General features: G+C 63.0%; 62 protein-coding genes, 4 pseudogenes and 1 riboswitch (2 of these 67 only partly in view). Of the genes and pseudogenes, 36 read left to right on the top strand and 30 right to left on the bottom strand.

What is annotated here, in order from left to right; translation table 11 throughout:
* Window positions 1-515, bottom strand: the 5' portion of a protein-coding gene (locus NP503_RS07670) for an NIPSNAP family protein (RefSeq protein WP_127269331.1). The gene continues 265 nt to the left of window position 1, outside the view; 515 of the gene's 780 nt are visible here — the first part of the coding sequence; the start codon lies at window positions 513-515; its stop codon lies beyond the left edge, outside the window.
* Between the two features lie 96 nt (window positions 516-611).
* On the opposite strand from NP503_RS07670, the gene NP503_RS07675 reads away from it, so the two are divergent.
* Window positions 612-1292 carry a TetR/AcrR family transcriptional regulator gene (locus tag NP503_RS07675; RefSeq protein ID WP_127269335.1) on the top strand — a complete coding sequence of 227 codons (681 nt, stop codon included), beginning with the start codon at window positions 612-614 and terminating at the stop codon, window positions 1290-1292.
* Between the two features lie 64 nt (window positions 1293-1356).
* On the opposite strand, the gene NP503_RS07680 is transcribed toward NP503_RS07675, so the two are convergent.
* On the bottom strand, window positions 1357-1950 hold the full coding sequence (locus NP503_RS07680) for a hypothetical protein (RefSeq protein WP_127272746.1): 594 nt from the start codon (window positions 1948-1950) through the stop codon (window positions 1357-1359).
* Between the two features lie 109 nt (window positions 1951-2059).
* Here NP503_RS07680 and NP503_RS07685 point away from each other — a divergent pair, with 109 nt between their 5' ends.
* A complete protein-coding gene (locus tag NP503_RS07685) occupies window positions 2060-3190 on the top strand; it encodes a metallophosphoesterase (RefSeq protein WP_164752202.1) in 1131 nt (376 codons plus the stop codon).
* Window positions 3191-3247: 57 nt separating this feature from the next.
* Here NP503_RS07685 and NP503_RS07690 read toward each other — a convergent pair whose 3' ends face one another.
* Window positions 3248-3427, bottom strand: a complete 180-nt coding sequence (locus tag NP503_RS07690; protein WP_027037831.1) for a CsbD family protein — start codon at window positions 3425-3427, stop codon at window positions 3248-3250.
* Window positions 3428-3626: 199 nt separating this feature from the next.
* On the opposite strand from NP503_RS07690, the gene NP503_RS07695 reads away from it, so the two are divergent.
* The 7 genes from NP503_RS07695 to NP503_RS07725 all read left to right on the top strand — a co-directional run bounded on the left by NP503_RS07695 (window position 3627) and on the right by NP503_RS07725 (window position 7148).
* On the top strand, window positions 3627-4280 hold the full coding sequence (locus NP503_RS07695; protein ID WP_164749554.1) for a glutathione S-transferase family protein: 654 nt from the start codon (window positions 3627-3629) through the stop codon (window positions 4278-4280).
* A gap of 425 nt (window positions 4281-4705) precedes the next feature.
* Window positions 4706-4915, top strand: coding sequence for a cold-shock protein (locus tag NP503_RS07700; protein WP_010915421.1), 210 nt, complete (start codon window positions 4706-4708; stop codon window positions 4913-4915).
* A gap of 363 nt (window positions 4916-5278) precedes the next feature.
* Window positions 5279-5506: a hypothetical protein gene (locus NP503_RS07705; RefSeq protein WP_013532399.1), complete on the top strand. Its 228-nt coding sequence runs from the start codon at window positions 5279-5281 to the stop codon at window positions 5504-5506.
* Entirely contained in the window at window positions 5506-5913 is a 408-nt protein-coding gene (locus tag NP503_RS07710) for a hypothetical protein (RefSeq protein ID WP_013532398.1), read from the top strand. The genes NP503_RS07705 and NP503_RS07710 overlap by 1 nt, the downstream gene beginning before the upstream one ends.
* Before the next feature lies 1 nt (window position 5914).
* Window positions 5915-6079: a hypothetical protein gene (locus NP503_RS07715; protein ID WP_127272632.1), complete on the top strand. Its 165-nt coding sequence runs from the start codon at window positions 5915-5917 to the stop codon at window positions 6077-6079.
* A 52-nt stretch (window positions 6080-6131) separates the two neighbouring features.
* Window positions 6132-6455, top strand: coding sequence for a YkgJ family cysteine cluster protein (locus NP503_RS07720; protein ID WP_164749099.1), 324 nt, complete (start codon window positions 6132-6134; stop codon window positions 6453-6455).
* An 81-nt stretch (window positions 6456-6536) separates the two neighbouring features.
* Window positions 6537-7148, top strand: coding sequence for a LysE family translocator (locus NP503_RS07725; RefSeq protein ID WP_127270585.1), 612 nt, complete (start codon window positions 6537-6539; stop codon window positions 7146-7148).
* 87 nt (window positions 7149-7235) lie between these two features.
* Here NP503_RS07725 and NP503_RS07730 read toward each other — a convergent pair whose 3' ends face one another.
* From NP503_RS07730 to NP503_RS07745, 5 genes are read right to left on the bottom strand one after another with little or no spacing between them, the layout of a single operon-like run.
* Entirely contained in the window at window positions 7236-7622 is a 387-nt protein-coding gene (locus NP503_RS07730) for a nuclear transport factor 2 family protein (RefSeq protein WP_127270583.1), read from the bottom strand.
* 16 nt (window positions 7623-7638) lie between these two features.
* Window positions 7639-8085 carry an OsmC family protein gene (locus NP503_RS07735; protein WP_127270581.1) on the bottom strand — a complete coding sequence of 149 codons (447 nt, stop codon included), beginning with the start codon at window positions 8083-8085 and terminating at the stop codon, window positions 7639-7641.
* 33 nt (window positions 8086-8118) lie between these two features.
* Entirely contained in the window at window positions 8119-8793 is a 675-nt protein-coding gene (locus tag NP503_RS07740; RefSeq protein ID WP_236383101.1) for an NAD(P)-dependent alcohol dehydrogenase, read from the bottom strand.
* Window positions 8787-8945 (bottom strand): alcohol dehydrogenase catalytic domain-containing protein, encoded by a 159-nt coding sequence (locus NP503_RS33375; RefSeq protein WP_372958881.1) that lies wholly within the window; start codon window positions 8943-8945, stop codon window positions 8787-8789. The genes NP503_RS07740 and NP503_RS33375 overlap by 7 nt, the downstream gene beginning before the upstream one ends.
* Window positions 8942-9121 (bottom strand): hypothetical protein, encoded by a 180-nt coding sequence (locus NP503_RS07745; protein ID WP_236383100.1) that lies wholly within the window; start codon window positions 9119-9121, stop codon window positions 8942-8944. Before NP503_RS07745 ends, NP503_RS33375 begins: the two co-directional genes overlap by 4 nt.
* A 101-nt stretch (window positions 9122-9222) precedes the next feature.
* Here NP503_RS07745 and NP503_RS07750 point away from each other — a divergent pair, with 101 nt between their 5' ends.
* Window positions 9223-9861 (top strand): TetR/AcrR family transcriptional regulator, encoded by a 639-nt coding sequence (locus NP503_RS07750; RefSeq protein ID WP_127272631.1) that lies wholly within the window; start codon window positions 9223-9225, stop codon window positions 9859-9861.
* 176 nt (window positions 9862-10037) lie between these two features.
* Here NP503_RS07750 and groL read toward each other — a convergent pair whose 3' ends face one another.
* The 3 genes from groL to NP503_RS07765 form a co-directional block, all read right to left on the bottom strand.
* Window positions 10038-11693 carry a chaperonin GroEL gene (gene groL, locus NP503_RS07755; protein ID WP_127379092.1) on the bottom strand — a complete coding sequence of 552 codons (1656 nt, stop codon included), beginning with the start codon at window positions 11691-11693 and terminating at the stop codon, window positions 10038-10040.
* A gap of 64 nt (window positions 11694-11757) precedes the next feature.
* A complete protein-coding gene (gene groES / locus NP503_RS07760; RefSeq protein WP_006203049.1) occupies window positions 11758-12054 on the bottom strand; it encodes a co-chaperone GroES in 297 nt (98 codons plus the stop codon).
* A 165-nt stretch (window positions 12055-12219) separates the two neighbouring features.
* On the bottom strand, window positions 12220-13017 hold the full coding sequence (locus tag NP503_RS07765; RefSeq protein ID WP_127269301.1) for a class I SAM-dependent methyltransferase: 798 nt from the start codon (window positions 13015-13017) through the stop codon (window positions 12220-12222).
* Between the two features lie 112 nt (window positions 13018-13129).
* Here NP503_RS07765 and NP503_RS07770 point away from each other — a divergent pair, with 112 nt between their 5' ends.
* On the top strand, window positions 13130-13981 hold the full coding sequence (locus NP503_RS07770) for a hypothetical protein (RefSeq protein ID WP_127269302.1): 852 nt from the start codon (window positions 13130-13132) through the stop codon (window positions 13979-13981).
* A gap of 26 nt (window positions 13982-14007) precedes the next feature.
* Here the strand turns inward: NP503_RS07770 and NP503_RS07775 are convergent, their stop codons facing one another.
* Window positions 14008-14634, bottom strand: a complete 627-nt coding sequence (locus tag NP503_RS07775; RefSeq protein ID WP_164749009.1) for a TetR/AcrR family transcriptional regulator — start codon at window positions 14632-14634, stop codon at window positions 14008-14010.
* Between the two features lie 125 nt (window positions 14635-14759).
* Between NP503_RS07775 and NP503_RS07780 the strand changes: the two genes are divergently transcribed.
* The 3 genes from NP503_RS07780 to NP503_RS07790 are packed head-to-tail and all read left to right on the top strand — an operon-like array spanning window position 14760 to window position 18377.
* Entirely contained in the window at window positions 14760-15947 is a 1188-nt protein-coding gene (locus tag NP503_RS07780; RefSeq protein ID WP_127269303.1) for an MFS transporter, read from the top strand.
* A gap of 13 nt (window positions 15948-15960) precedes the next feature.
* Window positions 15961-17238: a D-arabinono-1,4-lactone oxidase gene (locus tag NP503_RS07785; protein WP_127272478.1), complete on the top strand. Its 1278-nt coding sequence runs from the start codon at window positions 15961-15963 to the stop codon at window positions 17236-17238.
* Window positions 17238-18377, top strand: a complete 1140-nt coding sequence (locus NP503_RS07790; RefSeq protein ID WP_164749008.1) for a DSD1 family PLP-dependent enzyme — start codon at window positions 17238-17240, stop codon at window positions 18375-18377. Before NP503_RS07785 ends, NP503_RS07790 begins: the two co-directional genes overlap by 1 nt.
* A 4-nt stretch (window positions 18378-18381) precedes the next feature.
* On the opposite strand, the gene NP503_RS07795 is transcribed toward NP503_RS07790, so the two are convergent.
* Entirely contained in the window at window positions 18382-19215 is an 834-nt protein-coding gene (locus NP503_RS07795) for an AraC family transcriptional regulator (protein ID WP_127272480.1), read from the bottom strand.
* Window positions 19216-19470: 255 nt separating this feature from the next.
* Window positions 19471-19678, top strand: a riboswitch (cobalamin riboswitch).
* A gap of 161 nt (window positions 19679-19839) precedes the next feature.
* On the opposite strand from NP503_RS07795, the gene NP503_RS07800 reads away from it, so the two are divergent.
* From NP503_RS07800 to NP503_RS07810, 3 genes are all read left to right on the top strand, one after another.
* Window positions 19840-20628, top strand: a complete 789-nt coding sequence (locus NP503_RS07800) for an ABC transporter ATP-binding protein (RefSeq protein ID WP_127267057.1) — start codon at window positions 19840-19842, stop codon at window positions 20626-20628.
* A 49-nt stretch (window positions 20629-20677) separates the two neighbouring features.
* Window positions 20678-21625, top strand: coding sequence for an ABC transporter substrate-binding protein (locus tag NP503_RS07805; protein WP_127267056.1), 948 nt, complete (start codon window positions 20678-20680; stop codon window positions 21623-21625).
* A 135-nt stretch (window positions 21626-21760) separates the two neighbouring features.
* On the top strand, window positions 21761-22747 hold the full coding sequence (locus NP503_RS07810; RefSeq protein ID WP_127267061.1) for an iron ABC transporter permease: 987 nt from the start codon (window positions 21761-21763) through the stop codon (window positions 22745-22747).
* A gap of 24 nt (window positions 22748-22771) precedes the next feature.
* On the opposite strand, the gene NP503_RS07815 is transcribed toward NP503_RS07810, so the two are convergent.
* The 4 genes from NP503_RS07815 to NP503_RS07830 form a co-directional block, all read right to left on the bottom strand.
* Entirely contained in the window at window positions 22772-23620 is an 849-nt protein-coding gene (locus tag NP503_RS07815) for a metal ABC transporter permease (protein WP_372958875.1), read from the bottom strand.
* Complete coding sequence (locus NP503_RS07820) at window positions 23620-24480, bottom strand: metal ABC transporter permease (protein ID WP_127267054.1); 861 nt, start codon at window positions 24478-24480, stop codon at window positions 23620-23622. Before NP503_RS07820 ends, NP503_RS07815 begins: the two co-directional genes overlap by 1 nt.
* Window positions 24477-25337, bottom strand: coding sequence for a manganese/iron ABC transporter ATP-binding protein (locus NP503_RS07825; protein WP_206517197.1), 861 nt, complete (start codon window positions 25335-25337; stop codon window positions 24477-24479). The genes NP503_RS07820 and NP503_RS07825 overlap by 4 nt, the downstream gene beginning before the upstream one ends.
* A gap of 86 nt (window positions 25338-25423) precedes the next feature.
* Window positions 25424-26371 carry a metal ABC transporter substrate-binding protein gene (locus NP503_RS07830; protein ID WP_372958876.1) on the bottom strand — a complete coding sequence of 316 codons (948 nt, stop codon included), beginning with the start codon at window positions 26369-26371 and terminating at the stop codon, window positions 25424-25426.
* 144 nt (window positions 26372-26515) lie between these two features.
* Here NP503_RS07830 and NP503_RS07835 point away from each other — a divergent pair, with 144 nt between their 5' ends.
* On the top strand, window positions 26516-26944 hold the full coding sequence (locus NP503_RS07835) for a Fur family transcriptional regulator (RefSeq protein ID WP_023813521.1): 429 nt from the start codon (window positions 26516-26518) through the stop codon (window positions 26942-26944).
* Between the two features lie 63 nt (window positions 26945-27007).
* On the opposite strand, the pseudogene NP503_RS07840 reads toward NP503_RS07835, so the two are convergent.
* Window positions 27008-27305: pseudogene (locus NP503_RS07840) on the bottom strand (phosphatidate cytidylyltransferase); the annotation flags it as partial.
* Between the two features lie 275 nt (window positions 27306-27580).
* Here NP503_RS07840 and NP503_RS07845 point away from each other — a divergent pair.
* The 8 genes and pseudogenes from NP503_RS07845 to NP503_RS07880 form a co-directional block, all read left to right on the top strand.
* Window positions 27581-27765, top strand: a pseudogene (locus NP503_RS07845) (2-aminobenzoate-CoA ligase); the annotation flags it as partial.
* A gap of 1 nt (window position 27766) precedes the next feature.
* Window positions 27767-27912: pseudogene (locus NP503_RS07850) on the top strand (tryptophan 2,3-dioxygenase family protein); the annotation flags it as partial.
* A 42-nt stretch (window positions 27913-27954) separates the two neighbouring features.
* Window positions 27955-29091, top strand: coding sequence for an ABC transporter substrate-binding protein (locus NP503_RS07855; protein WP_127270513.1), 1137 nt, complete (start codon window positions 27955-27957; stop codon window positions 29089-29091).
* A gap of 137 nt (window positions 29092-29228) precedes the next feature.
* Window positions 29229-30149, top strand: coding sequence for a branched-chain amino acid ABC transporter permease (locus NP503_RS07860; protein ID WP_127270515.1), 921 nt, complete (start codon window positions 29229-29231; stop codon window positions 30147-30149).
* A gap of 8 nt (window positions 30150-30157) precedes the next feature.
* A complete protein-coding gene (locus tag NP503_RS07865; protein ID WP_127271623.1) occupies window positions 30158-31129 on the top strand; it encodes a branched-chain amino acid ABC transporter permease in 972 nt (323 codons plus the stop codon).
* On the top strand, window positions 31122-31871 hold the full coding sequence (locus NP503_RS07870) for an ABC transporter ATP-binding protein (RefSeq protein WP_127271621.1): 750 nt from the start codon (window positions 31122-31124) through the stop codon (window positions 31869-31871). The genes NP503_RS07865 and NP503_RS07870 overlap by 8 nt, the downstream gene beginning before the upstream one ends.
* On the top strand, window positions 31868-32554 hold the full coding sequence (locus tag NP503_RS07875; protein ID WP_127271619.1) for an ABC transporter ATP-binding protein: 687 nt from the start codon (window positions 31868-31870) through the stop codon (window positions 32552-32554). Before NP503_RS07870 ends, NP503_RS07875 begins: the two co-directional genes overlap by 4 nt.
* A gap of 32 nt (window positions 32555-32586) precedes the next feature.
* Window positions 32587-32721, top strand: a pseudogene (locus tag NP503_RS07880) (iron chelate uptake ABC transporter family permease subunit); the annotation flags it as partial.
* A gap of 37 nt (window positions 32722-32758) precedes the next feature.
* Here the strand turns inward: NP503_RS07880 and NP503_RS07885 are convergent.
* The 6 genes from NP503_RS07885 to NP503_RS07910 are packed head-to-tail and all read right to left on the bottom strand — an operon-like array spanning window position 32759 to window position 38556.
* The gene (locus NP503_RS07885) at window positions 32759-33694 is read right to left on the bottom strand and encodes a phosphatidate cytidylyltransferase (RefSeq protein WP_127267053.1); all 936 of its coding nucleotides are present in this window, start codon (window positions 33692-33694) and stop codon (window positions 32759-32761) included.
* The gene (locus NP503_RS07890; RefSeq protein WP_127267052.1) at window positions 33694-34356 is read right to left on the bottom strand and encodes a 1-acyl-sn-glycerol-3-phosphate acyltransferase; all 663 of its coding nucleotides are present in this window, start codon (window positions 34354-34356) and stop codon (window positions 33694-33696) included. Before NP503_RS07890 ends, NP503_RS07885 begins: the two co-directional genes overlap by 1 nt.
* Window positions 34353-34796, bottom strand: coding sequence for a hypothetical protein (locus NP503_RS07895; protein WP_127267051.1), 444 nt, complete (start codon window positions 34794-34796; stop codon window positions 34353-34355). The genes NP503_RS07890 and NP503_RS07895 overlap by 4 nt, the downstream gene beginning before the upstream one ends.
* Complete coding sequence (locus NP503_RS07900) at window positions 34793-36118, bottom strand: phosphatase PAP2/dual specificity phosphatase family protein (RefSeq protein ID WP_127267058.1); 1326 nt, start codon at window positions 36116-36118, stop codon at window positions 34793-34795. Before NP503_RS07900 ends, NP503_RS07895 begins: the two co-directional genes overlap by 4 nt.
* A 5-nt stretch (window positions 36119-36123) precedes the next feature.
* Window positions 36124-37908 carry a bifunctional alpha/beta hydrolase/class I SAM-dependent methyltransferase gene (locus NP503_RS07905; RefSeq protein WP_164748934.1) on the bottom strand — a complete coding sequence of 595 codons (1785 nt, stop codon included), beginning with the start codon at window positions 37906-37908 and terminating at the stop codon, window positions 36124-36126.
* A 39-nt stretch (window positions 37909-37947) separates the two neighbouring features.
* Entirely contained in the window at window positions 37948-38556 is a 609-nt protein-coding gene (locus NP503_RS07910) for a CDP-alcohol phosphatidyltransferase family protein (protein ID WP_127267050.1), read from the bottom strand.
* Between the two features lie 194 nt (window positions 38557-38750).
* Between NP503_RS07910 and NP503_RS07915 the strand changes: the two genes are divergently transcribed.
* From NP503_RS07915 to NP503_RS07925, 3 genes are all read left to right on the top strand, one after another.
* Complete coding sequence (locus tag NP503_RS07915; RefSeq protein ID WP_127267049.1) at window positions 38751-39230, top strand: MarR family winged helix-turn-helix transcriptional regulator; 480 nt, start codon at window positions 38751-38753, stop codon at window positions 39228-39230.
* A complete protein-coding gene (locus tag NP503_RS07920) occupies window positions 39227-40408 on the top strand; it encodes an HlyD family secretion protein (protein WP_127271614.1) in 1182 nt (393 codons plus the stop codon). Before NP503_RS07915 ends, NP503_RS07920 begins: the two co-directional genes overlap by 4 nt.
* Window positions 40409-40714: 306 nt before the next feature.
* Complete coding sequence (locus NP503_RS07925; protein ID WP_127269394.1) at window positions 40715-42247, top strand: DHA2 family efflux MFS transporter permease subunit; 1533 nt, start codon at window positions 40715-40717, stop codon at window positions 42245-42247.
* Window positions 42248-42249: 2 nt separating this feature from the next.
* Here NP503_RS07925 and NP503_RS07930 read toward each other — a convergent pair whose 3' ends face one another.
* The gene (locus tag NP503_RS07930; protein WP_206518931.1) at window positions 42250-42723 is read right to left on the bottom strand and encodes a CAP domain-containing protein; all 474 of its coding nucleotides are present in this window, start codon (window positions 42721-42723) and stop codon (window positions 42250-42252) included.
* Between the two features lie 206 nt (window positions 42724-42929).
* Here NP503_RS07930 and NP503_RS07935 point away from each other — a divergent pair, with 206 nt between their 5' ends.
* On the top strand, window positions 42930-43502 hold the full coding sequence (locus tag NP503_RS07935; protein WP_127269392.1) for a GNAT family N-acetyltransferase: 573 nt from the start codon (window positions 42930-42932) through the stop codon (window positions 43500-43502).
* Here the strand turns inward: NP503_RS07935 and NP503_RS07940 are convergent.
* Window positions 43499-43861 carry a helix-turn-helix domain-containing protein gene (locus NP503_RS07940; protein ID WP_127269391.1) on the bottom strand — a complete coding sequence of 121 codons (363 nt, stop codon included), beginning with the start codon at window positions 43859-43861 and terminating at the stop codon, window positions 43499-43501. The genes NP503_RS07935 and NP503_RS07940 overlap by 4 nt on opposite strands.
* A 106-nt stretch (window positions 43862-43967) precedes the next feature.
* On the opposite strand from NP503_RS07940, the gene NP503_RS07945 reads away from it, so the two are divergent.
* Window positions 43968-44684 carry a glutathione S-transferase family protein gene (locus NP503_RS07945; RefSeq protein ID WP_127271609.1) on the top strand — a complete coding sequence of 239 codons (717 nt, stop codon included), beginning with the start codon at window positions 43968-43970 and terminating at the stop codon, window positions 44682-44684.
* Between the two features lie 136 nt (window positions 44685-44820).
* On the opposite strand, the gene NP503_RS07950 is transcribed toward NP503_RS07945, so the two are convergent.
* The gene (locus NP503_RS07950) at window positions 44821-46044 is read right to left on the bottom strand and encodes a TadE/TadG family type IV pilus assembly protein (RefSeq protein ID WP_127269025.1); all 1224 of its coding nucleotides are present in this window, start codon (window positions 46042-46044) and stop codon (window positions 44821-44823) included.
* A gap of 300 nt (window positions 46045-46344) precedes the next feature.
* On the opposite strand from NP503_RS07950, the gene NP503_RS07955 reads away from it, so the two are divergent.
* Window positions 46345-47169 carry a DUF2189 domain-containing protein gene (locus tag NP503_RS07955; protein ID WP_127269027.1) on the top strand — a complete coding sequence of 275 codons (825 nt, stop codon included), beginning with the start codon at window positions 46345-46347 and terminating at the stop codon, window positions 47167-47169.
* 10 nt (window positions 47170-47179) lie between these two features.
* On the opposite strand, the gene NP503_RS07960 is transcribed toward NP503_RS07955, so the two are convergent.
* The gene (locus NP503_RS07960; RefSeq protein WP_023813536.1) at window positions 47180-47812 is read right to left on the bottom strand and encodes a LysE family translocator; all 633 of its coding nucleotides are present in this window, start codon (window positions 47810-47812) and stop codon (window positions 47180-47182) included.
* 131 nt (window positions 47813-47943) lie between these two features.
* A complete protein-coding gene (locus tag NP503_RS07965; protein WP_206517186.1) occupies window positions 47944-49929 on the bottom strand; it encodes a TadE/TadG family type IV pilus assembly protein in 1986 nt (661 codons plus the stop codon).
* Window positions 49930-50158: 229 nt separating this feature from the next.
* Here NP503_RS07965 and NP503_RS07970 point away from each other — a divergent pair, with 229 nt between their 5' ends.
* Both NP503_RS07970 and NP503_RS07975 read left to right on the top strand, forming a co-directional pair.
* Window positions 50159-51019 carry a TIGR01459 family HAD-type hydrolase gene (locus tag NP503_RS07970; RefSeq protein WP_127271605.1) on the top strand — a complete coding sequence of 287 codons (861 nt, stop codon included), beginning with the start codon at window positions 50159-50161 and terminating at the stop codon, window positions 51017-51019.
* 6 nt (window positions 51020-51025) lie between these two features.
* On the top strand, window positions 51026-52006 hold the full coding sequence (locus NP503_RS07975) for a bifunctional riboflavin kinase/FAD synthetase (protein WP_127271602.1): 981 nt from the start codon (window positions 51026-51028) through the stop codon (window positions 52004-52006).
* 17 nt (window positions 52007-52023) lie between these two features.
* Here NP503_RS07975 and NP503_RS07980 read toward each other — a convergent pair whose 3' ends face one another.
* The gene (locus NP503_RS07980) at window positions 52024-52578 is read right to left on the bottom strand and encodes an HdeD family acid-resistance protein (RefSeq protein WP_127271600.1); all 555 of its coding nucleotides are present in this window, start codon (window positions 52576-52578) and stop codon (window positions 52024-52026) included.
* Window positions 52579-52773: 195 nt separating this feature from the next.
* Here NP503_RS07980 and NP503_RS07985 point away from each other — a divergent pair, with 195 nt between their 5' ends.
* A complete protein-coding gene (locus tag NP503_RS07985; RefSeq protein WP_127271597.1) occupies window positions 52774-53580 on the top strand; it encodes a MipA/OmpV family protein in 807 nt (268 codons plus the stop codon).
* Window positions 53581-53813: 233 nt separating this feature from the next.
* Window positions 53814-53921 carry the beginning of an isoleucine--tRNA ligase gene (ileS, locus tag NP503_RS07990; protein ID WP_127271507.1) on the top strand. 2853 nt of this gene lie beyond the right edge of the window, so only the first 108 of its 2961 coding nucleotides appear in the window; the start codon lies at window positions 53814-53816; its stop codon lies beyond the right edge, outside the window.

A 53921-nucleotide genomic window follows, 5' to 3' on the forward strand; every position in this document is an offset into this window, starting at 1 on the left:
AGGCACGCCGTCTCAGTCTCGAAGCGAGTGGCGAAATCAGCCTCTGTGCCGGGCTGCAAATGATGAATCTCGATGACAACGATGCCGGTCAGCGGTTTGTTTTGAATGGGCTTTTCGTCATCGGCCAGGCTTGGCCGCTGCTTGCCCGCGAGGTCGAAGCCGGCGGCGGGCCACGCCGGCTTCAGCAGCAGCACATCGTCGGAATCGATCATCGTTGCGTTGGCCGCATCGCTGTGCGCCGCCCAGACCGGCCCGCCATAAAAAGCGGCGAGAGCATTTTTCCGCGCATCCATGCCGTCGAAGCCGCGCATCCAGACGAACATGTCAGGCCGATCGAGGTCCCGGAACTGGCCGATGATGGTCATGCCGGCGTCCTCCTGGCCCTCGATCAGCCTGCCGTCGAAGATGCCGATGAGCGTGTCGCGCCGGCCAGGCTTCAGCGTGTATTGCCGAAGCTCGACGACAGGCGAAGCGAGCGCTGAGGGTTTCGTCGCGACGTTCTGGGGCAGGTTCATCCGACATTCTCCAAAACAGGGTGATCGTCCTGTTTTGTAAAACAGACCGGTTGTCCTGTTTTGTCAACATGCTAAAGTTCGGCAATGTCAGCAGAGATGACCGTCCAGCCAAAACCGCGCCCGGGAAAACGCACCAACGACCCTGAAGGCATGCGCAAGAAAGTGCTCGATGTCGCCGAGGATGCGTTCCAGGCGCGCGGCTATCACGCCTCCAGCATCGGCGACCTGATGGCGGCGGCTGATGTCAGCGGCGGCGCGCTGCATCACCACTTCCCGACCAAGAAGGCGCTGGCGCTGGCTGTGATCGACGAGCGTGTGGCGGCAGCGGTCGAAGAGACATGGATCGCGCCGGTGCTGGCGGCGGCATCGGCGCGCGAGGGCGTGCGCGCCGTGTTCGAGGCCGTGGCGGCGGAACTGGAGCAGCAGGGTTTCGTGCGCGGCTGCCCGCTCAACAATCTGGCGCACGAACTGTCGCTTGCCGATCCCGATTTCCGCCTTGCCCTTGCCGGTATCTTTGCCGGGTGGCGGCGCGCGATTGCCGACAAGCTGCGTGCCGACCAGCAGGCGGGCAAGGACGAGGGCACGGACCCCGAACGCTTCGCCGCGCTGACGGTCGCCGCCTATTCCGGGGCCATGTCGATGGCCAAGACGGCGCAGGATGCCGGTGTGCTGCGGGATTGCCTGGCGGGGCTGGAGCGCAGCGCGCCGTCGCCATCGCAGGGCGGATTGGCAGCCAGGCGACGCAACAGGATACTGCCACGGCCGAGAACCTCTTGACTTTGCGGCGCTGCGTTCTTCATCCGATGCCGGGCGAGGTGGGGAACGCCGGGCTCTGGTTCAGCTACTCGGCCAGCGGCTTGATCGTCTCGTAGCCGTTGACGGATTCCGAACCGGTGCCTTCATCGTAGCGCCGCGCGAGCGCGGCTTGCAGATCGGGCGCATAAAGGGCGGTGAATGAATCCAGCGTCTCGCCGTCGCCGTTCTTGAAGGTCTCCTTGACCGCCAGGACATTGTATTTGCAGTCGCCCAGACGGAATGTCTCCTTGCCCTTGACGACAAGGCTCAGCGTCTTTGTGCCCTTCGGCGGCTTGTTCGGCGACAACTCGACGAACTCTATCGTGGCCTTTGCCCCCGCCTTCAGCGGGAACAGCTTTCGCAGATCGGAAAACGGGATCATCGCCTGCCGGCCGGTGTCGCTGTCGCGAAACACCTCGATCAGGCCGGCGAACAGATATTGGGTTTGGGGCGATTGCGATTCGTAGGTGTTGGCAACCGACATCATCCCGCCGGCCACGGGCCGAAATTCGCTCTGGATGCCGGGTCTCGCCAGAACGAAACCCTTCCTGGCGGACTTGGCATCGACGCAACCGGCGGCATGCGCGGTGCTCGCGCACAACATCGCGGCCAGGATCATGCAGATAGCTGCGGCTTTCATTTTCGTCCTCCTCCGCTCGCGCAAGCGAGACATGCCAGACCCATGGCGTCATGTCGATGATGGCGCAGAGGCGCTGGACGACCGGCTGCTGTCCATGCTGAATCAGCAGATGATGAATCGCCTTTCGACTGGATCGTTTTCCCGACGCAACTTCCTGGTACAGGCTGCGGGATTTGCCGCGGCCGGCGCCTTGCCGCGGCCGGCCTTCGGCCAGACCGGGCAACGCGTCCAGGCGATCGACGCCACCTTCCTGTTCATCGCCGATGTCCATGCCTGCCGGATGGCGAGCGGCTTGAGTCCCAACTGCCTGCAGGAAGGCAAGACCGACGCCGCGCTGCTGCGCAACGTGGCGGTGCTGAATGCGCTTGGCGACAAGGACTGGCCGGCCGAGATCAATGGCGTCGCCACCGGCCTGCGTTCCGCCGGCAAGATAGGCACGCCGCTCGGCCTCGTCGTCGGCGGCGACGTCACCGACGATGGCGGCGGCCAGATCACGCAGCCGAGCGAGGGCACCCAACTGCTCCAGTTCAGCCAGCGCTACATCCAGGGCGTCGGCCCGGATCGCGTGCACATGCCGGTCTATGTCGGGCTCGGCAACCATGATCTCGACCAGAACGGGCCGCCGCACCATGTCGACTGGTACCGGCGCGAACTGCGCGACTATGTCGAGGTCAACCATCGCGCCGGCGTGTTCTTCAAGCCGCCGGTGCCGGCCACCGACTATGATGTCGACACCGACTGCTACTCCTGGGACTGGGGCGGCCTGCATCTGATCCAGACGCATCGTTTCGCCGGCGATACCGGCCACGGCGCCGAGAGCAGCCTGCCATGGCTGAAGCAGGACCTGGCGACCTATGCGGCGGACGGCCGTCCGGTCGTCCTGTTCCAGCATTATGGCTGGGACACTTTTTCGGTGGAACGCTGGGATGCCGCCAAGAGCGACTTCGATGATGACGGCACCGGTGCGCCGCATTGGTGGAGCGAGGCCGACCGGCAGGCGTTGCTGGCGGCGCTGAAGGGCTACAATGTCGTCGGCATTTTCCACGGCCACCAGCACGAAACGCCGCTGATCTATCGCAGGGACGGGATCGACCTGTTCAAGCCGAAGGCTGCCTATATGGGCGGCTTCGCGCTGGCCAGGGTGACCAGCGACGGCATGGACGTGGTGCTGGGCGAGGCGACCGGCGATCATGGCGAGGTTGCCTTCACCAATGCTTTCAGCAAGGGCTGGAGCACATGAAAAAGGCGGCCTTCGCGGCCGCCTTTCCCTCGATAAAGCGCGTTTCTCGATGTCGGATCAGAGCGCCTTCTTGACCTTGTCCTTGACGTCGCCATAGGCCTTCTGCACCTTGCCGGCGATCCGGTCGCCCGTGCCTTCGGCCTGGGTCTGCCTGTTGCCGGTCGCCTTGCCCGCGGCTTCCTTGACCGAGCCTTTGACCTGCTTGGCCACGCCCGCAACCTGATCCTTGTTCACCATTTTTGCGCATCTCCTGGGATTTTTGAATTCAGGGGAATTCATTTGCGGGTAGCTAACGAGCCGGCGTCGGTTAGGTTCCAGGCGTCGCCCGGACGGCAGATCAGGTCGCGCGGCCGCCGCCTTGGGGCAAGGCTGGTGGGCTAGGCTGTGAACACACGTCGACCATGGATATTGGATGGCCGAGCGTGCGGGGAGAAAAATGGCAGAATTTACGCTCTATATCGGCAACAAGTGTTTCTCCTCATGGTCGCTGCGGCCATGGCTGGCGATGAGGCATCTGGAGATCCCGTTCGAGGAAGGTTTCGTGCGGCTGCGCACGCCTGAAACCTTTGCCAATCTGGCGAAAGTGTCGCCGACAGGTCAGGTGCCGGTGCTGAATCACAGTGGCAAGATCGTCTGGGAAACCCTTGCCATCCTTGAATATCTCGCCGACCTGTTTCCCGAAAAAAAGCCCTGGCCGGCCGATATCGACGCCCGTGCGCTGGCGCGTTCGGCTGCGACCGAGATGCATTCCGGCTTTCGCGAGGTTCGCTATGGCTGGCCGATGAATTTGCGTCGGCCCAAGGCCCACAAGCCGCTCGACGCCGAGGGCGAGGCGCAACGCGCCCGCATCGAGGCGCTGTGGCGCCAGTGCCGGGAAAAATACGGCAAGGGCGGCCCGTTCCTGTTCGGCCACTTCACCGCGGCCGATGCCATGTATGCGCCTGTCGTCACCCGTTTCGACACCTATGGCGGCACGCTGGCGCCGGATACGCGCGCCTATGTCGACGCCGTGCTGGCAACGCCGGCGATGCGCCACTGGTATGCCGAGGCGGCCAGGGAGACGTGGCCGGAACCCGGTCCGGACGAATAGGATCCAAACGAAAACGCCCCTCGCACCTTTTATCGTGCGGGGGGCGTCTTTGCCATCAACTGTTATTCGATTGCTCTCATGAACTGCTGATGACACCGAATAAATGCGCGTCTGCGCAGATGGTTCCTGGATGCCGGAAAACTTTTCTCAAGTTGGCGCAAGCGCGCTGTTTGGCGTCCGATTTGCCGTCATGCAAGGTTTTTGGCCAGGTGGTTTGGGAGAATTCCGCAGCTGTGGCTTTATGCAAATTTGACAGCGCGCCAAAAGAAGCCTATAAGCAAATCGTCGATATTTGTTTGACTGACTTTTGTTATCCGCGCTTTCGAGCGCGCCTTTGACGAACTTCCCACATCAAAAATCGGGACAAACGAACGTTGTGCATCCGCATGGCGTCGAATGAATATTTGCCATGGAAAGGGTTCGTCATGAGCACCGGCACAGTTAAATGGTTCAACGCCACCAAAGGTTTTGGTTTTATTCAGCCTGACGACGGCTCGGCCGACGTTTTTGTCCACATCTCGGCCGTAGAGCGCGCCGGCATGCGCGACATCGTCGAGGGCCAGAAGCTCGGCTACGAGATGGTCCGCGACAACAAGTCGGGCAAGATGTCCGCCGACCAGTTGAAGGCGGCCTGAAAAAAGAATTCAGCTCTCCCGGTGACCACGGATGTACTGGCACCGGTGAGTGGCGAATTCGGGCGCATGGCCGCGGAGACCTGAGTTTCCACGGCATATCATGCGCATGAGAAGGGCGTTCGTGCATCCCCGGGTGCATCCTTTTTGGATGTCATCTGGTTGCGCGGCGCTCCATGAAGGTCAGGCGGTGCCTGGCCTTTTTCATTTTGCGCGCCTTGCCGCCGAAAGTGCGCTGCGCGCCGGCCTGGACGTGCTAAGGGACGCTCCAGCAATTTGAATTCGCCGCGCGTATTGCTTTGTGCGTGATCCTGACCGAAGACCCGGTCTCGCTCCATCGGCACAGGCTCCTGACAGGAGAAAGATTTGACCACCAGTTCAAAGACAACCGTCGATCAGGCCGTGTCCCTGTTCAGCAAGACGCAAACCCAGTCGATGTCGCTCAACCGCATCAATTCCGAGCGCGACGCCGTCAGCGAGGCACGTGAAGCCAAGACCGCGCGTCTGCGCGAATTGCGGCTGGAGAAGGAGGCCGACGAGATGGCCGCCGCCGCCGCGCTAGCCGCTTTGCCGAAGCGGGCCGGAAGACGCTGATGGCTACCAAACGCGTACCGCCAACACCGATCGCCGCCGACGCAACCATTGCCGATATGGTCGAAGGCCTCGACAAGCCGGTCGAATTCGTCCGGCGTGTGCTGGAAAAGCTCGAACGCTGCAAGCGTGCCCACGGTGATGCCCAGGTGCGCGTCGGCGTGCGTGGCCGCGCCGAATGCCCGAACTACCTGATCGAATATGTCCGCGAAGACGCCAAGACCCATGAGCGGGTGACTTATCAGGACGCCGCCTACAGCGGCAGCACGCATCGCGAGCTGGCGGCCCATCACATCGAGGCGGTGAAAAACTGGTCGCCCGAGGAAATGAACATCACGGCCGTTTCGGCGCTGATCGGCCGCCTGCGCAATCCGCGCGCCCCATCATCGCGCTTCGCCGACGAGGACTGACATGGCCATAAAATTCTCCTCCAAGGATCAGACGGCAGCCTCGGGTGCTGCGGCAAAACCGGCCAAGCCGGTTGCCGCGCCGAAAGCCGGCGACGCCACCGAGGCCGCGACCGATCTGTTCAAGTCGCCGGCGGATTCGAAGGGCGAGACGGCTAAGAAGAAATAGCGCCTTGCCGCAAGACGCCGATCAAAACCCCGCCGCGCCGGGGCTGTCCGCCCTGGGGGCCGCCGCGAGCGTTTTGTCGTCGCAACACGGCACCTTCGATTGCCAAAGCTGCGGTGCCTGCTGTTCCTATTCGGCCGAGTGGCCGCGCTTTTCCACCGAGGATGACGCACAGCTCGACCGTATCCCGGAAAAATATGTCGCATCTGACCTGTCAGGCATGCGCTGCGAGGGCGTGCGCTGCTCGGCGCTGTCCGGCGAGATCGGCAAGTCGACCGCTTGCGGCATCTACGACGTCCGGCCGGATGTCTGTCGCGCCTGCATGCCCGGCGACGAGGAGTGCCTGATGGCACGCCAGGCGCTCGGGTTACCGGTGTAGCCAATCTCCAATCGCCTCCGCTTGTGCGCCGACCCGCAGCCCGATACCTTCCTGGTTGGGTAGGGTGCCGGAGGAACCATCGTGAGCATCGAATTTCTGTTGACGTCCCTGATTGTCGTGGCTTCGCCCGGCACCGGCGTTCTCTACACGCTGAGCGCCGGCCTCTCGCGCGGTGCGCGAGCCAGCGTCATCGCCGCCTTCGGCTGCACGCTCGGCATCATCCCGCACATGGCCGCTGCCATCACTGGCCTGGCGGCGCTGCTGCACACCAGTGCGCTCGCCTTCGAGACGCTGAAATATCTCGGCGTCGCCTACCTGCTCTACATGGCCTGGAACACACTCAAGGAAAATGGTGGCCTCAGCGTCGACCAGGATGTGACGCCGCGTTCGGCCGGCAAGGTGATTGCCACCGGCATCCTCGTCAACGTGCTCAATCCGAAACTTTCGATCTTCTTCTTCGCCTTCCTGCCGCAATTCGTCAGCACCACGGAGCCCAACGCGCTGTCGAAGATGCTGGAGCTGAGTTCCGTCTTCATGCTTTTGACCTTCGTGGTTTTCGTCGGCTACGGCATCTTCGCCGCCTCGATCCGCAGCCACGTCGTCTCGCGGCCAATGGTGTTGACCTGGATGCGCCGGACTTTCGCCGGCGCCTTCGTCATGCTTGGCGCGAAGCTGGCGCTGGCGGATCGGTAGAGCCACGGGGAGCGGCTCAGTCTTGCTGATCCGCTCGCCTTGTTGCGCTGTTCCGGGCGATGCCCTTTGGGAAATTGCTCGGGCGCGCTACCCCTTCACATAGCCCATCGCTTCGACGATCCGCCCGTCGGTCACGCGCATGAGGTTGACGCCGCGCAGCGAATTGCCGTCGGCCATGAAATAGCGCCAGCGGATCGTTGCCCGGTCGCCGGCAACGAAGGTTTCCTCGACATCGAAGCGCGTGCCGGCCTGAGTCGCGATCGCCGTCCAAAGCCCGACGCACGCCGCTTGTCCGGCAAAACGAGCGCCGTCCGGCGCCGGCGCGGTGTTCTCGATCACGCAATCCTCAGCCACCAGTTCGGCGAGTGCCGAGGGATCATGGCGTTGGAATACGTCGTTGTAGCGCCGCATGATCTCGGCCGTCTGCTGGGACAGATCGTACGCGGTTGCGTCCATGACAAGCTCCTGTGTCATCTTCTTCCTCCTGGCTTCATTGGCCTTTGGTGGCTTCAACGAGCGTTGCCTTGAGGGTGATCTGAGACACGCCGGCAAGGGCCCGCGAGACGAGGCAGCCCGCCTTGGCGGACTGTGCAAGGCGCTCGAATTCATCTGCGGCGAGTCCTGCGGCCTCCACCTCGGTTTCGAGTTCGATACGGGTGATCGTCGGCCCGGCCGCGGTCGCGCCGAGATGCACCTTGGCGATCGTGTGGATATTGCGGGCAACATGGCCGGCGCCGCCCAGTATGGCGCTCAGCGCCATCGAGAAGCAGCCTGCATGCGCTGCGGCGATCAGCTCTTCCGGGTTGGTGCCCGGACCGTTCTCGAAGCGCGACGGGAAGGAATAGGCGCCTTCGAAGACGCCGCTGCCGAGCCGCAGCCGGCCCGCCCCTTCCTTCAGCGTGCCTTGCCATTTGGCCGAGGCTTCACGAATTGTCATTGTCGTTCTCCCTTGGTTTGAGGACTTGATGGGTCAGGCGCCGTCGATGATCACCTTCCCGAAGACGTCGCCCTGCTGGAAATAGCGGTAGGCATCGCCGGCCTCGGTGAAGGCGAAGACCTTGTCGATGACGGGCCGCAGGCGATGCTGCGAGACGGCGCGCAGCATGGCTTCGAGATTGGTCCGGTTGCCGACGAACAGGCGGCTGATGGTGGCGAGGCTGCGCTGGTAGAGTGCCGCCGGCAACTGGATCGATCCGCCTTTCGCATCCTGCAGCGTCAAGAGCACGATGTGCCCGTAAAGCGTGCTGGCGATCAGCGACTGGGCGAAGGTCGCCGGGCCACCGGTCTCGATGACGAGATCGATGCCGCCGGTCTGGTCGCGGACGGTCGCGCCCCATTGCGGCATATCCGATGTCGAAATCACCAGGTCGGCGCCCAGCGCCCGCAGCCTGTCGGCTTTCTCACCGCGCGAGGTGACGGCGGCGACATGGCAGCCGAGCAGCTTGGCGAACTGCAGTGCAAAGAGCGAGACGCCGCCCGAGCCGACGACCAGAACCCATTGGCCGGGCTTCGGAATTCCGGCGCCCGTCACGGCATTCCAGCCGGTCAGGCCGGCACAGGTCAGCGTTGCCGCCTCATGCCAGTCGAGATGATCGGGCAAGCGCACCGCCCATTGTTCGTCGAGAACGGCGTATTCGGTCAGCATGCCATCCAGCGTGCAGCCGAGTTGGTCGACGAGGCCGGCATGGATGCGGCCGTCGATCCATCGGGGGAATAGCTGCCGGTCACGCGGTCGCCTACGGCAAAGCGGGTGACGGTATCGCCGATGGCGACAATGTCACCGGCCCCGTCGCTCAGCGGACGCCTTGGCGCGGCGGCAGCGGATAGGTGCCGTTGAGGATCATCGTATCGCGCCGGTTGAGCGAGGTGGCGCGAACGCGCGCCACGATCTCATGCGGCCTCGGCTCCGGCTGCGCCGTGTCGCGCAGCATCAGGGGTTCGGTCCCAGACCCTTCGAGACGGTAGCTCCGCATGTCGTTCTCCCGAGAAATATATAGACTGGTCTACATATTATGTAGACCGATTGTCATATTTTGCGCAAGGCCTATAATGATTCCTGCTGACAGAGGTTGACATGGCCAACGACACCCGCACCCGCATACTCGAGACGACTGGGCTGCTGCTCAGGCAGCGCGGCTATCACGGCACCTCGCTCAACGACATATTGAGCGCCAGCGGCGCACCGCGGGGCTCGCTCTATTTTCATTTTCCCGGCGGCAAGGACCAACTGGTCATCGAGGTGACGCGGGCCAGCGTTGCCGACGTGACGGAGAGGCTGGGCGAAGCGCTGGCTGCCGAAAAGTATCCGGCGGTGGCTGTCCATCATATCTACCAGTCGGTGGGACGCATGCTGGAAGACAACCAGTTTTCGCTCGGCTGTCCGATCGCGCCTGTCGTGCTGGACTCGCCCACCGACGTGCCGGAACTGGCGGAGTTGTGCCGCTCGGCCTTCGAACAGTGGATAGGCCTGCTGCGGGACGCCTTCGTCAGGGCAGGGGTGCCCGAGCGCCGCGCGCATGCATTGGCACTGCTGGTCGAATCGTCGCTGGAGGGGCTGATGGTGATCGCCCGCGCCACCCACGACCGCGCCCCGGTGCAGGCTGTGGCCGATGAGGTCGCAGCGCTGATCGAGCAGGCGGTGCTCGCTGGAGCAGGCCGCAATCGCGACACGGCGATTTCCGCGGCCGAGATACCATCATCGCCGGGGTCCTGATGTCGCGACGCGCCTGATGCCAGCGGAAACATTAGTTCAATGTCGCGCCAAGCGTTCCGCGCGGTGTGTCGCCCCAATTCAAGTCCTGGCAGTGCTATTAGTGAAGTAAACGTCCTGGCAGAACAAAAAGGGCGCCTTTCGGCGCCCTTTCCGTAAGCTTAGCCAGATTGGCTGGATTAGAAGTCCATGCCGCCCATGCCGCCCATGCCGCCGCCCATGCCGCCAGGCATGCCGCCGCCGCCAGCCGACTCCTTCTTCGGAGCCTCCGCGATCATGGCTTCGGTGGTGACGAGCAGGCCGGCGACCGAGGCCGCGTCCTGAAGAGCCGTACGGACAACCTTGACCGGATCGACGATACCCATGGCGATCATGTCGCCATATTCACCGGTCTGGGCGTTGTAGCCGAAGGTCGCGCCCTTGTTCTCAAGGATCTTGCCGGCAACGATCGATGCTTCCGCACCGGCGTTGGCCGCGATCTGGCGGGCCGGAGCCTGCAGCGCACGACGAACGATGTTGATGCCGGCGGCCTGGTCGGCGTTGACGCCGGTGGCCTTGATGTTGGCCGAAGCGCGCAGCAGGGCTACGCCGCCGCCTGCAACGATGCCTTCTTCGACGGCCGCACGGGTCGCGTTGAGGGCGTCATCGACGCGGTCCTTCTTTTCCTTGACTTCGACTTCCGTCGCACCGCCGACGCGGATCACCGCAACGCCGCCGGCGAGCTTCGCCAGACGTTCCTGCAGCTTCTCCTTGTCGTAGTCCGAAGTGGTCTCTTCGATCTGCTGCTTGATCTGGGCAACGCGGCCCTGGATCTCGGCCTTCTTGCCGGCGCCGTCGACGATGGTGGTGTTCTCCTTGGAGATCGACACCTTCTTGGCGCGGCCGAGCATGTTGAGGCCGACGTTCTCAAGCTTGATGCCGAGGTCTTCCGAGATGACCTGGCCACCGGTGAGGATGGCGATGTCTTCCAGCATGGCCTTGCGGCGATCACCGAAGCCCGGCGCCTTGACGGCAGCGATCTTCAGGCCGCCACGCAGCTTGTTGACGACCAGCGTGGCCAAAGCCTCGCCTTCGACGTCTTCCGAGATGATGAGCAGCGGCTTCGAGGTCTGCACGACGGCTTCGAGAACCGGCAGCATGGCCTGAAGGTTGGACAGCTTCTTCTCGTGCAGGAGGATGTAGACGTCCTCGAGCTCGGCAACCATCTTGTCGGCGTTGGTGACGAAGTAGGGCGAGAGGTAGCCGCGGTCGAACTGCATGCCTTCGACGACTTCGAGTTCGGTCTCGGCGGTCTTGGCTTCCTCAACCGTGATGACGCCTTCGTTGCCGACCTTCTGCATCGCTTCCGCGATCATCTTGCCGACCGACTCGTCGCCATTGGCCGAGATCGTGCCGACCTGGGCGACTTCCTCGGAGGTCTTGATCTTCTTGGCAGCCTTGCCGAGCGCGCCGACGACTTCGGTCACGGCCAGATCGATGCCGCGCTTCAGGTCCATCGGGTTCATGCCGGCGGCAACGGCCTTGTGGCCTTCCTGGACGATCGACTGTGCCAGAACGGTTGCGGTCGTGGTGCCGTCGCCGGCGATGTCGTTGGTCTTCGAAGCAACTTCGCGGACCATCTGCGCGCCCATGTTCTCGAACTTGTCTTCAAGCTCGATTTCCTTGGCGACGGTGACGCCGTCCTTGGTGATGCGCGGGGCGCCGAACGACTTGTCGATGACGACGTTGCGGCCCTTGGGGCCGAGCGTGACTTTCACCGCGTCGGCGAGGATGTTGACGCCGCGCAGCATGCGCTCGCGGGCATCACGGGAGAATTTTACGTCTTTGGCAGCCATTTTTAGCTCCTGGCAGGGGCTTTGATCGAGCCCGGGAATTCAGTTGACGGGGAAAGGCCTGATATCAGCCGATGATGCCCATGATGTCGGATTCCTTCATGATCAGAAGGTCTTCGCCATTGAGCTTGACTTCGGTGCCCGACCACTTGCCGAACAGGATGCGGTCGCCGGCCTTGACGTCCAGCGGGACCAGCTTGCCAGCTTCGTCACGAGCGCCGGAGCCGACAGCGATGATCTCGCCTTCCTGCGGCTTTTCCTTTGCCGTGTCGGGGATGATGATCCCGCCAGCGGTCTTGGATTCGGATTCGACCCGGCGAACGACCACGCGGTCATGAAGCGGGCGGAACTTCGACTTTGCCATTTTTTCTTCCTCGATGAGAACGGTGAGAAACAGTTCCTCCATCCGGCGGCGCCGGACATGTGGTTAGCACTCACCAAAGGCGAGTGCTAACGTGGCGCTGAAATAGGCTGGCGGCGCGCCGGAGTCAAGGCGCTCGGAGCGCCTCTTGGCGGCATGATGATGAACTTACCGGTGCCTGGCCGAACCGAGTACCAGAAGCGGGCACCGTTCGGCCAGCGGATAGCTGCCGCTCGGCACGACGCGCACTTCGCCGAACCAGTTGGCGGCCTCTTCGATCAGCGTGGCCAGCGTCGCGAAACTGTAGCTTATGTCCGAGCCGGCATAGACGTCGATCGTGTTGATCGAGCTCATGCTCCACCCCGTCCTTGCGGCAAGAGCTTCGCGGTCTGGGAACAGTCTGCCGAACGTATCGCGGATCGTTGCCACCTTGATGGCGAAATCGGGGTCGTTCGTCGTGGACGCCATCGCGATCCGCCATTTGAGCGCGTGGAAATTCTCGACCCCGCCGGCCAGAACCAGAGCTTCGATGCCGCGCAGATCATCTGCCGTTTCCGGTCGTGCGAAGACGCGGATCGCTGCGCGCCTGCCAGGCTTCAGTACCCTGGCGACCTCGCCAAACAACGAACTGCGCGCCGCCTGGGAATCGACCGCCGACAGGCATCCGTCGCCGATGACGGCGTCGATGCTTGCGTGATCCACGGGCAGGTTAAGCCAGTTGCCGGCGATTGCCCTTCGCGAGCCGTCGTCGCCGGCCCATACGCCGGAAATCATGGCCGCCGACTGGTCGACCGCCAACATCGACTTGCCCAGAATTGCCAATTCCGGGGTCACCCCCAAGAGGAGGACATCGGCATTTCCAAGATCAAGTTCGCGATCGAATATAGCGACGGTTTCCGCTGTTGGCCGGAGCGGCGCTTCCAGAAGTTTCCAATGGCGGTGGTAATCGTCCCAATGATTTGTCATGCAATTTATTGGCCCCTGGACGCCTGGATTTGGATACCCGCCGGGGCTTAATAGAGGTCGTCGGACAAGCCAAGACATTTCAAGAATTTACAGACGGTCCAAGAGGTAGATAGTGGCGCGCATCGTTGTGATAACGCACGAGCATGACAGGTTCCTGGGCAGGCGCGACATCCTGCTGCGCAGGAGCAGCCCATACATGCTGTTCGACATTCTTGCGGAATTGAAAAGGCGCGGCCACTCGGTTCAGGTTCAGCAAGGCCTGTCGAAGCCGGTCAGCGGCGATATGGCGGTATTGCATGTCGATGCCACGGTGACGCCCACGGACTATGTCGACTACGCCCGGAGTTTTGCCTTCTGCCTCAACATCGGCGCCGCCGACATATCCAAGCGGCGGATCAGCGGCGCATTGGTCGACAGAACCGACAGCTGGCAAGGTCAGGTGATCGTCAAAAGCAATCTCAACAATCGGGGTATTCCGGAGACGCTCCTCAACCGGCGATCCGAGCGTGCCGGGAAACAGCAGCCGTTTCCGCGCTTGCCAGCCTTGCATCCTTATGAGGTCCATGGATCTCTCGGCGACGTTCCAGATGGCGTCTTTGATTGCGACGATCTCGTCGTGGAAAAGTTCATTCCGGAGAGAGAACCCGACGGTTTTGCTGTTCGTTTCTGGGTGTTTTGCGGAGAGCGCGAGCGCTGCACCCGCTACGTCTCCCCGAACGGCCTGGTCAAGGCATCAGAGACGATCCGGCGCGAGCCCGTCCCGGTGCCCGACGAATTGCGTGAGCGTCGGCGTGAACTCGGCTTTGACTATGGAAAATTCGATTTCGTCATGCATGAGGGCAGGGCCGTCCTCCTCGACGCAAACAAGACTCCCGGCCGTCCGCAAAACCTCGTCAAGATGTTCGCGGCCGGCGCTTCCGATCTGACTCACGGCTTCGAAGGCCTCATCCATCGGGCGAAATAGGCGCGGCTGAGATCGCCGCGGACGCCCTAGAGAAACAGTCGCAGCTGCGTGTGAATGATAGACCGGTAATCCTCGATGGTCTGGCGGCTTTCCGCTTCGCCCTCGGCGAGCGCCAGGCGCACCACGCCGCCGGCGAGCTGGAAGATCAGCAGGACCATGCGTTCGAACTGCTCGCGCCTCTCGGGCTCGAGCAAGGCGATGACGTGGTCGCAGAACATTTGGGCCTGGTGTCGGGTTTCGGCGATGTCGAGGTTTTTGAGCGCCTTGTCGGCCTGGATGGCGTTCTGCAGATCCTGGATGGCCGGATCGCCGGCGACACGGCTGAGATAATCATCGAGCAGCCGGTCAGCGGCCACGATCACGTCGTTCGCCTCGCGGATTTCGGCGATGATCGTGGTCAGCCGTGCCCGGCTGACCTCTGAAAACCGCTCATAGAGCATCGCCAGGATCGCCGATTTGTTGGGAAAATAGTGGTAGACGGTGGCGATCGGCCCGCCCGCCAGCATGCCGACTTCCTTCATGGTGACGGCGTCGATACCCTTTTCCCCGATCAGCCGCATGGTCGTCGACAGGATCGCGTCGATGCGCTCGCGGCTGCGTTCCTGCTTGGGCCTGCGCCTCGGCTCGGTCGCCATTCTCTTCAATTCCGTCATGCACCGATCTTTCGCACGGCTTCCCAAATTCCGGTTGACAAGAAAATATGATCAAGTATCAGTTTCTGAAATACTGACAGGTTGTCAGCTTTTTTGCCGCACGGCAAGGACGTTGGGAGGCGCCTTTGGCTTCGACAGATACCGGCCACGCAGGCAGTGGCGACTGGCTGGTCGGCAATCCGACCGGCTGGCAGCTCGCCTCGGCCTTGTGGATCGGTTCGGTCGGCCTGCTCATCCTCGGCCTGCAGCCGGTGCTGCTCGGAGCTCTCTACACCGAAGGCCATGTCAGCGGCGACGAACTGGCGCTGGTCGCCACAGCCGAGATGATCGCTATTGCCATCGGTTCGGCTGTCGTGGCGATGCTGCTTTCGGCGCACCACATGCGCTGGAAAAGTGCCGTCCTTCTGCTGCTGCTGGCGCTGGTCAATGTGTGGACGGCCTATGCCGCGAGCACCAGCACGCTGATTGCGGCCCGCGCCCTGGCCGGGCTCGCCGAGGGCGGTCTGGTCGCCATCGCCACCGAACTGATCGCCCGCTCGCGGCGCGCCGAGCGCATCGGCGGCTATTTCGTCACCATGCAGACGCTGGCGCAATGCGCGCTCGCCCTGTTGCTGGCGCTCTATGTCATCCCGGCCGCAGGGGCGTCGGGCGGCTTCATCGTTCTTGCCGTCGTCTGCGTCGTGTCGCTGGTGGTCGCCTTCACTGTTCCCGGTGACTATGCCGACCTGCCCAAGGAGGAGAACCTGGTCAATGTGCTGACGCTTCCCTCGACGACCGCGCTGCTGTCCGTCTTCTGCTATTTCATGTTCTTCGGCGCGGTCTGGGCCTTTCTGGAACCGCTTGGCGCACAGTATGGCATCGATGGCCGCACCGTCGGCCTGATCGTCTCGGCCAGCCTCGCCGTGCAGGTCCTGGGTGCTATGACGGCCACCGTGTTCGAGGCGCGCATCGATTATCGCCTTGCCATCGCGGCGATCGGCGTCGTCGCGCTTGTCAGCTCCCTGGTTCTTGCCAGTAGCCCTGGCCTGACAACGTTCTGGGTCGCTGCCTTGGCCATGGGCTTTATCCTGCTGTTCATCGTGCCCTACCAGATACGTCTGGCGATCACCGCCGACGAGACGCGGACCGCTGTGCTGCTGGTGCCGGCAGCCCAGCTTTTCGGCCTGGCGATCGGGCCGATCGCGGCGTCGCTGCTCATCGATGGCAAGGATTTCCGGCCGGTGCCGGAATTCGCCGCCGCCAGCGCGGTCGCCAGCGTGGCGCTGCTCGGTCTCTTCGTCCTTGTGTCGCGTCACCGTCGTGCGGTTGCCTGAGCGGGGAGGTGGCATGTCTAACATTTGGAGCAACTGGTCGGGCTTTGTAAGCGCCGAGCCCAAGCTGATCGCCAGCCCCGGCGATGCCGGTGAACTCGGTGATCTCGTCCGGACCGCGCCTGGCCCGGTGCGCGTCGCCGGTGCCGGTCATTCCTTCACGCCGCTGGTGAAATCGCAAGGCACGATCCTGTCCCTGGAGAGGCTGGAAGGGCTGGTCTCGCACGACGCCGAAACACATCGGGCGCGGGTGCGGGCAGGGACCCGGCTCGGCCCGCTGATGCGCATCCTGCAAGGCATTGGCCAGGGCCTGCCCAATATGGGCGACATTGACCGCCAGGCGATCGGCGGCGCGCTGGGTACCGCCACGCATGGCTCGGGACCGACGCTCGGCGCCTATCACACGCAGCTGGAGACGGTGCAGATCGTCGACGGGCTTGGCAAGGTCCGCGACTTCAAGCGGGCAGGGGATCAGGACATGATCCACGCCATGGGCGTCGCGCTCGGCGCTTTCGGCGTGCTCACCGAAGTGACGCTGAACAACATCGCGACCTACCGGTTGCGCCGCCGCAAATATGTGCTGCCGATCACTGAGATGCTGCGCGACTTCGAGGCGATGATGGCCGCGCATCGCTCGGCCGAATTCTACTACATTCCGTTCTCCGGCTATGCGCAGTTCATCGCCAGCGATTTCAGCGACGCCGCACCCACCGCACGGCCGCCGGAAGAGGACGAGGCGGGTTTGAGGACGCTGCGTCGGCTGCGCACCTCACTTGCCTGGCTGCCATCGCTGCGTGGCCGCCTGATCCGTTCGGCGGCCGTCAGATTTCCCGCCGAGGACTACGTGCAGGACTGGCTCAACGTCTATGCCAGCGACCGGCAGACCAAGTTCAACGAGATGGAATATCATTTGCCGTTCGAGGAAGGGCCGAAGGCGTTGGCCGAGATCATCGAGCTGACCGAGAAGCGTTTTCTCGAGGTCTATTTCCCGATGGAGGTGCGCTCGGTCGCGCCGGACCAGTTCTGGCTTTCGCCATTCTACAACAGGCTGACCTGCTCCATCGCCATCCACCATGATGCAGCGAACGATCCTCTGCCGTTCATGCGGGCGGCGGAGCCGATCTTCCGCAGATATGGCGGCCGGCCGCATTGGGGCAAGATGCACAGCCTGAAAGCGGCGGATCTGAAAAAGCTCTACCCGCGCTGGGACGATGCCATGGCGGTGCGCCGCGACGTCGATCCGCAAAACCGCTTCGTCTCGCCCTATATGGCCGGCTTGTTCGGCATCGAATGATGAGCACCTATTTTTCCACCCTCTCGGATGCGCTGAAGACCGCCGGCATCTTCCAGCCCTGCCTGCTGCTCGATCGCGACCGGCTGGACGGCAACATTGCCCTGGTCAAGGAGAGACTGGATCCCGGCCTGGCCGTGCGGCTGGTCGACAAATCGCTCGCGTGCATGCCGCTGCTTGCGTATATCGCCAAGGCGCTTGGCAGTGAGCGCTTCATGACCTTCCACCCGCCGATCAGCGAGGCGGTGCTGAAGGCGTTCCCGGATGCCGATCTGCTCTACGGCAAGCCGATGCCGATCGGCGCGGCAAGGGCGGCGCTGGTGAAAGCCGATACCGACTGGTCGCGCGTCTGCTGGCTGATCGACAGCGAGGAAAGACTGGCGGAATATGGCGCGCTGGCAGACGAACTCGGCATCGGCCTGCGCATCGCTTTCGAGATCGATGTCGGGCTGCATCGCGGCGGGTTCGCCAATCCTGAGGCCTTGTCGAAGGCGTTGAGCGCGTTGCCGGCCCGGCTGCATTGCGAAGGCGTCATGGCCTACGAGGCGCATGCGCCGCTCATTCCTGGCCTTTTCGGCGGACCGGCAAAGGCATTGGCAAAGGCGTCGGCGCAGGCCTCGGCGTTCGTCGCCTGTCTCGGCGCCGACCAGCGCCGCATCCTGAACATCGGCGGCAGCAAGACCGCGCTGCTTCATCATGGCGGCGCGGCCAATGAGGTCTCGATGGGCTCGGCCTTTGTGCTGCCCAGCGACTTCGATACGCCAGGCCTCGACGGCTTCCAGCCGGCGGCCTTCATCGCCACGCCGATCCTGAAAATGGTCGAGCCGATGCTGCCCGGCCCGCCGGCCGTCACCCGCCTGCTGCAGGCGCTCGGCCGGTTCCCGCGCAAGGGTTGCTACCTCTATGGCGGCAAGTGGATGGCCGAGCCGGTCTTCCCAGAAGGCATGAAGGCGAACGGGCTGCTCGGCCTGTCCTCCAACCAGCAATTCATGGGCTTGCCCGCCGACGCGACCGCAAAGCCCGGCGACTACGCGTTTCTAAGGCCGACGCAGAGCGAAGCCGTGCTGCAGCAGTTCGGGTCGATCGCGGTGTTTTCCGGCGGCCGGATCGCCGATCGCTGGCCGGCGTTGCCGATGGCCTGACCGACTACGCCTTCACCGGTATCCAGATCTCCAGCCCGCCCTTGCCGCTGCGCGGGTCGAATTCGGGGCCGTAGCGTTCGAATTCCGGCGCGTCCGCGATCTCATGCCCGGAGGCCGGCAGCCATTTGTTCCAGATCGTGTTGACCGTCCGGCGGATGGTCGAGATGTGTTCGCGGTGGGCAAAGACCGCATATTTCTGCGCCGGCACCCGCACCCGGTAGAAGTCCCTGGGCAGGTCGGAGAAGTCAGACACTTCGACGCCGCCGATGTAGTCGAAATTGCCGGCATCGTCGCCGTTGACGCAGACGCCATAGGCGACGTCGCCGGTCTCGCCCGGAATGTTGCCGATATAGGGGCCGAAGCGCTGCCACTGCATCGGGATGGCGGCGCTGGTTTCGCAGCTGCAGCGTTCGCCGAGGCCGGCGATCAGGAACGGCCGGCTGGTCTCGAAACGCGGCGGTTCGAGATTGGTGAGGAGGGACTGGTCCATCAGGATCGGCTCCACGAGGTCGAGCTTGTCGAGTGTGCCCTGCGCGCGCACCAGTTCCGGCGTGGTGCCGAACTGATCGCGGAAGGCACGGGTGAACGCCTCATGCGAGTTGTAGCCGGCGTCGAGCGCGACGGCGAGGATGTCGGGCGCCCCGCCCGCCAGCTTGCGCGCCGCCTCGGTCAGCCGGCGTGAGCGCATGTAGCCCATCACCGACCGGCCGGTGGCGGCGCCGAAGGCGCGCGTCACATGAAAACGCGACACGCCGCTGTTTTGCGCGACATCATCAAGCGAGATCGCCTCCGGCAGATGGCTTTCGACGAACCACAGCGCTTTCTCGGTCGGGTCCATTTTCTCCTCGCATTGGCCAGATCATCCTGCCGTTTCCTGGCGCAGCCAGTTTGATCGAAATTGCGCATCCCGTGCAATCTGCGCCGATGCCGGTCGCCATCCGGCCAACCGCCCCATGAGCTTTCGCTTGACAGCGACCGGCGTCATCTCTTAGGTATGTTATATTATTACATAAAGAGAGCATGCGATGCCTGTTTCCCTTAGCTGGCCCACCACTCCGTCCGAGAAATCCATTGCGAAGCGATCGGCGCAAATCTACGCTGAAGCGGTGATGGTCCCCGAGTCGAAAGGCGAGGGGTGAAAAGGGAACACGGTGAGGCCTGCTCAGGTCGAGACCGTGGCTGCCCCCGCAACTGTAAGCGGCGAGCAAAATCCGTGAATGCCACTGGCCGGCAAGGCTGGGAAGGCTGGATGGCGCAACGACCCGTGAGCCAGGAGACCTGCCATCACTGAGTTGACCGGACGGGGTGTGCCGGGAGGAAACGCGAATCCCGGTCTTGTCGGCCGGTTCGCCAGCTTCCTTCCGTCGCCAGTTTTGGAAAGTGACGGAAAGTTGGACGGCTCCATCCATCGCATCGTCGTATATACGCTTTGCCGTCCCGGCAAGCCGGCGGGCAGCAGCCGATGACCGTAGCGCTTCTCGAAGCCCGTGACCTCTGCGTCACGGCGAATGGGCGGGATCTGGTTCAGGCGGTCAGCTTCTCGGTGGCCGCCGGCGATCGCCTTGCCATCATCGGTCCCAACGGCGCCGGCAAGACGACGCTGCTGCGCATGCTGTCGGGCATGCTGCGTCCGAGCTCCGGCGAGGTGAAGCTCGGCGGGCGCCGCCTGGACAGGATTTCAGCCGCCGAACGGGCGCTGCACATTGCCGTGGTCGGCCAGACCGACCAGCCCGATCCGCGGCTGGCGGTGATCGACTATGTCGAGCTTGGCCGGGTTCCGCACGCCGGGCTGCGGCGCAGGAGCGAGGAGCGCGAGATCGTCGTCGATGCACTGCGCCGGACCGGCCTGCTGCCGCTATTTGGCCGCACCATCGGCTCGCTGTCGGGCGGCGAGCGCCAGCGCGCCCAACTTGCGCGCGCCATCGCCCAGCAGCCAAAAATCCTGTTCCTCGACGAGCCGACCAACCATCTCGACCCGCGTGCCCGCGGCGAACTGCTCGACCTCGTGGCAGGCTTCGAGATGACGGTGATCGCGGTGCTGCACGATCTGGCGCTGGTGGCACCGTTCGCCACCAGGGTGGCGGTGATGAACCATGCCCGTCTGCAAGCGCTCGCCGCACCGCGCGAAGCCCTGACCCAAAAGCTGATCCGCGAGATTTTCGGCATCGATGTGCTGCGTCTGCGCCATCCGACCGAAGACCGCGAACTGACGGTGTTCGATGTGCCGAACCGTGCCGCGCCGCCGACGTGATTGAAGCCATCTCGTAGTCGACCCAATCCCATCCACAAGGAGCAAACCCGTGAAACGCCTGGCCTTTTCGCTTGTCTTCTCGCTGCTGGCCTCGACAGCCCTGGCCTTCCCGGTCACGGTCGACAGCTGCGGCAAGCCGCTGACCTTCGATGCGCCGCCGAAGCGCGCCGTCATCCAGGATCTCAACATGGCCGAGATGGCTTTCGCGCTGAAACTGCAGCCGTCGATCGTCGGCCTGACCGGCATCACCGGATGGTACAAGGTGGGTCCCGAATTCAAGGCCGAGCAGGGTTCGATCCCGGAACTGGCGCCGAAATATCCGACGCTCGAAAACCTCGTCGCGGTCGAGCCGGATTTCTTCTTCGCCGGCTGGTATTACGGCATGAAGCCGGGCGGCGAGGTGACACCCGATACGCTTGCTCCGCACGGCATCAAGACGCTGGTGCTGACGGAAAGCTGCGTCCATCTCGACAAGAGCCGCCCAGCCGCCTCGATGGACCTGCTCTATGGCGACGTCGAAAAGCTGGGCAAGATTTTCGGCAAGGAGGCCGAGGCGGAGAAGCTTGTCTCCGGCTGGAAGAAGCAGCTCGCCGACATCACCGCCAAGGTCGGCAACGGCAAGGGTACGCGAGTGTTTCTCTATGATTCCGGCGAGGACAAACCGTTCACAGCAGGCAAGTTCGCCATCCCCAGCGCCATGATATCAGCCGCCGGCGGCGACAACATCATGGGCGACATGGAGACCAGCTGGGGCAACACGGACTGGGAAACGGTGGCGTCGCGCAATCCGCAATTCCTCATCCTGCTCGATTACCAGGACGGCGGCGGCTACAGGAAACTGCTTGATTTCCTGAAGTCCCACCCGGCGATGAAAGAAACGGACGCGGTCAAGAACGAGCGCTTCGTCGCCCTGCGCTATGCCGAACTGACACCCGGACCCGCCAATATCGAAGCGATCGACAAAATCGCCAAGGCCATGCATCCGGAAGCGTTTTGATGCCTGTCGCCCAAAAGTGCGCAGCGGTTTTGGGGCAACGACATGCATGAGCAAAAGATCCTGGAAGTGCGTCGCACGCGTCCTGACAGACACGACGCATTTCCAGGTTTGCGCCATCCGGCATTCGCACTGGCCATGCTGGTGGGAGCGGCGGCGATCGCCGCTCTCGCTCTGCTGTCGATCGCCTATGGCTCGACGTTGATTCCGTTGGCCGACGTCGTTGCCTCGCTTGGCCGTGCGATTGGCTTCAGCGGGCACGACGTGTCCGGGCCGGTAGGCAAGATCGTCGTCGACCTGCGGCTGCCGCGCACGATCCTGGCCATCTGCGTCGGGGCCGGTCTCGGCGTCGTCGGTGCGCTGCTGCAGACGGTGACCCGCAACGACCTTGCCGACCCGTTCCTGTTCGGCCTGTCGTCGGGCGCCGCCGCGGGTGCGGTTTCCGTCATCACCGTCTTCGGAGACAGTTTCGGCATCTGGACATTGCCGGTCGCGGCCTTCACCGGCGGCATATTGGCTGCCGGTGTCGTCCTGCTGCTGGTTGCGCGGGTGAGGGGGCAAGGCCCGGAGCGGCTGATCCTTGCCGGCCTTGCCGTGTCCTTCATGTTCACCGCCTTGACCAATTATCTTGTCTTTGCCGGCGACCAGCGCGCCGCGCACTCCGTGCTGTTCTGGACCATGGGTGGGCTCGGCCTGGCGCGCTGGGACAATATCTGGCTCGGCGCCTTGGGTGCGGGCACTATCCTGGCTTACGCGCTGTGGAACCACCGCCGGCTCGATGCTTTCCTGGCCGGCGAAAACGCCGCCGAAAGCCTGGGCGTGCCGGTGGCGCGGATGCGAAGGATGACCTTTCTCGTCGCCGCCTTCTCGACGGCGATCCTGGTCTCGGTCGCCGGCGTCATCGGCTTCGTCGGGCTGATGATCCCGCATCTGTCGCGGCCGCTGGCGGGCCCCTTGCACCTGCGCCTGGTTGCCAGCTGCGCCGTGTTCGGCGCGGTGCTGTTGCTGGCCAGCGACCTTCTGGCCCGAACGCTGCTGCCGCCGCAGGAACTGCCGATCGGCATCATCACCAGCTCGGTCGGCGCGTTCTTCGTCGTCACCATGCTGATCCGCAACCGGCTTTAAGCGTGGCCTCGGTCAGGGTCGCGATTACTCTCCCGAAATGCCCAGTTGCACCTGTTGCTTTGGGCGCTTCGACTGGAACAGGGCAAGCAAAAAAACGCCGGCCTGAACCACGACGATGGTCGGACCCGTGGCTGCGTCGATGTGATAGCTGAGGATCGTTCCCACGACGCTCGACCCGATGGCGGCCGCGGCAGCAATGGCGAGCATCCGCTCAAAGCTCTTCGTCAAAAGAAAACCGATCGCTCCCGGCGCGATCAGCATGGCGATGACAAGGATGATCCCGACAGCCTTCAGCGAGGCCACGATGGTCAACGCGAGCAGCGTCAAGAGCCCGAAATGCAGCAGATTGACGGGCAGGCCGATCGCGCGCGCATGGGCCGGATCGAAACAATAGAGCAGCAGATCCTTGCGTTTTGCCAGAACGATGAGGATCGCCGGCACGACGATGATCGCCGCCTCGATCACGTCGCGCCACTGGACGCCGAGCATGTTGCCGAACAGGATATGATTGAGATGCTGGTCGGTCTCGACCTTGACGAACAGAACCAGGCCAAACGCGAACATGCCTGAGAAGACGATGCCCATGACTGCGTCCTCCTTGATCCGGCTGTGCTGCTTGAGGTAGCCCGTCGCCAAAGCGCAGCCAAGCCCTGCCACGAATGCGCCGAAGGCAAGCGGGATCCCGGCGATATAGGCGAGCACAATACCCGGAAGCACGGCATGCGAAACGGCGTCGCCCATCAGCGACCAGCCCTTCAGGACGAGATAGCAGGACAACACCGCGCAGATGGCGCCGACCAGAATGGCGACGGTGAGACCGCGACGCATGAACTCATGGCTGAGCGGTTCGGCGATCCAGGACCAGATTGTCATCATGACGCGACCTGGGATGCGGCACGTGCCGCCCGGCGCGCGGCGAGACGGCCATGTTTGGGTGCGAAGACGAAGGCAGTCAGAAAGACCACGGTCTGCAGCACCACGATCAGTCCGCCAGTCGCGCCATCGAGAAAGAAGCTGAGATAGGCGCCGACCGCGCTCGTCGCCGCGCCGATCGCCATCGCGAGCAGGATCATGACGCCGAACCGATCGGTAAGCAGATAGGCGGTGGCACCAGGCGTTACCACCATCGCGATCACGAGGATCGCGCCGACGGTCTGGAGCGCGGCGACGATGCAGGCGCTGAGCAGCACGAAGAACAGGACCCGCAACCGCCACGGATTCAGGCCGACGCCGCGCGCATGGTTCTCATCGAAGAACACCAGCATCATATCCTTCCATCGAAGCCCCAATACAGCCAGCGAAACCGCTGCGATGAGGATGACCTGGGTTACATCCTCGTCGGAGATTGCGAGGATGTTGCCGAGTACGATGGACTGGATGTTTACGGAGGTCGGACTGATCGACGCAATCAGCAGCCCGCCAGCGAACAGCGTTGTAAAGACAAGGCCGATCACGGCGTCCTCGCGAAGTTGCGTCACGCGCCGCACCAAGGTGATGCCGAGTGCGGCGATGAGGCCGGAGGCGAATGCGCCGGCGGCATAGGGAAGGGCCAGCATGTAGGCGGCCGCAACGCCCGGCACCACCGAGTGGGCAAGCGCGTCGCCCATCAGGGCCCAGCCCTTGAGTATGAGATAGCAGGACAGGAACGCGCAGACCATGCCGACCAGGGCGCTGACCCAGATGGCCTTGGCCATGTAGTTGTAGGTGAAGGGTTCCAGCAGGATGTCAATCACGGGGCTGGCGATCCGCTGTCGGGCTTCATCATCTTCTCTTGATCGCGCTCGCCGTAAAGCACCAGAGGGCGCTCGTCATCGGTCAGCACGGTCAGGTGGCGAGCGTCGGGGTCGTCGTGAAGATCGGCGCCGCCGAGGCGTAGATGCCTCAGCACGCCGCCAAAAGCTTTCGCAAGATTGGCTTGCGTAAACGTTGTCTCTGTCGGTCCGAAGGCCAGCACCGTCTTGTTGAAGATGACGACATGGTCGCAGAAATTGACGATGCTGCCGAGATTGTGCGTCGACACCAACATCAGCTTGCCGTCGTCGCGCATCGACCGAAGGAGATCGATGATCGCTGCTTCGGTCTGCACGTCGACGCCGGTGAACGGCTCGTCGAGCAGGATGATCTCGCCGCCCTGCGCCAGAGCGCGCGCCAGGAACACGCGCTTCTTCTGGCCGCCGCTCAGTTCGCCGATCTGGCGCTTGCGAAAATCGGTCATGCCGACCCGTTCCAGCGCCGCGTCGACCGCCATGCGATCGGCTCTGCGTGGGATACGCAGAAAATTCATGTGGCCATAGCGGCCCATCATGACGACATCTTCCACCAGCACCGGAAAGTTCCAGTCGACATCCTCGCTCTGCGGCACATACGCTACCAGGCCGCGCTTCAGCGCTGCGTGGACCGGCAATCCGGCGATAAGCACTGTTCCGGTCGACGGCGTCAGGAAGCCCATCAGCGCCTTGAACAGCGTCGATTTGCCGGAGCCGTTGACGCCGACCAGCGCGCAGATGGTGGAGGCGCCGAGCCTGAAAGAGGCGGAGTGTACGGCCGTGACCCCGCTTGAATAGCTGACGGTGACGTCGTCCACGTCGATGGAGGCAACGACCCGGCCGCTACCGGTCGATGTTCGATCATGGCTGCCCTGGACGCTGTCCGGAGCGAGCGCGGTGCGAACCCCGGTCACCCGCCGAACCCCTGGACGATAGTCTCGACGGTGGTTTCGAGAAGCTTCAGATAGGTCGGAACCGGGCCGTCTTCCTCGCTCAGCGAATCGACGTAGAGAACGCCTCCATAGGTGGCTCCGGTTTCGCGCGCGACTTGCTTGGCCGCCTTGTCCGAAATGGTGCTTTCGCTGAACACCACCGGAATCTTGTTCTCGCGCACCAGGTCGATGAGCTTGCGCGCCTGTTGCGGAGTGCCTTGCTGGTCGGCGTTGATCGGCCACAGATAGGCTTCGCGCAGATCGAAGTCGCGTGCCAGGTAGCTGAAAGCGCCTTCGCTTGTAACCAGCCAGCGTTGGTCCGTGGGGATCGCCGACAGGCGCTTGCGCATGGGCTCGTCGATTGCCTTGATCTTTTCCGAATAGGCGGCGGCGTTGGCGGCATAGACCTGGGCGTTTGCCGGATCCGCCTTGGACAGCGCCTTGCGGATGTTCTCGACATAGATGAGGGCGTTCTTCGGCGACATCCACGCATGCGGATTGGGCTTGCCTTCGTAGGGCCCCTCCTTGATCCCCATCGGCTCGACACCGTCCGTGACGACGGCGCTCGGCACGTTCTTCACGTTGTCGAAGAATTTCTCGAACCAGCGTTCGAGGTTCATGCCGTTCCAGAGCACGAGGTCGGCCGATTGCGCCTTCACCACGTCGAGCGGCGTCGGCTGATAGTCGTGGATTTCGGCGCCGGGCTTGGTCACCGACTCTACGATTGCCGCGGTCCCGGCTACGTTTTGCGCGATATCCTGGATGATCGTGAACGTCGTCACGACGCGCAGAACCTTCCCTGCCGCAGGCTGGGTCTCCTGTGCCATGACCGGAACGAGGCTCGCCATCGTCGCAAAACCGATGGCCACAAGGCCGCCAAGCGCCCGCAGCATCGTCCTGCGGGTTGGGGAAGCAGAAACAGTCATCGGATGCCTTTCGACTGGAGTTGATCGTCGCCCATGCGCTGCTCACGTCATGCTAATGCGTTTGATTTGCATCTAATATTGCAGTTGCAACTGATTTGCAAGTAGCTAATTGCAGTCGCGTGGCAACGCGGCTAAGTATGGCGGATGAAAGCGGATAACGACCTTTTCGAGCGATTCCGGAGCAATTTGAAAGCCGCCGGTGTCCGGATGACCGAACAACGCAAGGTGATCTTGCGGCTGCTGGCGGATGCGCACGACCATCCGGACGCGAACGAATTGTATTCTCGTGCCCACCAGATCGACGGCAGCATTTCCTTGTCGACCGTCTACCGGACGTTGCGGCTCCTGGAGGAGAAAGGCGCCATCCAGCGTCATGCCTTCGACGAGGGCCGCGCCCGGTTCGAAAACGCGGACCGTGAACATCACGACCATCTCATCGACCTCGACACCGGTCAGGTGATCGAGTTCCGTTCCGACAAAATCGAGAAACTGCAGGCCGAGATAGCGTCGGAGCTTGGCTTCGAAATCGTCCGCCACAAGCTGGAACTGTATGTCAGGAAACGCGCCAAATAGCGTGGTTTCTGGTCGTCACCATGCTGATCCGGGTCTGATCGCGGCGGGCAAGACGCCGCCGGCTCAGACCGTCCAGAAATAGCGCACAATGTGAAAGAAGACAGGCGCGGCGAAGACCAGGCTTGTCGGTGCGGTCCATCATGCCGCCATGGCCTTCGATCAGATGGCCCCAGTCCTTGACGCCCTGGTCGCGCTTGATGGCCGAGGCGACCAACCCGCCAAGAAATCCCATCGAGCAGGCGACGAAGGCCACGGCCGCCGCCTGCAGCGGCGAGAAGGGCGTGCCGATCAGGCCTTCCCAGGTTTTCGACGGCGAGACGTTCGGCGAAAAACGGTGTTTTCCAAAGAGCTTGCCGAAGATGCCGAACATGCCGCATTTGTGCACCAACGCTCGGGCATGGCTAAAAACTTTAGGCTTGAAATAAATTTGGTCTGGTGCAATTCTCAATCGTCAGTCGAGAGCGTGGGAGGTCTCGCTGTGCCAAATGCCGGTCGCATATTCGATCGCGCCGGGTGCTGCCGCATATGCCGGATGACCAGCCCGGCGTCGGCGCAAAGCCTCCCCGCAAGTTGCGTATTCAAACACACGCACGGCGACAAGACCGTGGCAACGAGCATCTAGGGGACAGCCGCAGAATGCTTGGACCGTCAGCGCATATCGACACGTTCACGCGCGACAACCTTCCGCCCGAGGAACAGTGGCCGAACTTCCTGCTCGATGGCTTCGACTACCCCGAATACCTTAATGCCGGTGTCGAACTGACCGACGTCTGGTCGAAAAGGGTCTGGGTGACCACACCGCGCCGATCGGCAATGGCCGGGCGCTGGCGCTTCAATCATGTCACCACAGTCGAACGCATCATCGGCATGAAACGCAGCACCGGCGGCACGTCGGGCGCTTCGTATCTGAAGAGATGCTGGAGGTTGAACTGTTCACTGAACTCTGGAAAGTTCGCACCCGGCTCTAAAGCTATTTTATCTATATTGAAAACACTGGGAAGGAGAGAAAAATGAAGAATATCCTGGCATCCAGCATGTTCGCTTTGTCGCTGGCCACATCTGGCCTTGCCTATGCCGAACCCGTCAAGATCGGCGTCATCACCACGCTTTCGGGCGGCGGTGCGGGTCTCGGCGTCGACATGCGCGATGCCTTTACGCTGGCGATGAAACAGTCCGGCAACAAAGATGTCGAACTGGTCATCGAAGACGATGCCCAGAAGCCCGAGATCGCGGTGCAGCTCGCCGAAAAGATGATCCAGAGCGACAAGGTCGACCTGCTCACCGGTATCATCTGGTCGAACCTGGCGATGGCGGTGGTGCCCAACGCGGTGGCGCAGGACGTCATCTATTTGTCGCCCAATGCCGGCCCGTCGGCCCTTGCCGGCGCCAAGTGCAACAAGAACTATTTCAACGTCGCCTACCAGAACGACAATTTCCATGAGGCGATGGGTCAGTACGCCAACAAGGACTACAAGAAGACCTTCATCCTCGCGCCCAACTACCCGGCTGGCAAGGATTCGCTGACCGGCTTCAAGCGCTACTACAAGGGCGAGCTGGCAGGCGAGGCCTACACCCAGATCGGCCAGGCCGACTACGCCGCCGAGATCGCCCAGATCCGCGATTCCGGTGCCGACTCGGTGTTCTTCTTCCTGCCTGGCGGCATGGGCATTTCCTTCATGAAGCAGTACGCCCAGTCGGGCGTGAACATCCCGGTCATGGGTCCTGGCTTCTCCTTCGACCAGGACATTTTGCCCGCGGTTGGCGACGCAGCCCTTGGCGTCAAGAACTCGGCGAGCTGGTCCAGGGACCTCGACAACGAAGCCAACAAGCAGTTCGTCGAGGCCTTCAAGGCCGAATACAATCGCCTGCCCTCAATCTACGCCGCCCAGAGCTGGGATACGGCGAACCTGATCCTGTCTGCGCTGTCCAAGGCCAGTGTTAAGGACAAGGACGCGTTCCGCGCGGCCCTCAAGGCAGCCGATTTCAAGTCGGTGCGCGGCGAGTTCACCTTCAACACCAACAATCATCCGGTCCAGAACATCTACGTCCGTGAGGTGGTAAAGGAAGGCGATGTCTTGACCAACAAGATCATCGCCACCGCCTTCGAACACCACAAGGACGCCTATGCCGACCAGTGCAAGATGTAGCCCAAGGCTGCATCCGCTTTGCTAAAGTGCCGGCCTCGTCATCGACGGGGCCGGGGCCGCGGCGAGGCCGCATCGCCGTATCTTGCAGCGGCTTGCTTCGGCATTCCCCGCCTTGAACCACAGTCCGGATCGTTCATTTGTCCATCGCCCTTCTGATCGAACAACTTCTCAACGGGCTGCAGCTCGGAGTGATGCTGTTCCTCATGGCCGCCGGCCTGACGCTGATCTTCGGAGTCATGGGCCTGATCAACCTCGCCCATGGCTCGCTCTACATGGTCGGCGCCTTTGCCTGTGCCACGGTCGCCGCCGCCACTGGTTCGTTCTGGATCGGTCTGGTGGCGAGCCTGATCGCTGCGGCAGCCGCCGGTGCGGTCATGGAGATCGTTGTCATCCGCAGGCTTTATGAGCGCGACCATCTTGACCAGGTGCTGGCGACGTTTGCGCTGATCCTGATCTTTTCGGAAGGCACGCGCTGGCTGTCTGGCTCGTTTCCGCTTTATCTCGACATCCCACCGCTGCTGCAAGGCGCGGTGCCCCTGCCCGGCGGTGGCCAGTACCAGCTCTACCGCCTCGCCATTATCGGCGTCGGCATCGCCGTTGCTGTGGGGCTCTATCTGCTGATCTCGCGCACCCGTCTCGGCATGCGCATCCGCGCCGGCGAATCCGACCGCGAGATGATCGCAGCCCTCGGCGTCGACATCCGCACGCTCTACACTGTTGTCTTCGCGCTAGGTGCTGCCCTTGCCGGCCTTGCCGGCGCGCTGGTCGGTGCGCTGCAATCGGTGCAGGTCGGCATGGGCGAGCCAGCACTCATCCTCGCCTTCGTGGTCATCGTCATCGGCGGCATCGGCTCGATCAAGGGTGCGCTGTTCGGTGCCATCCTCGTCGGCCTCGTCGACACGATGGGCCGCTTCCTCCTGCCCAAGGCGCTGGCGTTGATGATGCCGACGGCACAGGCCGGGCTGATCGGTGCCTCACTCGCCTCCATGCTGATCTACATAGTCATGGCCCTGATCCTCGCTTTCAGGCCAAGCGGCCTGTTTGCGGCGCAGTCGTAAGGGCCACCATGAGCCGCGAAACCATCATCAATATACTGCTGGCACTTCTGCTGCTAGCGATCCCGTTCAGTGCGTCTGCAATGGGCGAGCAATTCTACGTCACGCTTGCCACGCGCATTACGATCCTTGCGCTCGCTGCTGTCGGGCTCAACATCGCGCTTGGTCTTGGCGGGCTGGTATCCTTTGGCCACGCCGCCTTCTTCGGCCTTGGCGGCTATGCCGCCGGCATCCTGGCGACCCATGCCTTCAACGCCGAACCGCTGTTGTTTGGCCTGCAAGGCACGACCTCGATGCTGGTCATCTGGTCGGTGGCTATCCTGGTTTGCGGCCTTGTCGCCTTGCCGATCGGCGCGATCAGCCTGCGCACGACGGGCGTCTATTTCATCATGATCACGCTCGCTTTCGCGCAGATGATCTACTACTTCGCCATCTCCTGGCCGGCCTATGGCGGCGAGGACGGGCTGTCGATCTATGTCCGCAATGGCTTTCCCGGTATGAACACGGCGCAGTCCCTGACCTATTTCCTGATCTGCTATGTCGTGCTGATGGCAGCACTTGGTCTGTTCTGGCTGCTGCGCGGATCGCGCTTCGGTGCCGCATTGCAGGCGGCACGGCAGAACGCGACCAGGCTGTCCGCCGTCGGCATCGCACCCTTCAACATCAGGCTCGTTGCCTTCGCCATCTCTGCCATGGTCACAGGCCTCGCCGGCGCGCTGTTTGCCGATCTCAACCGCTTCGTCAGCCCCTCGATGCTGTCCTGGCACATGTCGGGCGAGCTGATCGTGCTCATCATCCTTGGCGGCAAGGGTCGGCTGTTCGGCCCGGTTGCGGGCGCGATGCTTTACGTGCTGTTCGAATTCGCGCTTGGCGGCTTCACCGAACGCTGGCAGTTCTTCCTTGGCCTGATCCTGCTCGGCGTCGTTTTGTTCGCGCGCGGCGGGCTGCTTGGCCTTTTGGCTGGAGAGGCGCGTCATGGCTGAGCTGGTCCTCGAAATACGCGATCTCAAAAAGACTTTCGGCGCGCTGAAGGCCACCGACGGCGTCAGCCTCGATCTCAAGCCGGGCGAAATCCACGCGCTGATCGGCCCCAATGGAGCCGGTAAAAGCACGCTGATCCACCAGATCTCGGGCTCGCTCCGGCCAGACAGCGGCAGTATCCGCTTTCTCGGCCAGGATATGGCCGGGCTCGACATGGCGGCCCGCGGGCGGCTTGGGCTCGGCCGCAGCTTCCAGATCTCATCACTCGCGCAGGAGTTTTCCGCGCTGCGCAATGTGATGCTGGCGGTGCAGGCACGCCAGGGAACGAGCTTCCGCTTCTTACGCCCCGTGATGAGCGACAAGAGCCTGACAGAACCGGCGATGGCGATGCTGGAGCGCGTCGGCCTTGCCGGGCGCGCCTACGTGCCAGCCGCTGAGCTGTCGCATGGCGAACGCCGTCAACTCGAAATCGCCATTGCGTTGGCCCTTGGATCGAAGGCCTTTTTGTTCGACGAGCCGATGGCCGGCATGGGGCCAGACGGATCGAAAGCGTTGACGAAATTCCTCGACGGCCTGCGCCACGAAGCGCCGATCCTGCTCGTCGAACACGACATGGATGCCGTCTTCGCGCTTGCCGACCGTATCTCGGTCCTCGTCTATGGCCGCGTCATCGCCACCGGCACGGTGGACGAGATCCGCAACGATCCCGAAGTGCGCCGGGCCTATCTCGGAGAAACTGCGTGAGCCTGCTGGAACTCAACGGCGTCGAAACCTTCTACGGCGCATCGCAGGCGCTGTTCGGCGTCTCGCTCGACGTCAGGGCGGGTGAGGTCGTGGCGCTCATGGGCCGCAACGGCATGGGCAAGACGACGACGATCAATTCCATTCTCGGCCTCGCGAAACCGCGCTCAGGCTCGATCAGCTTTGGCGGCCGCCAAGTCGCCGGCATGCGCCCGCACCGCATCGCGCGCCTTGGCCTGGGTCTGGTGCCGGAGGGAAGGCGCTGCTTTCCCAATCTGACCGTACTGGAGAACCTGCTGGCCGCAGCACGCGGCAGCGCGTGGACATTGGAAAAAGTTGTCGAGCTGTTTCCGCGTCTCGGCGAACGCCGCGACCAATATGCCGGTACACTGTCGGGCGGCGAGCAGCAGATGGTAGCCATCGGCCGCGCGTTGATGACCAATCCGAGCCTGCTCATTCTGGACGAGGCGACCGAGGGTCTGGCACCTGTGATCCGCCAGGACATCTGGGCAGCAATCCGCAAGCTCAAGTCGAGCGGACAGTCGATCCTTATCGTCGACAAGACGCTTGCCGAGCTTCTACCTGTGGCCGACCGCTGCTTCGTTCTGGAAAAGGGCATGACCGTCTTCGAAGGCACGCCCGAGGCGCTGACGCCAGAAATTCAGGACCGCTATCTCGGCGTATGAAAAAGGGTGTCAAACGGCTTCCAAACTGACCCGGCGCGGTGCTGTTGCTGGCCAGCGATCTTCTGGCCCGAACGCTGCTGCTGCCGCAGGAGCTGCCGATCGGCATCATCACCAGCTCCGTCGGCGCGTTCTTCGTCGTCACCATGCTGATCCAAAACCGGCTCTGAGCGCGCCAATGAACCGCTCTTGCAACAGGCCGCCGGCTCAGACCGTCCAGAAATAGCGCACGATGTGGAAGAACACCGGGGCGGCGAAGACCAGGCTGTCGGTGCGGTCCATCATGCCGCCATGGCCTTCGATCAGATGGCCCCAGTCCTTGACGCCCTGATCGCGCTTGATGGCCGAGGCGACCAGCCCGCCGAGAAATCCCATCGAGCAGGCGACGAAGGCCACGGCTGCTGCCTGCAGCGGCGAGAAGGGTGTCACGAAGGATAGCAGCGCGCCGAGCAGGCTCGCCGACACCAGTCCGCCGATCAGCCCTTCCCAGGTTTTCGACGGCGAGACGTTCGGCGAAAAACGGTGTTTTCCAAACAGCTTGCCGAAGATGTACTGCAGCACGTCGCTGCCTTGCACGACGATGATCAGGAACGCGATCAGCAGCAGGGTGCGGCCTTCGAAGCCCGGCACCTCGAGTGTCAGCAGGGCAGGGACATGGCTGACGCAATAGACCGAGATCATCACCGCCCATTGCTGCGCGGCGATGCGCTCGAGGAAGCGTTCAGTGTCGCCATGCAGCGCCGTGATGGCCGGCATCAGCAGGAAGCAATAGACCGGAATGAAGATGACGAAGAGCCCGTACCAGGCGGTCCACACCAGCCAATATTGAAACGGTATGATGATGCCGAACATGCCGAGCAGCACCCAATGGTCGCTGCGGCGGGTGTGCGTCAGCGTCACGAATTCGCGCAGCGCGGCGAAGGAGATCAGAGCGAACAGGATGGTCATCCCGTAACGCCCGAAGAAGAAGGCGACCGTCATCAGCGCCACCATCACCCACCAGGCGTTGATCCGCTGGCTGAGATTGACCAGCGTTGAGCTAAGCGGCTTCGGCGCTCGCGCCGAAAGGATGGTCGCGACGATGCTGGCGGTGGTCAAAACCGCCAGCAGGCCGATGATCAGAATGGAGATTTCGTGGCGCATCAATCGTCTCGCTCGGGACGCGGGTTGAGCGCCAGAAGCGCGGCGTGGGCGCGTTCGAGGAAGGCGCGGCGTTCTTCGCCCGGACCGATCGCCACCGGCGCGCCGAAGACGACGCGGCACAGCAGCGGCACCGGCAGGAACTGGCCCTTGGGCAGCACGCGCGACATGTTCTCGATCCAGCACGGGATCAGCTCGACCTGAGGCCGCGCCGTCGACAGATTGTAGAGCCCGGAGCGGAAGGCCAGCAGCGGCTCTTCGGTCATGTTGCGTGTGCCTTCGGGAAACAGGATCAGCGAGTGGCCCTGGTCGAGAACCGACAGCATGATCTCGATCGGGTTTTCCTCAGGTCTCGTCCACTGCCGGTTGATGAGCACCGACGACAGCATGTCCTGCGCGATGAAGCGGCGCAGCCGCGACTTCCCCCAATATTCGCCTGCGGCAACAGCATGGGTGATCGCGCGCTCGCTTTCGCTGAGACAGGCCGACAGCAGGATAAAGTCGCCATGGCTGGTGTGGTTGGCGAAATAGATGCGCTGGCGGTCGGAGGGCAGGCTGCCGTTCCAGATCGGACGCACGCCCGTCACCATCCGGGCCAGCGCCGAGAGGCCGACGGAGGTTACCGTCTGCAGCAAGGTGAAGGTCTTGAGCGAAAGCCTGTTCATCGCGGCGCCCAAAACCCTGACGCCAGAAGTGCTGCGGCGAACAGAGCCAGGGCGGCGCGCTGCTTGAACAGTAGGCGACGCGTGCCAGCAATGCGGTCATCGAGCGAGCGTGTCGCGGGCGGGGCCGTTTTCAGGCGCATGCGCGCCAGCATGTCGTCCACCGCGGCACCGCCGGAAGCTTCGTCATCATGGCCAGCCATGACCCGGAACAACAGGGCGTCGAATGCCAGCAATGCCGACAGCGCCAGAACGGCGACAGCGCTCGCGGCTGTGATCGACAGCGCAACGGCCGCCGGCAAAGTCTCGAAGCCGCCGCGCGTCGAGGCAGCCAGCGGCGCAAGGATATTTGCCGCCACCACGATTGCGGCAGGCCACGCTGCCTGCCGCATCAGCATGCCGGCGAAGCGGTCGGTGCGGTCCTGATAGGCATTGCCGGTCATGACGCCGCCGGATCCGTGGCTTCTGCGAGATGAACCGGCCGGCCGAGGGCCGCGAGCATTTCGCGGGCAAGCGCCGGCGTCTTGGCCCTGCCGGTCGCCACCAGCCATTCGGCGACGACGCCGGCGCTGCGCTGGAAGCCGAGCGCGCAGCACACCAGCACGGTGCCGTCGCGGCGCGCACTCTCCAGCGCGCCGGCTGCCTGTTGCCGTATCGCCACTGGCGGCGGCAACAGGTCGACCATCGGAAAGCTGATCCAGCGGCAATCGGCTGCCGCAGGCCTCTTAAGTTCGGCGGCGAGATCGATGACCGTGCCGAAGCTGCTGGCCTCGCGTGCCGTGGGAAAGCGCCCGAGAAAGACGCCGTCGGCAATCGCCACCTGGGGAGCAAGTTTGCGCGTCCAGGCCCATATGTTGGCCCTGGCGCCGAGACGGTAAGGCAAGAGCAGGACACGGCTTGCGAGCGTGATGCTGCCATCGGCGGATTTCTGGAACACTTTTTCGCCTGCTCCTGCATAGGCGAAGGCGACGATGGCCAGCGCCAGCGCCGGCCAAAGCAGGAAGAGCGCGACGGCGCAGAACAAGGCGCCGAGCGCTGCACCGGCCAGCGCGAGGACCGCGCCCAGAGCGTAGAACCGCGCCAGCCGCCGCGCTTTCACATCGCTGGTCAGCCGGAAGCCTGAAAACGGCAACGCGCCGCTGCGCGGAAACAGCCACAGCGCAAAGAACCCGAGCAGCGCGCCGGTCGGAATGTCGATGAAGTGATGCTGCCAGGTCGTCAGCACCGAGGCACCGATCAGGAAGCTCCAGCCATGCCAGAGCGGCAGGAGCAACCCGCGGAGCCGGTGGCGCCAATGATCCCAGATGATCACCAAAAGGGCGATGTGCAGCGAGGGTGCCTGGTTGAACGGCTTGTCGAAACCGCCGAGCACGGCAAACAGGAAGCCCGGCAGGCCGGTCGTCGCCGGTCGCACGAATGTCGCGGTCAGCGGGAACAGGATGAAGCAGATAACGGCGACGACCTGCGCGGTGAGATAGCGCCCGGCCAGGCGGTCGACGCCTTGCTTGTCGTTGTTGAGCAGCAGCGACAGGCCATAGAACAGATTGATCGACCAATAGGGCACGATGGTCCAGGCGACGAACGGAATGCTGTGTTCCCACGAGAACACGATGCTGCCGACCTCGTCGCGCCGCGAGGCCAGCCAGTTGGCGAAGCCGTAGCTGAGATAGAAGAACGGCGCCAGGAAGGCCAGCCACAGCGCCGCCCTGACGATCACCCGTCCATAAGGCTCGGTGCGCGCGGTGGGGGCAGGCGATGAGACCATGCTGTTCAGCGGCGCCGCGCGACCGAGACGGTGAAGATGCCCCATTGGTCGATGCGCTGGTCGAGTTTTTCGAAACCGGCGGCTTCGACGAGCTGGTCCATCTCACCCTGCGTGCGCCGCCGCATCACCCAGGCCTCGCCGCCGCGATGCGAAGTCAGGCTGCGGGCGATCATCTCGAGCTGCGGATGCCAGGGCTGGTTGGTGTAGAGCAACAGGCTTCCCGGCTGCATGGCGCTGGCCAATCCACCGAGCGAGCGGGCTATCATCGCATTGTCGGAGAACAACTCGTAAAGGCCGGAAACGATGGCAAGATCCGGAGCCGGATCGATCGATGCGAGCATGTCGGCATCGAAGGCGTCGGCGCGCTGGAATGAGACATCAGCCGGCAATTGCCGCTCGGCGATCAGCTTGCGGCCAAGCTCGACGTTGAGGTCGGAATAATCCTGCAGGCGAACGCTCGCCGGCTGATCGGGGCTCTTCACGATGGCATCGAGAACATAGCGGCCATGGCCGGCCGCGATGTCGAGAATGTGCACCGGCCGGCCAGCGGCCTTGAGCGTCGCCAGGCAAGAGCCGATGAGCTCTTCGAGATGCAGCTTGCGCTGGCGGATGCCGCGCCAGCCAATGGCCTCCAGGAAAATGCGGTCGACGACGCGGCCAAGAGGCGTAAGCCCGCGCGCATTGTTCTCGTAGACGTAGTCGAGCGTCGAGCCGGAATCGAAGCCGGTGGTCACGCCGGCCTTCATACCTTGCGAGACCCAGGCGCCCATGCGGATGGAGGCACGGCTGAATGCCCAATAGAGGCCCTTTGGCGACATCAGAGCGAGCGGCGAGGCAAGCCTATCGGCCTCGTCGCGTGTGTAGCCGGCGATGTCCGCCTGCTTCAGGTCGACCGGCGCATCGGCTGCCTCGAACTGCCTGGCCAGGAATGGCCGGATCAGGTCGAGGGCCTGCGCCCTGTCGCGCTCGCCCAGCGTGTCGTGGAAGAAACCAGGCAGCACATGGCGTTCCTTGGTGCGGCTGCCGAGATTGACGAAGAACTCATGCTGCGGGCCGTGGCGCACGACCCAGTCGCTGCCCGAAAGCAGAAGCTGCGTCGGCACGGTGATGGCGCGGGCGTCACTGACGATGCGTGCGGCATGCTGGTAGAGTTCGACCAGTATGTTGGAGGCGATCGGCCGCGTGATCAGCGGATCGCTCTCGAAAGAGGCGATGCGCACGGGATCATGGGTCAGGAATTTCGCCTTGACGTAGGAATTGACGAAGAAGCGGCCCTTGATCTTCTGCCAGAGTGCGATGCCCTCCTTGGCGAAGGGCACGTAGAGTTTTACCGAGAAGGCCGGTGAGGCCAGCACCATGGCGCGCAGCTTCGGCGCATAGTCATGCACCCAGGCGGCAGCCAGCACGGCGCCGAAGGATTGTGCGATCAGCGCGATATCCCGAGTGGCAAAGCCATCCCTGGCAGCGGTCTCGCGCATGAAGCAGTCGATGTCGCGCACCAGCGCCGAGAAGGAGGGCGCATAGCCGCGCTCGCCGGACGAGCGGCCATTGCCGCGGGCATCCCAGGCATAGAAGGCGTGGTCCGGCATCTGCAATTCATCGACGAGATGGGCCATGCGGCCGCCATGCTCGTGGCCGCGATGGAAGAGCACCACTGCGCCCTTGGCATCGGCGGAGGCCGCCGGCCAGAATCGGTAGAAGATCTCCGTCCCGTCATGGCTGCGGAAAACCCGCTCCTGTGCTTGCCGCGCAAGGCTTTCCGTGGCCGCGGCGGCGATCGGTTCGTGCATCATGGTCTTCCCCTCTGGCGGCATGGCGAGCCTCGATGCTCAGCTGGCGCTGCCAATAATGCCGGCGCGTATCCGGTTTATGGCGGTCAGCAGCGAAAGCGTTGCCATGGCCGGAAACACAAACGGCGTTATCGATGCCGGCCACAGCCCGGCGGCACACAGCGTGGCGACGACGCCGAGCGCCAGCGCCCTGTCGCTCTTGCCGAACGGCCCGGCATAATTACGCCCGACCTTGGCAGCGATGCCGAGCACGCCGGCGAACTCGGTCAGCACGGCCGATATCGCGAAGGCGACGACGCCCCATGCGCCAAATTCGGGAAAGACGGCAAAAGGGAGAATCAGCGCGAGGTCCGAAACGACGTCGCACAACTCGTTCAGATACATGCCAAGCGTCGAGGCTTGGCCATGCTCGCGCGCCAGCATGCCGTCCACGGCATTCAACGCCATGCGCACGAACATCACCGCGGGGATAAGCAACAGCAGCCAGCGCCATTCGTGCCAGATCGCAATGGCCGCGCCGGCGGCTATCGACATCGCGGCCGCCAGGATGGTTATGCTGTTTGCCGTGACCCCGATTGCCGCCAGCCGGTTGACCAGCGGCCGCAGTCGACCCTGGAAGGCCGGCTTGAGAGCGTAAAGCGTCGGCATGCGTTGATCCCCCGATCCTGTTCAGCGGCTGTACATCAATATGCCAGACGCGACCAGTGTAGAGGCGGCGCGGCCATCATGCGTTCGCAAATCGCTAACCATGATTGGTCCGGCAAAGCTGCCATGCACATTTGCCGGCTTCTCGTGCAACGCGGCGTCTTGAATAGTAAGCACGCTTATTATATATCTCGCTCATGGTTTCCGATGGCATCGACAGATTGGGCTTCTTGATCCACGACGTGCAGCGCTTGATGCGCAAGCGCTTCGAGGCGAGGGCCAGTGGCTTGGGGCTTTCTTCGGCGCAATGGCGGCTTCTGGTCCGCGTTGCCAAGGAAGACGGTGTCGCGCAGGCGCGGCTGGCCGAACTTCTCGAAATCGAGCCGATCAGCGTTTCGCGCCTGGTCGACCGCATGGAAGAGGGAGGCTGGATCGAGCGTCGGTCCGACGCCGCCGATCGTCGCGTCCGCATGATCTTCCTGACGCCCAAGGCAAGCGATGCCTACGCCGTGATCAAGAGCATTGCCGGAGAAGTCTATGAGGAATCGCTGGTCGGCGTGAAGCCGGAAGCCCGTCGCGTCCTCATCGAAGGGCTTGAGGCGATGGTCCGCAACCTGACCGACGACGAGACGCCGTCCATTGAAAAAGTGAAGAATATAGAGGGCGCAGCAGCATGAACGCGGTAGCCAAGATAGACGAGAAAGTGACCGAACTGGACATGGAAGCGCCGGCGCAGCCGGCCGCGGCCCCGCCGGCGGTTGCTCCCCCGGTGCAGCCGGCCCCAGTGCCCGTGAAGAAAAAGCGCCGGCTGGGCCGCTTCCTGCTGATGGTCGCGCTGCCTGCGGCATTGGCTGTCGGCGGCGGCTATGTCTGGGTCACCGGCGGCCGCTATCAGGAGACCGAGAACGCCAATCTGCAGCAGGCCAAGGTGTCGATCGCTTCCGACACGGCCGGCCGCATCGTTAAGGTCGACATCTTCGATAACCAGCTGGTCAAGCAGGGTGACGAGCTGTTTGCCATCGACCCCGAGCCCTACCGGATCGCGCTGGCGCAGGCCGACGCCGCGGTTGCGGGCGCGCGTCTCAATGTCGAGCAGTTGCGCGCGGCCTATGGCCAGTCGATGGCTCAGCAGAAGTCCGATGCCAGCCAGGTCGCCTTCGCCCAGTCGCAGTTCGACCGCGCCGCCGATCTCGCCCAGAAGGGCATCAACGCCAAATCGTCGCTCGACGAAGCCAAGAACGATCTCGACAAGGCCAAGCAGCAGCTGGCGGTTGCCGAGCAAGGCATCATCAGCGCCAAGGCAGGCCTTGGCGGCAATCCCGACATCGAGACCGACAAGCACCCGACCGTGATGGCCGCGCTCGCCGCGCGCGACAAGGCGGCCTACGACCTGGCCCAGACAACGGTCAAGGCGCCGGCGGACGGCATCGTCAGCCAGGCCTCGTCGTTCAAGGTCGGTCAGTATGTCGGTTCCGGCACGCCGCTGTTTTCGCTGGTCGAGACCGGTGACACCTGGATCGATGCCAATTTCAAGGAAACGCAGCTCACCCACATGAAGCCCGGCCAGAAGGCCGAGATCGTGGTCGACACCTATCCAGGGCGCACCTTCGAGGCGACGGTCAAGGCGATCGGCGCCGGCACGGGAGCCGAGTTCTCGCTGCTGCCGGCCCAAAATGCCACCGGCAACTGGGTCAAGGTCACACAGCGTATCCCGGTTCGTCTCGAACTGATCGATGCGGACGCCAAGATGGCGTTGCGCACCGGCATGAGCGCCACCGTTACCGTCGACACCGGCGTGGCGCGTGGCCTGCCCTCGATCTTTGGTCACGCCACGGCTGGCGAGGCCGCGCAGTAACGTCAACAGATTGCCGCAGGACCAGCGGCGGAGGTGAATAGCAGGATTGGTCTGATGGGAGGAGCTGGAAGGATCAGCGTTTTGGCGCTGCCGCGTCGCGGCCTGGCCGAAATCTGAAATCTCCGACGCGGACCCGTCGGTCCTCATGTTTCCGGGCGGCAGGCATCCGCTCATCAGAGACTTTCAGTCGATGTAACCCCCACATCGACGATCGCGTCCCACCGCGACGAGGGTCTCTCAACGGAAGGCGTTGCCGCCCGGAAACCCCTTGTACACGTTTTTGTTACCTGCTGGAAGTTCCACGCCATGAGCACGCCCGAACCTTTCAAAGAAGTGCCGCATCGCGGCCTGATCACGGTCGCGCTCATGCTGGCGACGGTCATGCAGGCGCTCGACACGACGATCGCCAACGTGGCGCTGCCGACCATGACCGGCGACCTCGGCGCCTCGCCTGACAACATCAACTGGGTGCTGACCTCCTACATCGTTGCCGCCGCCATCATGACGCCGGTCACCGGCTGGCTGGCCGACCGCTTCGGCCGCAAGGAACTGTTCCTGACGGCGGTGGTCGGTTTCACCATATTCTCGATGCTGTGCGGCATCGCCTGGAGCCTGGAGAGCATAGTGTTCTTCCGGCTGATGCAAGGCGTGTTCGGAGCGGCGATCGTGCCTCTGTCGCAAACCTTCCTGCTCGACATCAATCCCAGGGAACGCCATGGCCAGGCGATGGCCATTTGGGGCGCCGGCATCATGCTGGGGCCGATTCTGGGCCCGACGCTGGGTGGCTGGCTGACCGAGAATTTCAACTGGCGCTGGGTGTTCTTCATCAACCTGCCGGTCGGCATCGTCGCCTTTCTCGGCATGGCCGCCTACTTGCCGGCCGTTGCCCGGCGGGTGCGCGGCTTCGATTTCTTCGGCTTCGCCATGATATCGCTCGGCGTCGGCGCGCTTCAGCTGCTGCTCGACCGCGGCGGCGAGGTCGACTGGTTTTCCTCGGTCGAGATCTGGATCGAACTTGGTCTTTCGCTCACCGGCTTCTGGGTGTTCATCATTCACACCATGACTGCGGAACACCCTTTCATCGATCCCAAGATCTTCCTTGACCGCAATTTCGTGACCGGGCTGGCGTTCATCTTCGTCATGGGTGTGCTCATCCTGGCGAGCATGTCGCTGCTGCCGCCAATGCTGTCGACCATCTTCGGCTATCCGACCGTCACCATCGGCGTCGTCATAGGGCCTCGCGGTGTCGGCACCATGATTTCGATGCTGGTCGTCGGCCGGCTGATGAGCAAGATCGACGCCCGGATCCTGGTCGTTATCGGTTTCCTCCTGACCGCGCAGTCGCTCTACACCATGTCCAGCTTCACGCCGCAGATGGACAACTGGCTGATCATCAGCTCCGGCGTCATCCAGGGGCTGGGCATGGGAATGGTGTTCGTGCCGCTGTCGACCGTCGCCTTCGCCACGCTTGACGTGCGCTTCCGCACCGATGCCACGGCCCTGTTCAGCCTGGTGCGCAATCTTGGCTCGTCCATCGGCGTGTCGGTCGTGACGGTTCTGATGGTGCGCAACACGCAGGTCAACCACGCCGAGCTTTCGGCCTTCATCAACCCGTTCAACCCAAATCTTTGGGCGGTCTCTCCGGCAGCCGCGAGCGGCGATCCGACGGCGCTTTCGCAGGTCGATCGCATGGTCAATCTCCAGGCGATGATGATTTCCTACGTCAATGACTTCAAAATACTCATGGTCATGACGCTGCTTGCCATCCCGTTTGTTTTCCTGCTGCGCAAGCCCAAGCAGGCGCCTGCCGGCGGCGCGCCGGCAGCGCATATGGATTAGCTCTATTTCCCGAGCACCAGGCTCCAGTAACGGAGCTTGCTGTCGCTGCCATCGCGCACATAGGCAAGGCCGAAGCGGGTGAAGCGCGGGTCGAGCATGTTGCGGCGATGGCCTGGTGAATGCACCCAGATGTCGAACAGTTTCTCGAGGTCGAAACGACCCTCGGCGATGTTCTCCGCCGCGGCACCGGAAATTCGACTGTCCCTGACGCGCGAGGCGAAATCCTTGCCCCAGCCGGTGGTGTGGCTCATGCGGCGGCGCTGCGCCATGTAGCCAGCCTGCTGCAGGGCGGCCTGTTCGAGCTGCCGGTCGGGGACCAGCGGCGCAAGCCCGGCCGAGACGCGGATGCTGGCCAGCGTGCTCGTGGCGGAGGAGGAGACCCCGGCGCCTTCGCCTGACGGCAGTGAAACGGTGCTGCAGGCGGCGAGGCCCGCCAAGGCTGCGAGGCCGGTCAGCACCATGCGCCTGCTCGGCATCGGGCGCGGTTCGATGGAATGGGAATGATCAATGGCCATTCCTGTCTGAATAGTCGCGATCATGGCTTTTGACGGGCAAGCGGTGAAAATTGCGCGAGAACCCATACGTTTGGTTTTTCGCAAAAAAATGCATCGCGTAATGTTGAAGTGTTGAAGCGCCCCCTTTCGGGCAATAGTCCAGGTGTCCCGAGTGAGGTGAGAATCCGATGCCAAAAACTGCCCGCACCTTCCCGACGCTCTCTACAGCCCGTCTGCTGCTGCGCGCTCCGGCCCTCGAAGATGCCGATGCCTTCCGGAATATCCTGTCGATCCCCGAGGTCACCCGGTTCTCGAACTGGCGGGATGCGCCGTCCAAGGCGGTGGCGGATCGGGCAATGAGATGGATGTGCAAGGTCTTTCCTACTGGCAAAGGCTGCGCCTGGATCATCGAGGATCGCGCTTCGAAGACCATGGCCGGTGCGATTCGCTACAATTGGTTCGTCCCTAAATCGAAGTGCGGCGAGATCGGCTACGAGTTGCATCCGGACTTCTGGGGCAGAGGTCTGATGACCGAAGCGGCTGCTGCCGTCGCTCTTTGCGGCCATCGGTTTTTCCTGCTCAATCGCATCGAGGCGTGGACGCTGCCGGGCAATACCGGATCGGACCGTGTGCTGGAGAAAGCCGGCTTCCGCTACGAGGGGACGCTACGGCAGAAAGCCCGGTTCAAGGGCGCCTACCACGACTTCAGGATGTTTGGACGACTGGCCGGCGATCATCCTGCCTCAATCGATCAGAATTAACCTGCCGCCATGCCGGCGTAAGTCTCCAGTGTCGATGAAGTCTGGCGATCGTCTTCCGTATGCACCCACCAGGCGCCCAGCGCGTCGATGAGCGGTACAAGTTTGCGGCCAGGCGCCGTGAGGTCATAGTCGACCCGCAACGGATAACCCGGACGCACCGTTCGCCGCACGATACCGGCGTCCTCCAGCTTGCGCAGTTCCAGGGTCAGGATGCGATGTGACACGGTCGGGTTGTCACGTCTCAGGTCGCTGAACCGCTTGGTCCCGTCCTTCAGATAATAGAGCAGCAGTGTGGGCCAGCGACCGCTGAGCACGCGCATGGTCTCTTCGATCGGGCAGCGTGAGACGACGTCTTTCATGGGCGGATCCTGGTTACAGAATTGTGCGTAATTTACATGGGACGACAAGCGTTTAGGGTCAAGTTTCGCTGCGCGGCGTGATCCTCTCAATCACGGAAGAAAACAAATGGAACCTATCCTCCTTTACGGCTTCCCGGCGGGAAGCTCGATGGGGCTTGTCGCTGCCTTTGAACGCGTCGGGCAACCCTATCGCCTGTGCCGCGTCGACATGCTCACCGAGATGAAAAACGATGCCTATGCCAGCATCAACGACCGTCAGGAAACGCCGGTGCTGATCACCGACGAAGGCCGGGTGCTCACCGAGACAATGGCCATCGCCTCGTGGCTCGAAGCCCGCGACACACAGCGCCGCATCAGCTTCGAACCGCGCACGCCGCAAGCCGACCGCATGCACCAGCTGATGGCCTTCGTGAACACCGGGTTCACCGCCGCCTTCAGCCCGCTCTGGGTGGCATTGGAAATGGCGGCGGATGAACCGGCGCTGAAGGCGACCTTGCGGGAGTTCGGCCGCAAGGCCGTTGCGGAACGTCATGATCGGCTCGAGGCGATGATCGCCGACACGGATTTCCTGGTCGGCGACCGGCTGACGCTGGCCGATACCACGCTGATCGGCGTGGCGCGCTGGGCGGAGTTTCACCAGGCGATCGACGGCGCTGCCTATCCCAAGCTGGCCGGATTGCGCCTTCGCATCGAATCCGATCCGGCCGTGCGTTATGCGCTGGCTGTTGAGGATGGCGAACAGCCCGCCGGTTCTGGCGCCTGCCTTGGCCACGTCCCCCTGACTGAGGTGATCGATCGCTTCGCGGCGGCGGCGAAATCGTAGCGACACTCTGTTTTCAACCAGGATGTGCCTTTGTGAGAGGCGCTGATCTGCCGGAGTGCGGTCGCCACCGCACTCCGGCATTGTTAAAGGGGACCGCCATTTTTCTCAACGCTACCGCTTGGGCCGCCTGTCGTTCTCATTTCACCAGAGTGATCATCCGATCGGCGTACATTGTGCGATTTCCAAGCGCCGCCGCGCAGTCCGACTTGACGGACGAGTTTCCGGTCATCTGAATCGTATTGCCGACAAGCCTGAGACAGTCGCCCTGGGCGCTCATATCAGAGTTGCCGGCGTAGGAAATGGGCGCGTCCGGCGCGTAAATGAAACCGCTGAGCACGGAATTTGCGCCGCCATTCAATGTCAGAGCAGACGTGTTGCCGTGATCCTGGAAAATGGTGATGCCAGCATAAGGGCCGCTGGTGGGCGGGGAAAGGTTCACCTTCTCATTGGCATTTATGTAGATCTCAGCGCTTTCCATGAGGAATATGGTCACGCCCTGGCCAGCCAGGCTGCCGTTCCCCCCTGGCTTTATGGTGGTGCCGCGCATGATGTAGACGCCCGGATCAAGCGTGATGTCCCCCGACAATGTCTTGTCGCAATAAGTGCCGGGCGACAGCGTGTAGGTTTTGCCGTTCGGGACAGGCAAACACAATGTGTAAGGGGGAGGAACGACGTCGGCCAATGGATCAAAGGACGCGTACCTATGTTCGTGCGGCGTTCCGCAGGCGAGACTGGCGCTGGGTGGCAACAGCCCGCTGGTGCCGCCGACGGTTGAGACACAGCCGGCTGAAACCAGCGCGGAGCCACCCCTGTTGACGGAATCGGACGCGTCCGAGTTCGCCGCGATCACGCAATTGTCCATCGAGACGTTGGTCGAGCCCTGGAGGTTCACGGCGGCGGACGCATGCGGATCGAGCGCCAGCACGCAGGCCTGTGCGCCAGGTTTTACCTTGACCGAGGCCGAGCGGGAGGCCTGCCAGGGGGCCGAGGCGCTGATGAAGCTTGGGCGGCTTATGCTGGACGACAGCGAGATAAAGTAGGCGCTTGGGCTGCCGCTTGCCGTTGCCGCGAAAGCGGAGACGCTGCCCAAATATTCCTGCTGGTCGGCCACGCTCATATTGGCGGCGAAGAATTGCAGCCCAAGCTCCTGGACATCGCCGGCCGCCATATCGGGAGAGAACTTCGTGCCGATGGCGAGCCCCGCCGCGTCCAGCGAGTTCTGCAGTTGCGAGGCGTCATGGCTCGTGCCGATCAGATCAACGGCGCCGGCCAAACCAATCATTATCGGCAGCATCGCGACGGCGGTCGTCATGGCAAAGTTGCCGTGCTCCGAAGACCAGAAGCCTCTCAATGCGAACATAGTTCCTCGCCGAACCTCGTAAAGCTCAGGTGATACGCCAGAGATCCCTACGAGTAATTTAAGTAAATGCTAAAATGCGTAAATGCTAAAATGCAGAACAATGATTGGCTAAAACGAAAGACTGCCGAGGCACGCCATATGAGAGGCCATACGGAGAGTTGAACACTACGAGGAGTTGCGCCCCAGGCAATTGACGCGGCGACAATCGCCGCCAACTCTGCTATCATGCCTCTCGATCTTGAAGTGGCAGCTCTGGCGGCCATCCAGGCGGTGACCGCCCCGACACACGGGAGGAAGGTTATGGCCGGCTTTCATGTTATGGCGGACGCACGTGGAATGCATGTGCAGCCAACGGTGCGCCGCATCACCACGTCGGACCTTTGGGATGCGCTGCGCCTCGGCTTCGAGGATTTCTGGGCAAAACCATCGCACTACGTGTTCCTGTGCCTGATCTATCCCATCGTCGGCCTGATCCTGACGCAGTGGACGTCCGGCGCCAATGCCATCCAGCTCATCTATCCCCTGATGTCGGGTTTCGCGCTGGTCGGGCCGTTTGCGGCGCTCGGCCTTTACGAGATCAGCCGCCGGCGTGAGCTCGGCATGAACACCTCCTGGTGGCACGCGTTTGATGTGCGGCGCTCGTCCGCTGTCCCGTCGATCGCTGTCATCGGCGTCATGCTGGTGGCGCTGTTCCTGTTGTGGCTCTACACGGCGCAGTCGATCTACACCGGCCTGTTCGGCGACCAGCCGCCGGCCTCGATCGGTGGCTTCGTCCGCGACGTGCTGACCACCAGCAAGGGCTGGACGCTGATCCTTGCCGGCAATGCCGCGGGCTTTGTCTTCGCCGTAATCGTGCTGGCCACTACCGTGGTTGCCTTCCCGCTGCTGCTCGACCGTGACGTCGGCGCCGTCTCAGCCATCGAGACCTCGGCCAGGGCGGTGATGGCCAACCCGCTGCAGATGGCGCTGTGGGGCTTGCTGGTCGCCGTGCTTCTGGTGATCGGTTCGATCCCGCTGTTTGCCGGGCTCGCCGTCGTCATGCCGGTGCTCGGCCATGCCACCTGGCATCTCTACCGCAAGGTGGTCGAGCCGGAGCGGGCACAGCAGATAAGGCGGCCGATGTAGATCAGCACCCTCAGCGCTGCGCCTCTGTCGCCATCTTCAGCGCAAGTGCCGCCAGCACGGTGCCCATCATCCAGCGCTGGATGACCAGCCACAAAGGCCGTCCGGCGAGAAAGGTGGCGATCGAACCGGCCGTCACCGCGATGACGGCATTGACGCTGAGGCTGATCGAGATCTGCGTCGCGCCGAGCACCAGAAGCTGCGACAGCACGTGGCCTTTGCCGGGGCTGATGAACTGCGGCAACAGCGACAGATAGAGCACGGCCACCTTCGGATTGAGCAGATTGGTCATCAGGCCCATGGCGAAAAGCTTGCGCGGCCTGTCCCTCGGCAATTCGCGCACTTCGAACGGCGAGCGTCCGCCCGGCTTCACCGCCTGCCAGGCCAGCCACAGCAGGTAGAGCACGCCGGCAAAGCGCAGCGCGTCATAGGCGTAGGGCACGGCGAGCAGCAGCGCGGTGATGCCGAACGCCGCCGCCAGCACATAGAAGACAAAACCGAGTGCCACGCCGCCAAGCGAGATCAGCCCCGCCTTCGGCCCCTGCGATAGGGAACGCGAGATCAGATAGATCATGTTGGGGCCAGGCGTCAGCACCATGCCGAGGCAGACCAGCGCGAAGGCGAGATGATTGGCTGTTTCGGGCATCTGTTCTTCCCCCGCGCGCCGCGAATGGACGCGCGATCCGGCAGGCGGCCAAGATGTGCCTGTCCCCGGCAGCGCGCGCAAGTGCATGGCGGCGCCAGCTATTGTTCCAGCTAGCCGCCGGTGCCTACGGATCAGCCGACGATGCGCAGGTTCGACAGTTCGTTGCCGATTTCCTTGAAATCGTTCGACAAACTGGCGCCGGTAGCGTTCCAGAACAGTTTTGCCGGCTTGCTCGCGTCCGTTGGATCCTTGCGGAAGCGCGAGTTCGACGAGCAGGATTTCAGCGCCTCGATCGCCTGCTGGTCGGCGATTTTAGTCGTGGACAGATCGAGCGCCACAGTCATCACCATGATGTTGGCTGCCTTGGCGTTGTTGCAAAGCGTCGCCATCTGCTCGTTGAGCGCGTTGGTATAATTGCCGTTAGAATAATCGAATTGGCCAATGGTGCTCGATGTGCCCATGAACAGGCGGCCCACCGACGTGCCGTTGTAGCCGGGTTTGAGATAGCCGAAGGATGCATAGGTCGACTTCGAATCGGCGGGGTCGGAATAGCCGAGCGAAGAAGGCGTGTAGTAGGTGTTGGCGCCGTCGGTCAGCACGATCACGACCTTGTCATTGCCTCTCTCGGTTTCCGGGCGGCCTTGCGTGAAGGGCTCGCCGCTCGAAACCACGCGCCATCCCCAGGCCATGCCTTCTGGAACATTTGTGCCGCCATCGGGCTTCATCAGGTCGATCGCGGCCTTGATCGCGGTGAGCCCAGTGGCAACGCTGACATCGGTCAGCGGCGTGATCGGGTTGGTGGAGCAGCTGTAGTTCGGCCCGTTGCCGGCGGCCAGCGCCGGCGCATTGATCGGCCGCGGCTGGAAATATTTGGCCATGTTGCGCAACCGGGATTGGCCGGTGCTGCTTGTCGGGTCGTCGTTCCACCAGCTGTTCACGGCGCCGTAGGTCGTCGGCGTGGCCTCATCGGGATCTTGGGTGAGCCTCCAATGGTTGCCGGGTTCGTCGGGGGCGAACATCGGCACGAACATCGTTGCCGGATCGCCAACCCCTATGCCGGTGTTCGCCGAGCCGCCGGACGGCGCGGCGTCGTTAGCATTGTAGGGATAGGGCCTGGCCTCGACGCAACCTTGCCAACTGGCGAACGGGCCATAGGAATCGATGTAATCATATTCGTCATGGCTTCGTTTGCAGGTGTTGTTCGAGTTGTATTCGTCGCAAACCACGCGCTTGCTGTTGGTGACACGCTCATGGTTGGTGACGACCTTCATGTCCCGGTAGAGCGAAAACCGGGTCAGCATCTGGCCTTCGTCGGTACCCCATCCGGTGCCGCGCTTGTACCAGATGCCGTTGGTCTGCTGGGCATATTTGTCGGCTGCGTTCAGCGTCGACCAGTCGAAATTCTCGTTCGATACCGGTGACAGGCCTTCGGTATCCATCCAGGACGCGTTACCATTGCCGGGTCCGACATTGACCGAGGCGGCAAACGGCACGAGGCCGAACTGCACCGGCCTGTCGACCTGCTTGATCATCGCCGCCTGCTGGGCCAGCGTGTCGACCAGCTGTTTGGCCGCGGTCTTGAGAAGGTCGATGCGCGTTTGCCCCGAGCCCGTTCCGGTCTTGGTCATCGACCCGGAATTGTCGAGCGCCAGAGCGACTTCAAGAGTGTTCTTCAGCCGCACTTCCGAGGTGACATTGAAGCTGATCTTCTGGTTGGCGTCGGTTTCGGATTTGCCGACGAGCTGGCCGAAGACCGGATAGAAGTAGGGTTTGTAGTCAAGCCGCGCGCTCATCTTGAGCAAGCCGCCCCCGGTGGTGTTGCTTGGCAAGGTGACGGTGAGCGTCGTGTTGGCGGGGTTGATCTTGTTGAGGTTGGCATTGAAGAAGTCGAGTGCATAGGCTCTCAACTGATCGTCGGTGGCACCCTCCGTCAGCCGGCGCGCCGTGGCGAAGTTTGCGGCATCGAGCGCATTCGAAACCGCCTGTTTTTCGCGGCTCATCTCGGTGAAATCGACGGCTATCGCCAGGGCGCCCATGAGCGGAACCATTGCGACGACGGTCATAAGAGCATAGTTGCCGCGTTGGTCGCGGCAGAACTGACGCCAAAGTCCATACATGTCTTGCAGCGGCCCCCGCCGGCGGATTCTCGATTGATGCCAGCTTTCCACAAAACGCTGAAGGCCGCGTTTGGGAAATGGCTCTATTGCCGGGGCAGCGCTTCACCAACCGCTAACCAATCGTGCCTGGCGAAAGCTGGTGACAGGCCGGGGCGGTTCGGCTAATCCGAACCGGCTGCGGCGAACCGTCGGTCGCGGCGTCGCAACGATCACGACTGAAGGAAACGGCATGGCGAATTCGCCTGAAATCATCGGCTCGCTCGAAGACGTGTCGAAGGCCTATTCGGCAATCCTGTGCGACGTCTGGGGCGTGGTCCACAATGGCGAAACGCATTTCCCGGTGGCGGCCTCCGCATTGGCAAGGGCTCGAGAGGCGAAAATCCCCGTGGTCCTGATCACCAATTCGCCGCGCAGAAGTGCCGATGTCGTGGCGCAGATGAACGCGATCGGTGTTCCACCGTCAGCCTACGACCGGGTGGTTACCTCAGGCGACGTGACCCGGGATCTGATCGCCGAAGGGCCGCGCAGGATTTTCCATATCGGCGCCGACCGTGACTTCACTCTCTATGAAGGTCTCGACGTGGAGCTTGTCGAGGAGTTCGAAGCATCCGGCGTCGTCTGCACCGGCCTGTTCGACGACGAGGTCGAGAAGCCCGAGGATTACACGGAGCTCCTGCGGCGGCTGCGCGCCCGGAACCTGCCTTTCATCTGCGCAAATCCCGACATCGTGGTCGAGCGCGGCGAACGCATCATCTGGTGTGCCGGCGCGCTGGCGCGTGACTATGCCCAGCTCGGCGGCCGCACATTGATCGCTGGAAAACCATACGCGCCGATCTACAATCTCGCGATGAAGGAGGTCGCCGAGATTCTTGGCCGGCCGGTCGAGCGCAGCCGGGTGCTGGCCATCGGCGATGGCATGATGACCGATGTGAAGGGCGCCGCCGACAATGGCTTCGATGTTCTTTATGTCTCCGGCGGCATCCATGCCCGCGACTATGGCGATGCCTTGCAACCGGATCCGGCAAGATTGGCGGCGTTCCTGGAAAAGCATGGCTATGGTCCGGTGGCCGTCATTCCCAGACTTCGGTAGGTGACGATGGCAGCCTTCCAGCGCATCCTGGCAACCGCGCCGCTTCCCGCAGACCTGCGCGGCGGCGTGGTGGCGATCGGCAATTTCGATGGCGTCCATCGCGGCCATCAGGCGGTGCTCGAGCGCGCCTCCGCCGAGGCCGGACGGCGCGGCGCACCGGCCCTGGTGCTGACATTCGAACCGCATCCGCGCAAGATCTTCAGGCCTGATATCCCGTTGTTCGTGCTGACGCCGCCGCCGATGAAGGCGCGGCTCCTGTCGCTGCTGGGCTTTGCCGCGCTGGTCGAACAGCCGTTCACGCGCGACTTCGCCTCGCTGTCGGCGGAAGCGTTCGTGACGGATGTGCTGGAAACGAACCTTGGCATTACCCACGCCGTGACCGGGTTCGATTTCCACTTCGGCAAGGATCGTCAAGGCGGCCCGGCCTACCTGATGGCGGCCGGCGAGCGTCACGGCTTCGGCGTCACGCTCGTCGACGCCTTCCGGGACGAGGGCGCCGAGGTGGTGTCGTCCAGCCGCATCCGCGGATTGCTGGGCGAGGGCGAAGTGGCCGAAGCCGCCGGTCTGCTCGGCTACCGCTTCACCGTCGAAAGCGAAGTGGTCGGCGGACAGCAGCTTGGCCGCACCCTTGGCTTTCCAACCGCGAATATGAGGCTGTCGGCTGAAGCCGCACTCAAGGAGGGCATCTATGCCGTCCGCTTCCGCCGCGCCGACGGCACGCTTCACGACGGCGTCGCCAGCTTCGGCCGGCGCCCGACCGTCAATGACAATGGCACGCCGCTGCTGGAAACCTTCGTCTTCGACTTCTCCGAAGACCTCTATGGCGAGGTCTGTCAGGTTTCCTTCTTCGGTTTCCTGCGCCCGGAGGTGAAGTTCGATGGGCTCGACGCGCTGGTCGCGCAGATGAAACGCGATGAAGCCGAGGCACGCGCGCTGCTCGCCGGCGTCAGGCCGCTCTCCGAGCTCGACGCGGCCATGGCTTTTTGAGCCAGGCGTGATGCCGGCTACTTCTTGAATGCCAGGCCGACGGCGATGAAGGTCCAGCCCTGGAAGATCAGGTCGATCGCCAGGAACAGCCCGAGCACCCACAGGCTGTTGACCGGCCAGCCCATCGCGATGATCAGGCCTGCAAGCGCGCTGATGGCACCGGCAGCGACGAGCCAGCCCCAGCCGCGTTCCGGCCGATGGCTGTAGCCGACCCAGGCCCTGAGCACCCCTGACGCGACCAGCGCGATCGCCAGCAGGAACGTCAGCACCGCCGAGGCAAGCAGCGGATTGCCGAAAGCGAAGAAGCCGGCAACGGCGTACAGCAGTCCGCTGAGCAGCCAATAGAAGAACCGGCTCCAGGTCTTGACGCCGAACGCGTGCACGATCTCGATTATGCCCGCCATCAGCATCAGCCATCCCACGACGTAGACGGAAGCCACTGTGGCGACGAACAGATTGGCGAAGGCAATGCCGCCGAAGATGAGCAGCAGCACACCGAGCGCGACAAACCATCCCCATTTTGTCCGTGTCTGTTCGAGCGCGATTTTCAAGGCGTCGCCATGCAGGGTCATTGTCGCGGTCTCCATCGAGGGCTGCGGAATACTGCGGATGGAAGGTAATCCGGGCACGGGCCAACGTCCAGTCGATGACCGGCAGCGGGACCGCTGCAAAAGCGCGAGCGTATGTCTCGGGTTTAAATCAAATTTTACCAAAGGGCCGTCAAAGCTGTCATCGGTAATCGTGTGTGTCGTGTTAGTGGAGTGGCCATGAGTCCGGTCGGAAGAATCTCTCTGGTGTTGGCCGCTGCGGTGCTGGGCGGAGCGGGCACTGCCCATGCGGGCGAGGGCAGCTGGCTGTCCGGCGACTGGTATCTGACCGTAGGTGCCACCGGCATGGTGGCGCCGAATTTCGAGGGCGGCAAAAAGTACCTGCTCAGCGCCTCGCCGATCATTTCGCTGGGCAAGGCCGGACCGGCGGCCCGCTTTGTCTCGCGCAACGACAACATCTCGCTGGCGCTGGTCGATGATGGCGGTTTCCGCGCCGGCCTGACCGGCAAGTTCCTATTTTCCCGCGATGATGACAACGCCGATGAGCTGAAGGGCCTCGATCCGGTGCGCTGGGGCGGGGAAGTCGGCGGCTTCTTCGAATTCTATCCGACCGACTGGCTGCGCGCCCGCGCCGAGCTGCGCCACGGCATTCGCGCTCACAACGGCTTTGTCGCCGACATCGCCGCCGACGCCTTTTACGATGTGACGCCGACCGTCAGGATTTCGGGCGGTCCGCGTGTTTCCTTCGCCTCAGGCAATTATTTCGACGCCTATTACGGCGTCAACGCACAGGAAGCCGTGGCCTCGGGCTTGAGCGAATATCATCCCGGTGGCGGGCTGAAATCGACCGGCCTCGGCGGCGCCATAACCTGGAAGGTGACCGAGCCGATGACCGCCAGCCTGTTTGGCGAATATTCGCGCCTGATGGGACCGGCGGCCGATTCCAGCCTGGTCAAGGAGCGCGGCGACCGCAACCAGTTCATGATTGGCGTGTCGACCACCTACCGCTTCGATTTCACGATGTAGGTGAATCGAACGAGACGCTTTATTCCTGCCGTGGCTTCGGCTAAAAGCCCAGCCATGACCAGCTTTTCGCGCCTTTTCGCGATCGCGATACGAATTACAGGCCCGGTGTTCCGGGTGGCCTGAGCGCCGCCGGAGCCGCCGGGAGTTTCTGCGCGCCCCCTCGCGCTTTTTCCATAACATGATAGTTCACGCCCGAGCTTGTACGCCCGCCGGGCAATGCAAATGGCAGACCAATGACCGATACAACTGAAACGATCGACTATTCCAAAACGCTTTACCTGCCGCAGACGGATTTCCCGATGCGTGCCGGCTTGCCGGAGAAGGAGCCGCTGCTGGTCAAG

The organism is Mesorhizobium sp. SEMIA396 (assembly GCF_024518615.1).
GTDB lineage: Bacteria > Pseudomonadota > Alphaproteobacteria > Rhizobiales > Rhizobiaceae > Mesorhizobium.

Bases quoted from the DNA above. Each gene is read 5' to 3' on its own strand.
- NP503_RS07715 (WP_127272632.1), top strand. From the start codon at position 5,915: ATGGCCATAAAATTCTCCTCCAAGGATCAGACGGCAGCCTCGGGTGCT.
- NP503_RS07900 (WP_127267058.1), bottom strand. From the start codon at position 36,118: ATGGTCTCATCGCCTGCCCCCACCGCGCGCACCGAGCCTTATGGACGG.
- NP503_RS07690 (WP_027037831.1), bottom strand. From the start codon at position 3,427: ATGGTGAACAAGGATCAGGTTGCGGGCGTGGCCAAGCAGGTCAAAGGC.
- NP503_RS07735 (WP_127270581.1), bottom strand. From the start codon at position 8,085: ATGACAATTCGTGAAGCCTCGGCCAAATGGCAAGGCACGCTGAAGGAA.
- groES (WP_006203049.1), bottom strand. From the start codon at position 12,054: ATGGCAAAGTCGAAGTTCCGCCCGCTTCATGACCGCGTGGTCGTTCGC.
- NP503_RS07955 (WP_127269027.1), top strand. From the start codon at position 46,345: ATGGCCGGCTTTCATGTTATGGCGGACGCACGTGGAATGCATGTGCAG.
- NP503_RS07815 (WP_372958875.1), bottom strand. From the start codon at position 23,620: ATGACAATCTGGTCCTGGATCGCCGAACCGCTCAGCCATGAGTTCATG.
- NP503_RS07935 (WP_127269392.1), top strand. From the start codon at position 42,930: ATGCCAAAAACTGCCCGCACCTTCCCGACGCTCTCTACAGCCCGTCTG.
- NP503_RS07700 (WP_010915421.1), top strand. From the start codon at position 4,706: ATGAGCACCGGCACAGTTAAATGGTTCAACGCCACCAAAGGTTTTGGT.
- NP503_RS07855 (WP_127270513.1), top strand. From the start codon at position 27,955: ATGAAGAATATCCTGGCATCCAGCATGTTCGCTTTGTCGCTGGCCACA.
- NP503_RS07710 (WP_013532398.1), top strand. From the start codon at position 5,506: ATGGCTACCAAACGCGTACCGCCAACACCGATCGCCGCCGACGCAACC.
- NP503_RS07675 (WP_127269335.1), top strand. From the start codon at position 612: ATGACCGTCCAGCCAAAACCGCGCCCGGGAAAACGCACCAACGACCCT.
- NP503_RS07730 (WP_127270583.1), bottom strand. From the start codon at position 7,622: ATGACACAGGAGCTTGTCATGGACGCAACCGCGTACGATCTGTCCCAG.
- NP503_RS07685 (WP_164752202.1), top strand. From the start codon at position 2,060: ATGATGAATCGCCTTTCGACTGGATCGTTTTCCCGACGCAACTTCCTG.
- NP503_RS07885 (WP_127267053.1), bottom strand. From the start codon at position 33,694: ATGCGCCACGAAATCTCCATTCTGATCATCGGCCTGCTGGCGGTTTTG.
- NP503_RS07905 (WP_164748934.1), bottom strand. From the start codon at position 37,908: ATGCACGAACCGATCGCCGCCGCGGCCACGGAAAGCCTTGCGCGGCAA.
- NP503_RS07940 (WP_127269391.1), bottom strand. From the start codon at position 43,861: ATGAAAGACGTCGTCTCACGCTGCCCGATCGAAGAGACCATGCGCGTG.
- NP503_RS07985 (WP_127271597.1), top strand. From the start codon at position 52,774: ATGAGTCCGGTCGGAAGAATCTCTCTGGTGTTGGCCGCTGCGGTGCTG.
- NP503_RS07750 (WP_127272631.1), top strand. From the start codon at position 9,223: ATGGCCAACGACACCCGCACCCGCATACTCGAGACGACTGGGCTGCTG.
- NP503_RS07925 (WP_127269394.1), top strand. From the start codon at position 40,715: ATGAGCACGCCCGAACCTTTCAAAGAAGTGCCGCATCGCGGCCTGATC.
- NP503_RS07810 (WP_127267061.1), top strand. From the start codon at position 21,761: ATGCTGGTGGGAGCGGCGGCGATCGCCGCTCTCGCTCTGCTGTCGATC.
- NP503_RS07775 (WP_164749009.1), bottom strand. From the start codon at position 14,634: ATGACGGAATTGAAGAGAATGGCGACCGAGCCGAGGCGCAGGCCCAAG.
- NP503_RS07970 (WP_127271605.1), top strand. From the start codon at position 50,159: ATGGCGAATTCGCCTGAAATCATCGGCTCGCTCGAAGACGTGTCGAAG.
- NP503_RS07980 (WP_127271600.1), bottom strand. From the start codon at position 52,578: ATGACCCTGCATGGCGACGCCTTGAAAATCGCGCTCGAACAGACACGG.
- NP503_RS07910 (WP_127267050.1), bottom strand. From the start codon at position 38,556: ATGCCGACGCTTTACGCTCTCAAGCCGGCCTTCCAGGGTCGACTGCGG.
- NP503_RS07945 (WP_127271609.1), top strand. From the start codon at position 43,968: ATGGAACCTATCCTCCTTTACGGCTTCCCGGCGGGAAGCTCGATGGGG.
- NP503_RS07830 (WP_372958876.1), bottom strand. From the start codon at position 26,371: ATGACTGTTTCTGCTTCCCCAACCCGCAGGACGATGCTGCGGGCGCTT.
- NP503_RS07915 (WP_127267049.1), top strand. From the start codon at position 38,751: ATGGTTTCCGATGGCATCGACAGATTGGGCTTCTTGATCCACGACGTG.
- NP503_RS07865 (WP_127271623.1), top strand. From the start codon at position 30,158: ATGAGCCGCGAAACCATCATCAATATACTGCTGGCACTTCTGCTGCTA.
- NP503_RS07790 (WP_164749008.1), top strand. From the start codon at position 17,238: ATGAGCACCTATTTTTCCACCCTCTCGGATGCGCTGAAGACCGCCGGC.
- NP503_RS07680 (WP_127272746.1), bottom strand. From the start codon at position 1,950: ATGAAAGCCGCAGCTATCTGCATGATCCTGGCCGCGATGTTGTGCGCG.
- NP503_RS07765 (WP_127269301.1), bottom strand. From the start codon at position 13,017: ATGACAAATCATTGGGACGATTACCACCGCCATTGGAAACTTCTGGAA.
- NP503_RS07960 (WP_023813536.1), bottom strand. From the start codon at position 47,812: ATGCCCGAAACAGCCAATCATCTCGCCTTCGCGCTGGTCTGCCTCGGC.
- NP503_RS07795 (WP_127272480.1), bottom strand. From the start codon at position 19,215: ATGGACCCGACCGAGAAAGCGCTGTGGTTCGTCGAAAGCCATCTGCCG.
- NP503_RS07835 (WP_023813521.1), top strand. From the start codon at position 26,516: ATGAAAGCGGATAACGACCTTTTCGAGCGATTCCGGAGCAATTTGAAA.
- NP503_RS07920 (WP_127271614.1), top strand. From the start codon at position 39,227: ATGAACGCGGTAGCCAAGATAGACGAGAAAGTGACCGAACTGGACATG.
- NP503_RS07695 (WP_164749554.1), top strand. From the start codon at position 3,627: ATGGCAGAATTTACGCTCTATATCGGCAACAAGTGTTTCTCCTCATGG.
- NP503_RS07890 (WP_127267052.1), bottom strand. From the start codon at position 34,356: ATGAACAGGCTTTCGCTCAAGACCTTCACCTTGCTGCAGACGGTAACC.
- NP503_RS07930 (WP_206518931.1), bottom strand. From the start codon at position 42,723: ATGCCGAGCAGGCGCATGGTGCTGACCGGCCTCGCAGCCTTGGCGGGC.
- NP503_RS07965 (WP_206517186.1), bottom strand. From the start codon at position 49,929: ATGTATGGACTTTGGCGTCAGTTCTGCCGCGACCAACGCGGCAACTAT.
- groL (WP_127379092.1), bottom strand. From the start codon at position 11,693: ATGGCTGCCAAAGACGTAAAATTCTCCCGTGATGCCCGCGAGCGCATG.
- NP503_RS07785 (WP_127272478.1), top strand. From the start codon at position 15,961: ATGTCTAACATTTGGAGCAACTGGTCGGGCTTTGTAAGCGCCGAGCCC.
- NP503_RS07975 (WP_127271602.1), top strand. From the start codon at position 51,026: ATGGCAGCCTTCCAGCGCATCCTGGCAACCGCGCCGCTTCCCGCAGAC.
- NP503_RS07895 (WP_127267051.1), bottom strand. From the start codon at position 34,796: ATGACCGGCAATGCCTATCAGGACCGCACCGACCGCTTCGCCGGCATG.
- NP503_RS07950 (WP_127269025.1), bottom strand. From the start codon at position 46,044: ATGTTCGCATTGAGAGGCTTCTGGTCTTCGGAGCACGGCAACTTTGCC.
- NP503_RS07745 (WP_236383100.1), bottom strand. From the start codon at position 9,121: ATGCGGAGCTACCGTCTCGAAGGGTCTGGGACCGAACCCCTGATGCTG.
- NP503_RS07800 (WP_127267057.1), top strand. From the start codon at position 19,840: ATGACCGTAGCGCTTCTCGAAGCCCGTGACCTCTGCGTCACGGCGAAT.
- NP503_RS07740 (WP_236383101.1), bottom strand. From the start codon at position 8,793: ATGCTGACCGAATACGCCGTTCTCGACGAACAATGGGCGGTGCGCTTG.
- NP503_RS07870 (WP_127271621.1), top strand. From the start codon at position 31,122: ATGGCTGAGCTGGTCCTCGAAATACGCGATCTCAAAAAGACTTTCGGC.